Genomic DNA, 56,311 nt, shown 5'->3' with positions numbered 1-56,311 from the left:
CCGACGCGCGGTGCTGCTCACCTCCGGCATACCACGGTCACGGCCCGAGCGCGTGGGTCCTTGATCCCGTTCGTCGGACCTCGTCCTGGCGCGGGGCCGACGACGACCGCCGGGACCTTCTGCGGCACTCGTCGACAGCCGCGCTCGTTAGCGTGGGGGACGACGAACCACGCCCCGCCCTGGAGGACCCGTGCCCGCCCCGCACCCCCACGAGCTGCAGACGCAGGTCGAGACCCGACTGCGCGACCTGGCGGGCCGCACCGGGGTCACCGTCGACGCGGGCGAGGTGTTCGCCCGCCTGCGCGAGGTGGGCGACGAGTTCCAGCGCCTGCAGATGTACTACCAGTTCGGGATCGACGAGGTCTCGACGAAGATCGCGATCCTGCGTGACGAGTTCGCGACGATGTACGACTACAACCCGATCGAGCACGTCCGCTCGCGTCTGAAGTCCCCGGACAGCCTGCTCAGCAAGGCGCTGCGGCAGGGTGTGGACCTCACGGTCCCCGCGATCCGGGCGAGCATCCGGGACATCGCCGGCATCCGGATCACCTGCTCGTTCGTCTCCGACGTCTACTGGATCGCGCAGATGCTCAGCGCGCAGCCCGACCTCACCGTGCTCACGACGAAGGACTACATCGCCAACCCGAAGCCGAACGGGTACCGCTCGCTGCACCTCATCGTCCAGGTGCCGGTGTTCCTGTCCCGGCACACCGAGCACATCCCCGTCGAGCTGCAGATCCGCACGATCGCCATGGACTTCTGGGCGAGCATGGAGCACAAGCTCCGCTACAAGTACTCCGCGGACATGCCGGCCCACCTGCGCGCCGAGATCGACGACGCGGCCCGGGTGGCCGCCGACCTCGACGCACGCATGAGCCGCCTGCGCGACGAGGTCCGCCCGAACCCGACCGACGACCTCACCGACGGCGCACCCGGCGCGCCGGGCGACGCCGGCACGGCCGGGCACCTCGGCACCTACCTGGTCTGAGTCCCCGCCCCGACATACCGGGCGAGGTGCTCGCCCGTCAGCGTCGAGGCGTCCGCGACGAGCGCGGCGGGCGTGCCCTCGAACACCACGCGACCACCGTCGTGGCCCGCGCCCGGGCCGAGGTCGATGATCCAGTCCGCGTGCGCCATGACCGCCTGGTGGTGCTCGATCACGACCACCGACTTGCCCGAGTCGACCAGCCGGTCCAGCAGCGCGAGCAGCTGCTCGACGTCCGCGAGGTGCAGCCCCGACGTGGGCTCGTCGAGCACGTAGACGCCCCCGTCGGTGCCCATGTGCGTCGCGAGCTTGAGGCGCTGACGCTCGCCGCCGGACAGGGTCGTCAGCGGCTGTCCCAGGCTCAGGTAGCCGAGCCCGACGTCGACGAGCCGGTCGAGGATCTTGTGCGCGGCGGGGGTGCGCGCGTCGCCCGCGGCGAAGAACTCCTCGGCCTCCGCGACCGGCATGTCGAGCACGTCGGCGATGTTCCGCCCGCCGAGGGTGTACTCGAGCACCGCGGCCTGGAACCGCCGCCCCTCGCACTCCTCGCACGGCGTGGTGACGCCGCCCATCATCGCGAGGTCCGTGTAGATCACGCCCGCGCCGTTGCACGCGGGGCACGCACCCTCGGAGTTCGCGCTGAACAGCGCGGGCTTGACCCCGTTGGCCTTCGCGAACGCCTTGCGGATCGGCTCGAGCAGGCCCGTGTACGTCGCGGGGTTGCTGCGCCGCGAGCCGCGGATGGCCGACTGGTCGATCTCCACGACGTCGTCCCGCCGGCCGAGCGAGCCGTGGATGAGCGAGCTCTTGCCCGACCCGGCGACGCCCGTGACGACGACGAGGACACCGAGCGGCACGTCCACGTCGACGTGCTGCAGGTTGTGCGTGGCCGCGCCGCGGATCTCGATCGCCCCCGTCCGCGTGCGCACCTGCTCCTTGAGCCGGGCACGGTCGTCGAGGTGGCGGCCGGTGAGGGTGCCCGACCGGCGAAGCGCCTCGACGGTCCCCTCGAAGCACACCTGCCCGCCGCCCGAGCCCGCGCGCGGGCCGAGGTCGACGACGTGGTCCGCGATCGCGATGGCCTCCGGCTTGTGCTCCACGACGAGCACGGTGTTGCCCTTGTCCCGCAGCTGGAGCAGGAGGTCGTTCATGCGCTGCACGTCGTGCGGGTGCAGGCCGATCGTCGGCTCGTCGAACACGTAGGTCACGTCGGTGAGCGACGAGCCGAGGTGCCGGATCATCTTGGTGCGCTGCGCCTCGCCGCCGGACAACGTGCCCGCCGGCCGGTCGAGGCTGAGGTAGCCGAGGCCGATGTCGACGAACGAGTCGAGCGTCTCGGTCAGCGACGTCAGCAGGGGTGCGAGGGACGGCTCGTCGATCCCGCGCACCCACTGCGCCAGGTCGCTGATCTGCATCGCGCACGCGTCGGCGATCGAGACGCCCCCGATGGTCGACGAGCGTGCGGTCTCGTTGAGCCGCGTGCCGTGGCACTCGGGGCACGTGGTGAACGTGACCGCACGGTCGACGAACGCGCGGATGTGCGGCTGCATCGCCTCGCGGTCCTTGGACAGGAACGACTTCTGGATGCGCGGGACCAGGCCCTCGTACGTGACGTTGATGCCCTCGACCTTGATCCGCACCGGCTCCTTGTAGAGCAGGTCGTCGAGCTCCTTCTTGCTGTACTCCCCGAGCGGCTTGTCGGGGTCGAAGAACCCGGACTCGCGGAAGATCCGGCCGTACCAGCCGTCCATCGTGTAGTTCGGGATCGTGAGGGCGCCCTCGTTGAGCGACCTGCTCGCGTCGAACAGCGCCGTGAGGTCGAAGTCCGTGACCGAGCCCATCCCCTCGCAGCGCGGGCACATGCCGCCGAGCTGCGTGAACGAGCGCCGCTCGGTCTTCGCCCCGTGCGCGCCCTCGACCGTGATGGCACCCCCGCCGCGCACGGTCGGGATGTTGAACGCGAACGCCTGCGACGAGCCGATGTACGGCTGCCCGAGACGCGAGAACAGGATGCGCAGCTTCGCGTTGACGTCCGTCGCGGTGCCGACCGTCGAGCGCGAGTTCGCGCCCATGCGCTCCTGGTCGACGATGATCGCCGTGGTCAGCCCTTCCAGGACGTCCACGTCCGGGCGCGGCAGGTTCGGCATGAAGCCCTGCACGAACGCCGGGTAGGTCTCGTTGATCATGCGCTGCGACTCGGCCGCGATCGTGCCGAACACGAGCGAGCTCTTGCCCGAGCCGGACACGCCCGTGAACACCGTGAGCCGCCGCTTGGGCAGGTCGACGTCCACGTCCTTGAGGTTGTTCTCGCGCGCGCCGCGCACGCGGATGAGGTCGTGGCTGTCCGCCGCGTGGCGAGTCGCGTCGTCGGTGACGCCGTCCCGGGTACTCGTCATGCGGTCACGCTAACGGGCGCGTCCCACACTCCTCGAGCGCGCGTCACAGGTACCAGTCGGGACCCATCGCCTCGTCGTGCCCCCGGTACTCGAACGACCGGACGGTCAGCGTCCCGCGCTCCGCGACCAGCCCGACCATGCGGCCCGTGAACCCGCCCGCGACCTCGGTGGACAGGTACCGTCCGTCGAGCCGGCCCAGCTCGCGGCGGCCCTGCGCGTCCTCGACCGCCGCGACGATCTCGTCCGGCCCACGCCGGATGTCGAACCGCCCCTTCGGGGACGGGCGCACCGCGACCTCCAGCAGCGCGTCGTCGTCGACCTGCGCCTCGCCGAGCACCGACGTGAGCGTGCCCACGCGTGCGACCGCGCGCACCCGCGAACCCTCGACCTCGAGCGTCACCGCGTGCTGCGGGTCCATCCGCACCTCGAGCCCGCCGACGACGCCGGGCCCCGCCTCGACACGGGCGTGCGCGACCACCGTCTCGTGCTCCTGCCGCCGCCCGACGAACGTGCGCCCCGCCGGCTGCGCCGACAGCTCCCACGCCTCGCCCGCGCGCCGCAGCACCTCGTCGGGGAACACGTGCGCCCCCACCCACGAGTCCGCGGGACCGTGCTCGCGGAGCAGCGCGACCTCGTCGGGCTCGATGGGCTCCCCCACGACCGGCCACCCGTCGACCCACGTCACCTCGACCGCGAACGTCTCGCGGCCCCGCACGTGGAACGCCGGGAAGTAGCCGCGCGGCCGCACCCCGAGGAACACCATCGCCCACGAGCCGTCCGGCCGCTGGACCAGGTCCGCGTGCCCGGTGCTGCGCACCACACCACCCGTGCTGCGCGCCGTCAGGACCGGGTTGCCGGGGTACGGCTCCCACGGGCCGGACGGCGAGGGGCCGCGCGCGATCGTCTCCATGTGCCCCGCGGCGGTCCCGCCCTCCGCGGCCATCAGGTACCACCGGCCGTCCACCCGGTACAGGTGCGGGCCCTCGACGTGCTCGCCGCCCGTGCCCTCCCACACCAGGCGCGGCTCGGTCAGCAGCTCGCCCGTCGCCGGGTCCAGCACCGCCTGGCGCAGGCCCTGGTCGCACCACGTGAGGTAGCACGTGCCGTCCTCGTCCCAGGCCAGGTCCGGGTCGATGCCGCCCGCACCCTCGATGCGGACCGGCGCGCTCCACGGCCCCGCGGGGTCGTCCGCCGTGACCAGCAGGTGGCCCGGACCGTCCGAGACGTTCGTCGTGACCATCCAGAACCGGCCGTCGTGGTGCCGCAGCGTCGGGGCGTAGATGCCGCCCGACGGGTTCGCGTCCGCGACCTTCAGCTGCGCGGGCGTGTGCAGCGCATGGCCCACCAACGTCCACGTCAGCAGGTCGTCGGAGGTGAAGATCGGCACCCCCGGCGCGTACTCGAAGCTCGAGCACGCCAGGTAGTAGGTCTCCCCCACCCGGCACACGGAGGGGTCGGGGTGGAACCCCGGGATCACAGGACGCGACGGCAGCGGCACGGCGCCCACCCTGCCAGACTCGCGCCGGGGAGTCCCGCAGCCCCGAGGGGAGAGCCATGGGTGTCGCGCACGACGTCGTCGTCGTCGGGTCCGTCAACGCCGACCTCGTCGTGCGGGTCGCCCGGCACCCCCGGCCCGGCGAGACGCTGCTCGGGTCGACGTCCGACACGCTGCCCGGCGGGAAGGGCGCCAACCAGGCGGTCGCCGCGGCGCGCCAGGGTGCGCGCGTCGCGCTCGTCGGAGCCGTCGGCACGGACCCGCAGGCCGCTGTCGCGCTGTCCGCGCTGCGCGCCGCGGACGTCGACCTCACGCACGTGCGGCGTGTCGACGGCGCGACCGGGCTCGCCGTGGTGACCGTCGCAGGCTCCGGCGAGAACACCATCGTCGTCGTGCCCGGCGCGAACGCCACGCTCACGCCCGCCCGAGTCGACGAGGCACGCGGGACCATCGCGCGCGCCGCGGTCTGCGTGCTGCAGCTCGAGATCCCGCTCGACACCGTCGCGCACGCCGCCCGGCTCGCCCACCGCCACGGCACGCGCGTCCTGCTCAACGCCGCACCAGCCACTGCGCTGCCGCGCGACGTGCTGCGGCTCGCCGACCCGCTCGTCGTGAACGAGCACGAGGCCGCGACGCTCCTGGGCCGCGCGCTCGACTCCCCCGCCGCCGCCGCCGCGCACGAGCTCACCGGGCTCGGCGTGCGGTCCGTGGTCGTCACGCTCGGCGCCGCGGGGCTCGTCGGGCACGGCCCCGACGGCGCGTTCTCATGGTCCGCACCCGTGGTCCAGCCCGTCGACACCACAGGTGCGGGCGACGCGTTCGTCGGCGCCCTGGCCGCCGGCCTCGCGGCCGGTCAGCCCCTGCGCGCGGCGTCCGCGCACGCCACACGCGTCGCGGCATACTCGGTCACCCGCCTGGGCGCGCAGCCGTCCTACCCGGGACCGGCCGACCCGCTGCCCTGAGCCCCCGGAGACCGTCATGGACCTCGACGCGCAGCGCCGCCACATGCTCACCGGCGCGATGTACGACGACCTCACCCCCGAGCTCGTCGCCGCCCGCGAGCAGGCCGTGCTCGCCACCGACCGGTACAACGCCGCGTTCGGCCGGCCCGCGCCCGAGCGCCTCGCGCTGCTGCGCGACCTGCTCGCCGCCGCGGGTGACGGCGCCCACCTCGAGCCCACGTTCCGGTGCGAGTTCGGGTTCAACATCAGCGTCGGCCGCAACTTCTACGCCAACTTCGACTGCGTGATGCTCGACGGCGGCGGCATCAGCATCGGCGACGACGTGCTGCTCGGCCCGCGCGTCGGCATCTTCACCTCCAACCACGCGCTCGACCCCGCCGAGCGCGCCGCGGGCGCCTGCTACGCGCGGCCCGTGACGATCGGCTCGCGCGTGTGGGTGGGCGGGCACGTCACCATCAACCCGGGCGTGACGATCGGGGACGGCGCCGTGATCGGCTCGGGCAGCGTCGTCACGCGGGACGTCCCGGCGAACACCGTCGCAGCCGGAGTGCCGGCGCGCGTCCTGCACCCCATCACGGACGCGGACCGCACGGGCTACACCCCCACCCACCTCTGACCACGAGAACGGGCGGAGCTAGTCGGCGCGCACCGCCTGCGCCGGTTCGACCGCGGCGGCGCGCAGGGCCGGGTAGAGCGACGAGACCACGCCGGCGGCCAGGCCGACCGCCGGGCCGAGGAGCACCCCGACCGGGCTCAACGACGCCGTCCACCCGTTCACCGCGGCCACGACGACGACGGAGACGGCCGCCAGCGCACTGCCGGTGACCCCGCCGACCGCACCGCTCAGCGCGCCCTCGGTCCAGAACATCGCCGCGACCCGTGAGCGTGACGCGCCGATCGCACGGCGCAGCCCGATCTCGCTCGTGCGGGACATGACGGACACGACCATCGCGTTCCCGATGAGCAGGACGGTCAGGGCGAGCAGGAGCGCGCCGACCCAGGCGGCGAGGCGGTCGAGCTGTGTCGAGACGCCGGTGCGGAGCGAGGAGACGTCCACGACCTGCGACGACGCGAGGTCGTGGGGCGCGTCGGGGCGCACCGCGAGCCGCACGACGTCCGCGACGACGGTGCCCGCGCCCGGCGCCGTCCGCACCATCATCGTGGCCGTGACGTCACTTTCGGCCATGCCGACCGCCAGCCGGTAGGGGATCGCGACGACGTCGGAGAGCGTCGCGTCAGAGCCGTCGTCGAGGAACCCCGCGATCTGGAAGGGCTCGCCGTTCACGCGGATCGTGAAGCCCGTCGGGTCGAGTGTGGCCGGCACGTCGAGCGCCTGCGCGGCGTCCACGCCGAGCAGGGCGACCGGCTCCGTCCCGTCGAGCATCCACGCGGCGCGGTGGGGAGCCCGTACCGCGTCGAGGTAGCCGGAGGTCAGGCCTGCGACGCTCACCCCGGCGACCGGCTGGCCGCGCTCCGCGCGAGTCACGGCGACCGTCGTGACCTCGCCGGGGTCGAGTCGCTGCCCGGCCGCGTCCACGAGGTCGACCGCAGCGACCCGCGCCGAGGCCTCGGCGGGGAACAGCGGGTCGTCGGCCGAGGCCTGAACGCCCGAGGCCGCGACGACCGAGATGAGATCGAGCGTCGAGGCCGCCAAGTCCGCGTCGACCTGCCGCGCGGCGACCGTCGAGATCCCGACGGCGGACAGGAGCGTGCCGGTGCTCAGGGCGACCGCCGCGATCATGAGCGCGGTGCGGGTGCGGCGGGCGTGCATCTCGACCGTGACGTCGACCAGCACGTCGCGTGCGGTGGCCCATCGACTCACCGCCGTGCCCCTTCCTCGAGCCGGCCCGCATGCAGGCGCACGGTCCGGTCCGCCCAGGCGGCGATGCGGTCGTCGTGCGTGATGACCAGGACGGCGACGCCCGCGGCCGCCTGCTCGTCGAACAGCGCGAGGACGTTCTCGGCGTTCTCCGGGTCGAGGTTCCCCGTCGGTTCGTCGGCGAGGACGAGCCGCGGCCCGGAGAGCACGGCGCGCGCCACCGCGAGCCGTTGCTTCTCCCCGCCGGACAGCAACCGCCCCAAGGCCTGCTGCCGTCCGCTCAGACCGACGCGCGCGAGCGCGGCGTCGACGAGAGCCCCGCGCTGCGTGCGAGGTGTCCCCGCGATCGAGGTGGCGATCTCCAGGTTCTCCGTGACGGTCCGGTGGCCGAGCACGTGGTGCTCCTGGAACACGAAGCCGAGCGTGTGCGCTCGCAGCCGGTCGCGCTCCCGCGCGCTCAACGACCCGGTGTGCTGCCCGAGCACCTCGACCCGCCCGCTCGTCGGGGTGTCCAGGAGCCCGACGATGTTGAGGAACGTCGACTTCCCCGAGCCCGAGCGCCCGACCACCGCGACCCGCTCCCCCGCCTGGAGCTCGAGGTCGACGCCCGTCAGCACCCGCACGGGCGGGTCGGTCCGGTACGTCTTGTGCACGTCGAACGCGCGCAGGACGGGGGTCACGGGCTCGTCGCGACGACGACCACGTCACTCACCGCCAGGTCCGTGTCCTCGACCAGTGCGTACCCGTCCGCGGTCGTCGTCACGCTGACCCGCACTTTCTCGGCGTCCTGCTCGCGCGGGCCCTCCAGGCCGGGAGGCAGACGAAGGACGAACGTGCCCGACGAGTCCTCGCGCACCGCGACGAGCGGAACCGCGAGCCCTTCGGCTTCGTCGCCGTCCGAGGCCTGCACGACGACGCCGGTGCCGTCCTCGAACCCCGCATCGGCAGGCAGCTCGATCGAGACGTCGTAGCCGGGCGGTGCACCGTCCTGCGTCGCCTCAGCGACGAACGCGCCGACCGCCGTCACCGTCGCCGCGGTCGTCGCGTCGCCGACCTGGGCCGACACGGAGACAGCTGCTCCGACGGTGTACGCGGCGACCGCTGCGACGCCGACCCGGGCCGTGACGCTCGCGGCGCCGGACCGCACCTGGGCGACCGGGCCACCCGGTTCGATGACGGTGCCGACCCGGGACACGCGCACCAGCGTCACGCCCGCGCCGTCCAGGTCGAACGTCTCGGCGACCGGCAGGGGCGTGAGCGCTGCCGTACGCGCCTCCGCGGCCGCCCGACGAGTGTCGGCCAGCGCCTGCTCCGCGCTGCTCCCGCCGGTCGCGCCTTCGTCGAGGTCGTCGCCCTCATGGCCCGAGGACAGCACGTCACGTGCGTCCGCGACCGCCTGGTCGGCGGCACGGGCCGCCGCGACGGCCTCCGCCGGCACCTCCGGCGGCTCGGCACGTGCCGCCCGGTACAGCGCCTCGACCGCGAGCGCGGTCGCCGGCCCGTACTCGCCGTCGACCGACCCGGAGTAGTGACCGGCGTCGAGGAGCGCCTGCTGCACCGCCCGGACGTCAGGCCCCTGCGCCCCGCCCCGCAGGTCCCGGTACATCGGGAACGGCAGCTCCCACCCGATCACGGGGCGACCCGACACCTCGACCAGCACCGCCCCGGGAGCGACCGGGTCGCCCACGGCGACGGGCGTGGCGGTGACCACCGCCCGCACACCCTCGCCGCCGGGCGCGGGGACGTCCTGGGTGCGCCCCAGCGTGACGGTCCCCGTGACGTCCTGCCCGGCCACGACGAGCGTGCGCTCCTCGACGGTCGCCGTCACCAGCGGGTTCGAGCGAGAGTTCGCCACCGCAACCTCCCACGGCGAGCGCACCTGCGATCCGACGACGAATGCGACGACCACGGCCACGCCCGCCCCCGTCGTCCAGAGCCACAGCCACCGCGACCGCGACGGGATCCGGGTCACGCGTCGGCCAGGAGCGCGCGTGCCGCCATGAGAGCCTCGTCGATCTCGGCACGCTTCTGCACGAGCTCGTCGGCGTACTTCACGACGATCGGCGCCTGCAGGCGGGCCTCCACGGCGGCGACCCGCGCGGTGAAGTCCGTCTTCTGCTTGCACTCGACCGACGCGAGCGCGAGCTGGATCTGCTGCTGGTCGATCACCGAGCCGTTGGCACCGCGCGGCCATCCCGGGCTGCCGTCCGACGACACCCCGAGCCCGGCTTGCTCGTAGCACTCCTCGAGGTCGCGGAGCGCGCCCTTCGCCTCGGCGTCGTCCAGGACCTGGGCCTGGACCGCCTCGAGCTCGGCATACCACGGGCCCACGTGACGCAGGGCGTCGTCGAACCTCGCGGACCGAGGGGCCGCGCCGCACGCGTCGACGATCTCCCAGTCGGCGGCAGTGAGGTCACCGTCCGGCGGCGCCTGGTGGTCGGCGCCCGTCGTGTCGGCGACGATCCCGTTCGCAGCCAGGTCCGCCTGCGTCATGGGCTTCACGAAGCCGAACCGCTCCGCCTGGTCCCGCGTCCACGGGCCGTAGTACTGCTCCGAGACGTACACGGGGTCGGTCAACGGCTGCGGCGGCGTGATCGTCACGCCGTTCTCGGCAGCACAGAGCCCGACCGCTACCGACGAGGCGGTGGCCAGCAGGTCCATCTCGAGGAACGTCTCGGTGAACCGGTCGGCCGGCAACACCACCGCACCGGTCTCCTCATTGAGCTCAGCCGTCAGGCCGATGCCCCGAACCTCCGTCGGCAGCACCTTCGCATGGGTTGAGTCCCCCTGGGCGCAGCCCGCGACCGCGGCTGCGGCCACGGCCATGACGACGACGAACGGCAATCGGTGCTGGACTGGCAGATTCCTCACAGCATGCCCCCTCGAACTCGTTCGGTGTGTGCCTGCACCTGGCCTTCACCGGACGGAGATCAGCAACCGGTGAACTCGGTGGCCTCGACGTCGTTGTTGACGCTATTGCCGTCACTGTCGTAGCCCGCGCCGTTCGACAGGTTCGGGTCGCGGTAGTTCTTCTTCATGAGCTGACGGCTGTAGAGCGTGAACGCCTTACCGATCGGGCGGCTGTCCCACCAGTGCCACGTGCGGTAGAAGACCGTGTACTTGCACTCCGCTCCGTTGACCGAAACCGACTCGGCACGATTGGCAAAGCCCTGGGTTCCCCAGTCGGAGAGGTTCTTGGCCGTCCCGAAGACCGCGCCGTCGTAGCTCGTCGAGTCGTAGCCGCATGCGAAACCCGAGTCACACAACCCGTCGCCGGCATCCGAGGCGGTAGCGAGCGGGATCGCGAGACCCGTCGCGAGGACGGCGGCAGGGAGTACGCGAACACCTTTGTTCATGTGGGCCCCCTGGATCGTCTCCGGTCCGCCACCTGCGACGGAGCCCCTACGTCGACGCCACGGACGTTATCGGGAGCACCCGGACCGCTCAGGGCCGAACGTCCCTTCCACATGCCCTTGAGGCGTGGCCGCGCTGTTTCACGCCGGCTCCAGCGTCGAGTGACGGGCCGCGTGGCCGTTGCAGCTCCAGATCGCGTGGCCGATCGCGTTCTGCCTGACGATGGTCGCGTGGCCCGCAGCCATGAAGGTCGCCGGTGCGTCGCGGCGCGCCCGTTCGAGCGCGGAACCGGCCTCGTCCCAGGCCCGACGACCGACCATGCAACGACCCGACACGGGGCGGGACGCCACCCGACGTGTCCTGGCTCCCGCCTGGTCATCGGGCACAAGGGGAGCGCGGTGTGTTTGTGGACGAACCGCCCACGGCGGCGCGGCCTGGGGGTTAGTGTCTCGCCACGGCCCGTCGACGACGACGGGTCGGTGCGCGAGGAGGCGTGATGCTGGGGACCTCACTGGTCGGCGGGTGGTACGACATCGCCTGGACGTGCGCCGTGCTCGCCAACCTCGCGCTCGTCGTCGTCGCGCTGCAGCGACTGGCCGCCGCGCACGACGTGAGCAGGCTCGCGCGAGCCGCGATGGCCGTGGCGGCAGTGTTCGTCCCGTTCCTGGGCCCCGGACTGGTCCTGCTGCTGACGCCCGTACCGCAGCGCGCGACGAACCACTGACTTCCCACCTGCCGCGACGGGTGGAGAACCGCTCACCGGACGAGCGTTTCGCCACCCGTCGGGGCAGGGCTGCTCGGTGGCCGGGTCGTCGGGGGCGGGAGGTTCGCCGACATCGACGCCGACCAGCGAGCGGCTGGCCGCCGACTGCATCCGCCCTTGCGCGCACCGAACGCCGCGTTCACGCAGATCGCGACACTGCCCGCCTAGGTGTCGTGCCTCATGAGGTCGGTAACACCGCTCGGGGTGTCAGGCAGGGGCAGACCCGCCGGCGACAGGATGGGAAGTCGACGATGCGCCGGTGGCGTGGGTTGCCGAAGGTCTGCGGAGATGAGATTTCGTACGCTCAGAACAGCGAACTTGAGATGCCCTGGATCGTCGAACTTGAGAACGTGCAGGTCAGGGCGTTACGAAGTGCATAACGCGCCACGCCCCACTGGGACGTGCCGCGGCCGCACCCTGATCAGGGCTGGCGTCCGGTCCGATCCGGGCCACGTCGTCGCAACAGACATGCTCGCTGTCGCGCTGAGCGCCGCGCCGCATTGACCCGCGGAGCGCCCGTACGGGCGGGCGACGATCGCAGGGCAGAGCTGCGACCCAGACTCGGACGCAGCTCTGCTCATGACCAGGAGGAAGACAATGAAGAATCTGGACGTGCACAAGGTCCGGCGACGGGTGGCCACGGGGTCGGCTGTGACGATCGGCCTCGCCCTGCTCGCCGGGTGCGGCACGGCAGCGGGCGACGCGGCAGAGAGTGACACCGTGACGGCGAAGCGCGACGCCGGTCACGTGCACACGGTCGCCATCAACCCCGCGGACGGCCTCACCTACCTCGGCACGCACGGCGGCCTCTTGCAGATCGACGGTGACCAGGCGACGTGGGTCGGCCCACAGATCGACCTCATGGGCCTGGTCGCTGTCGGCCCCGACCACTTCTACGCCTCCGGGCACCCAGGTGAGGGCGCCGGCCTGCCCGATCCGGTCGGCCTGATCGAGTCCCGCGACGGCGGTGAGACCTGGACGCCTCTGTCGCGGCAAGGGAAGTCCGACTTCCATACGCTCGCCGCGTCCGAGACGGGTGTCGTCGGCTTCGACGGCGCGCTCCGCAGCTCGGCAGACGGCCACGCCTGGCAGGACGTGACGATCCCCCGCGAGCCGTACGCGTTGACGTCATCGACGTCCGGTGACGTTCTGCTCGCGACGACCCCCGAAGGGCCGCTACGGTCACCCGACGCCGGCGCGACCTGGCAGGAGATCGAGTCCGCACCGCTGCTGCAGTTCGTCGACTGGGTCAGCGGCGACGACGTCGTCGGAGTCGACCCGGAGGGCGCTGTGTGGACGAGCGCGGACGCCGGTCTGACGTGGGAAGCAGGGTCGGCGCTGCCGACGGGGGCGGTTGCGATGTCTGCGGCGCCCGTGCACGGTGGCCCGGCCGAGATCGTCGCCGTGTCGGAGGGCAGGTTGTGGCGGTCGACCGACGGGGGTGGGCTGTTCGTGAGCGCGCCTATCCCCACCCCGGAGGCCTGACCCCGCTGACCTGGGCGGGCTTCGCTCACCCAGGTCGACGGAGCGGGACGAGTGCTGCCAGCGCGGAGCCGGAAGGGCAGGAATATCCACGGAAGCTTCATGGAAAACCGATCTGGCGTAGTGGGTGCTGGGCGGACAGTCAGCGATGACGCCGAACCCCTCGACACCCTGGAGCACGACATGCTGATCTCGGTCCGTCGCCGAACGACCGCGCTGACCCTCCTTGCCGGGGGCGCCCTGCTGCTCACGGCGTGCGGAACCGGGGCGATCGACTCCTCCACCGCAATGCAAGTTCCGTCGGACGGCACCGGCAACGTCACGCGCACCTCGGTGACGGGCACGGTGTGGGTCGCCAACGAGGACGGGGGCAGCCTGACCGCGATCGACGCCGCGACCAGCACGGTCCTGGCGACGGTGGGCGGCATCCCGAGCCCGCACAACGTGCAGGCCAGTCCCGACGGGCGCACGGTGTGGGCCGTCAGCGGGCACAACAACGCCGTCGCCGCGATCGACGCGCAGAGCCTAGAGCTACTGCGCACCGCGGCGACCGGCGCCAGCCCCGCGCACGTCGTGCTGAGCCCTGAAGGGGACTGGGTCTACGTCACCAACTCCGGCGAGGACACGCTGGCCCGGTACGACACCGCGACCCTGACCACCAGCGGCACCCTCGACCTGAGCTCAGGACCTCACGGCTTGCGTCCGAGCGCCGACGGCTCGGTGATCGTCGTGGCCGGCATGGCCGCGGGAACGATCGACGTCGTCGACCCCCGGACCATGACGCGGACCGCGAGCATCCCGGTCGGCAGCAGCCCGGTGCAGGTCGCGGTCGCTCCCGACGGTGCCACCGCCTACGTCAGTCTGGCGGGGAGCAGCAGCTTTGCGAAGGTCGACCTGGCACGGCAGGAAGTTGTCCGGACGGTCACCGTCCCGGCTCCGCCCGTGCAGCTCTACCTGTCGACGGACGCGTCGCGGCTCCTTTCGGCGAACCAGGGGACGCCCGATGCGCCCGGCGACTCGGTGTCCGTCATCGACCCCGAGTCGATGACGGTGACCGCCACGATCACCACCGGCTCAGGACCGCACGGTGTGGTCATCGAACCCTCGGGACGGGTCGCATGGGTCACGAACCTTTACGACGACACCGTCTCCGTCATCGATCTGACGACGAACACCACGACGGCGACGATCCGCGTCGGCGACATGCCGAACGGCATTTCCTTCACCCTGACCGGCGCTGCACCGCAAGGAACGGTCAACGCACTCGACGTCCCCGACTACACAGCCGCGGCCGACGAAGCCGATGGCGCCCATGCCCACGGCGGGCACGACGACTGACTTCTGCGCCGGAAGGAGTGCTTCAAACCACGAGCACGCCGCGCACTCGAAGGTGCGGTCGCGCGACGCCTCTGGCGCAGTCGCTACAGCGCGTCGGGTCCGACGAGGCGGTGCCGCTCAAGTCCCGAGGGTTCGGCAGCCACTCCAGGACCTCCGGCGGCGAGCCACTCACGGAGCTCTCCCATCGCGCTGGGCCCCGCCATCCGCTGAAGCCAGACCGGAGCCGCGCCGATCGCTCGGCCCGCCGCCGACGGCCGCACGACGACAACGTCGCCGCGCTCGCACGCGTCAAGGCAATCGACGACGGTCAGCGCGGCGCCGAGCTCGCCGGCGAGGTCACGCAGCACCCGCATCTGCTCGTCGCGCGCGCCGTCGTCGGGGCCACCGAGCGACTCGCCCGCGCACGTCCCGCACACGGTCAGACCCGGAACTCGGCGTGGCGTAGGACGACCACGCTTGCCGGGCGACCGGGTCGCTCCGACGGGCTGGTCGTGGCACGACGCGGGCAGGGCCATGGAACTCCGATGCATGTTCACGGTGAGACAACCGCGCCCAGTCTATACCCCTCGGGGGTATGGGCTGGGCGCGGCTCGGAGGTGCCCAGCCCGGCGAGCTGGCAAGCGACCTCAGGCGATGCCGGATCGTGTCGCGGCGATCAGTGGGTCATGCCCTCCATCTGCGACCCGTCGTCCATCTCGTGGGTGGGGTCCCAGCCGGCGACGGTCGGGTCGAGCATGCCCGCGATCATCGCGATGTGAGCGACCACCAGGAAGATGCCCACGAAGGTGGCGTGGATCTTCAGGCGGTGCTGCTCGTCCCACCCGGCGCCCAGCACGCGGGTCTCGAGAAGGCTCATCCCGTACAGCGGCACGACGCCCAGCAGGTAGAACCCGACGGCGATCACGTCGGCCGGGCCACGCCAGCCCCCGGACTGGGTCAGCGGGATGACCGCGTTGTCGAGCAGGTAGACGAAGATCCCGAGGAAGTAGAACCCGGCGAACAGGCCGACGTAGCGGTTCAACGCCCGCACGGTCCGGCCGGCACGCTGCGGGCTGAACAGGATGACGAGCTCGGTGACGGCGACCGTCTCGGCGCAGATGACCGGGACCGCCATGAAGATCAGCAGGTTCCACGGCTGGTTCGCGGCGAGCAGGCCCATGTAGTGGGTCGACCCCATGTCCTCGCCGGCGGGCCAGGCCGGCAGCAGGAGTGCGACGATCCCGATCGCCACGCTGACTGCGATGACGACGGCGAGCCGCAGGCCCGCTCGGCCGCTCGGCGTTCCGGGACCTTCCGTGCCGCGTGAGACCTCAGGAGCGGTGGCGACCACGACGTACCTCCGATCACGGCGCTGGTCTCTCCAGCGCGCGCAACCACATTCCCGAGAGTTGATTGAGTCTCGGCTCAGGAATCATGAAGGTCCGATGAAGGTAGCTTCGCCCGGGTCGACGGGGCCGTGGCCGTCCACCCGGGAGAAGGATCAGAGCCTGCCGAGCAGGTTCCTCATCTGCACGATCTCGGCGTTCTGGGCATCGATGATCCGGCGGGCGAGCGCGAGCGCGTCGGCGTTCTCGCCGTCGGCCAGCTCCTGCTCGGACATCTCGACGGCGCCCTGGTGGTGAGCGGTCATCAGCTCGAGGAAGCGGCGGTCGAACTCGGTGCCGGACAGCGAGTCGAGGTCCGCCATCGCGCCGGCCTGATCCATCCCGTCCATGTCCATGCCGCCGTGGTCCATGCCGTCCATGTCCATCATGTCGTCCGCCGTCGGCTCGCCCCAGCTCTCGAGCCAGCTCGTCATCTGCTCGATCTCGGGTCCCTGCGCTGCCGAGATCGCCTTGCCGAGCGCCTGGACCTCGGGGTTCGTGCCTCGTTCGACGGCGAGGTCGGCCATCTCGATGGCGCCCTCGTGGTGGACGACCATCATCTGGGCGAACGTGACGTCGGTGCCGTTGAACGACGCTGCGACCGTCTCGGAAGCCGTGGCGGCTGGGTCTGCTGGTGTGGCGGTACTCGAGCATCCGGCCAGAAGCAGTCCTGCGGCGGTCGTCGAAGCGATGATGGCGACGGTGACTCGTCGGCGCACTTTGGTTCTCCTCCATGTCTGGACGGGTTGTCGCGGGCTCGGTTGCCCTGGGACCTTGGTCCTACGCTGCCGCTCCCAAACGAGGAAACGACTGCGAAACGATCAAGTTTTGATGAAGGTGTGAGCCGAGACCCGACTCCCGTCGAGGCTCTCTTGAGGCCGTTCCAGGCGCCGGGCACGCACGCCGTCGCGCCAGAGGAGCACCCCGCCGGCAGCCACACTGACGATGGCCCACAGCTGCGGTTGGGTGAGGCCGAGCAGCGCGGGCTCGTTGATCCGGAGGTACTCCACAAGGAACCGCGACAGCCCCGAGAGGATCAGGTAGGCACCGAACACCTGGAGCGGCCGCCATGCCCGTCGCTGCAACGCCCACAGCGCGGCTGCGATGAGCACAGCGGCGAGCGCCTCGTAGAGCGGCGTGGGGTGCACCGGTATGTCAGTGGCGATCATCCCGTCAGGGAACGACTGCCCCCAGGGCAGGTCGGTGGGCTTGCCGTAGGTGCCGTCACCCGACAGCCAGCAGCCGAGGCGACCGACGCCGTACGCCAGCGTGAGCGGGATCGCTGCGGCGCCGACGACGAGCTGGGCCGGGAGCCGGCGGCGCCTGATCATCACGAGGAATGTGACGACGCCGCCGATCAGCCCGCCGTACCAGGTGAACCCTGAGCCCCCGAGGTGGTGCCAGGTGAACTGGTCGGCGTGTTCGAGCAGGAAGTACACCTTGGCTGCGACGAAGCCCCAGATCGTCGCCCACATGACGAGGGAGTGGGCGTCCTCCTTCTTCAGGCCGTGACGCTGGAACGCGCGGCCGAGCAGGTAGGCGGCGAGCAGTGCGGCCGCTGCCTTGCTGACGCCGTAGGACTGCACGTCGAAGCCGAAGACGGAGAAGAGCACGGGTTGCATGGAGGTGGTTCCTTCCGGCGTCCGGCCCGCTTCGGGTCAGGCGCTGACGGGTCTGTCGTCAGGGTGAGGGCCGAGCGGTGCGACGAGGGTCAGGTGGCGTGACACGCCGTGGTCGCTGTCCGCCGCGTCCCGGTTGCAGGCGCAGTGGTGCTCGGTCTCCGGCGCAGGGTCGGCGGCGCTGGTGCTCCGGCAGCAGGTGTCGGTCATGGGTGTTGCTCCTTCGGGGGCGTCAGAGCTCGCTCTTCACGATGGCGAGCAGCTCGGAGGGCTCGATCCACATCGAGGGGTAGTCGCCCTGCCAGACCTGGTTGCCGTCGGCGTCGATGAGGACGAAGCCGTGGCCGGGGAGGCCTTCGTGCATGCCGGTGCCGAGCGTGCCGTACTCCTCGGAGACGGTGCCGTCGTCGAGCAGGAACGGGGTCGTGGCGCCGAGGCGTTCGCGGTCGGCGTTGATCTGCTCGGCGGTGTTCATCACGATCGGCAGGACGGTGATGCCGGCCTGCTCGAAGCCGGGCTCCGCCTCGATCTGGGTCTGCTGCTGGATGCACGCGTCGCAGCCGGCGCCCTCGTTGAAGTAGAGCAGGACGGGTGCGCCGCGCAGGTCGGACAGGGTCACGGATCCACCCTCGGAGTCGGACAGCGTGAAGTCGGGGGCGACTCGCGTGGCGTCGGACGTCTGCGGTCGCGCGGACCACAGGGCCGCGGCGATCAGTCCGACGACGATGAGGGCGACCGCGCCCCACGCGCCCCCGATCAGGAGGCGGCGGCGCTGCTGCTGTGCGTGTTGGTCCGCACGGACGCTCTCGAGCGCTTCCTGGCGTTCCATGGCGCGCTTGGTGGCCGATCCGGAGGTCATCAGTGGGTCCTTGCTGCCGGGTGCTGGTGGCACGACGGGGTGGCGTCGGCGTCGGTGTGGGACGGGTGCCCCTCGACGGCTTCGGGTTGAGCTTCTGCGAGTCGAGCGTCGGGGCGCGGTGCGGGGTCGTCGACGTCAGGGGGAACGGCGACGACCCCGCGGCGCCGTCCGGTCAGGGTGGCCGCGACCAGCCCGCCGACGACGAGGAAGAGCAGCAGCGCCTGGACGACCTCCGGCACGGGGGCCGCCCAGTCCTGGATGCGCAGGAAGGCGTCGGTCAGGCGCTCGGAGGCCCAGGACTGTGCTGCGGTGCCTCGGGACATGTCCGACTGGTTCGCCAGGCCGATGATCGCGATGCCCATGGCGAAGAAGCCCACGGCTACGACCAGATTGACGGTGTTCGTGGCGATCACGCGCCCGGCGACGCGGAGCCGCACCGGTCGTGCGCGCAGGAACTGGCGCTCGTTGAGCCGCGCCTTGTCCCACAGCAGGGCCATGACGAACAGCGGGAACACCATCCCGAACACATAGGCGACACCGAGGACGAACCCACCTGCGGGGTTGGCCGACAGGGCCGACAGGGTCATCACGCCGACGAGCACGGGAGCGCAACAGGCGGAGGCGATGCCGGAGAACACCCCGAGCGCGAAGAAGCTCCCAGTGTCCGCGCGGGCGGTGTCCGGAGCGCGCACGAACGAGGGCAGCGACCACATCCGTCCCGAGAGTGCAAACACGCCCAGCGCGATCATCAGCAGCCCACCCGCGATGTACAGCGGCTGGTGGTACTTCGCGATCGCTCCGGCGAGGACGCTGGCCCCCAGGGTCAGCGGAAGCATGACCAGTCCAAGGCCCGCAGCGAAGACGAACGTCAACGGCAGCAAACGCCAGCGTCGGCTCTTCACAGCTGCCGCAAGGTAGCTCGGGGCCAGGAAGACGATGCAGCACGGCGCGAACAGGGCGACACCGCCGGCGAGGAACGCCGCGATGACGCTTCCGGTGGTCAGCAGCTCGCTACCCACGTCGAGCCCCCGCCTCCGTGGCCGCGAGCCGACCTGCGCCCCGCGTAGTCAGGAGCTTGATGAGCTTCTTGCGCGGGAGCCGCCCGGCGCTGAAGTACGCGCCGTCGACCAGGACGAGCGGGTTGAGCGCCGGGCGGTGCTCTGCGACCAGACGCGCCCCGTGGGCGCTGTCGAAGGGCACCAGGTCCAGCTCGAAGTCGAACGTGTCCGCCAGGGCCGTCAGTGCCTGCTCGGCGTCCTCACAGAAGTGGCACGCTGGAGTGGGCACCACGGTGATGACGACCGTGCCCGAGGGTGTTGCTTGCACGAGGGACCTCCGAACATCTTCTGCGGCGCGTGCGCACGGACGTGCCCGCGCCGAACTGACATCACGATCTTCGGCACGGTCCCCTGGGCTGCCGGTATCGGTTCGCTCAAGAAACGATGAAGACCGGTGCGGCCTGCGCGATCGCGCTGTCCGGACGGGCCGTGTGCGGAGACACTGGCGCCATGAACACCGTCACCACGCCGCAACGGCGCGCCCTTGTCGTCGACGACGAGGAGGCGCTGGCACGCCTCGTCGCGGGTTACCTGGAGCGTGAGGGATTCGAGGTCGACCTCGCGTTCGACGGACCCACCGGCGTGCGCCTGGCGCAGGAACGCGACCCCCACGTGATCGTTCTCGACCTCGGGCTGCCGGGTCTGGACGGGGTCGAGGTGTGCCGGCAGGTGCGCACGTTCTCCGACGCGTACGTGGTCATGCTGACCGCGCGCGCCGACGAGGTCGACACATTGATCGGGCTGTCGGTCGGTGCCGACGACTACATGACCAAGCCGTTCCGGCCCCGCGAGCTTGTCGCGCGCATCGCAGCGCTGCTGCGACGGCCTCGAGGCCTGCATACCGAGGCAGCCGCCGCTCCAGCCACCGTGATGACTGTGGGGGCGTTGAGCATCAGCCCTGACGCTCGCGAGGTGCGCCTCGACGGCGAGCCGGTCCCGTTGACCCGCACCGAGTTCGACCTGCTGTCCGCGTTGGCCGCCGCCCCGCAGCGGGTGTTCAGCCGCCAGGCGCTCATCACGGCGGTGTGGGGCGACGGGTATGTGGGCGACGAGCACCTGGTGGACGTCCACCTCCTGCACGTTCGTCGCAAGCTCGGTGACACGGCGAGCCAGCAACGGTTCGTGCGCACCGTGCGCGGTGTCGGGTACCGCATGGGGTCCGGCGAGTGAGCGAGAAGGGCCCCGCGCGGGGTGGCATCGCCGCGCGGCTCATGGTCGCGATGGCACTCGTGCTCGTCTCGGCTGCGGCGGCGGCCTGGCTCGTGGCCGGCGCGGTCGGCCCCGGCCTCTTCCAACACCACATGGAAGCGGCCGCGAACTCGCCAGGCGACGCGATCGAGCACGCCGAGAAGGCGTTCGGCGCGGCCAGCACGGTCACCGTCGCGGTCGCGCTGACCGTTTCGCTGCTCACCGCGCTCTTCGCCTCCGTGGTGCTCGCACGACGCATCGGCGCGTCCTTGGGCAGCCTGTCCGCTGCCGCCGGACAGGTCGCCGCCGGCCGGTTCGACATACGCCTCGAGCAACCGCACGTCGGGGTCGAGTTCGACGACCTAGCCGACGCGTTCAACGCCATGGCCGGCCGGCTCGAGCGCGACGAAGCGTTGCGCCGCCGTTTGATGTCTGACGTGGCGCACGAGCTGCGCACGCCGGTGGCCACCATCACCGCGTACATCGACGCCATCGAGGATGGCGTCGAAGAGCTGGGCCCGCGGACCGTCGAGGTGCTGCACGCACAAGCCGCCCGGCTGACCAGGTTGTCCACGGACCTGGCGGCGGTCACCCAGGCCGAGAGCGGTGCGCTCCGCCTGGAGCCGCGCGAGATCACACCCGACGCACTGGTCGAACGCGCGGTCGCCGCGGCGCGCACGCGCGCCGACGACGCCGGTCTTGAACTCGTCGCGATGCCGGAGCCGGACCTCCCCGAGCTGTGGGTCGACGTCGACCGGCTCGGGCAGGTGCTGGGCAACCTGCTCGACAATGCGATCCGCCACACCCCGCCGGGCGGGACTGTCTCCCTCGCGGCGCAACGCACCGACGTCGGCGTGCGGTTCACCGTGACCGACACGGGCGAGGGCATCGCCGCCGAGCACCTGCCGCACGTGTTCGAGCGCTTCTACCGGGCGGACGCGGCCCGCGACCGCGGGCACGGCGGCTCGGGGATCGGCCTGGCGATCGCCAAGGCCCTCGTGGAGGCGCACGACGGCTCGATCTCGGCGCTCAGCGCCGGCCCGGGCCGTGGCGCGTCGTTCGTCGTCGACCTTGCCGTCTGAGACCCAACGTCACCGCGAAGCTTCATCGCTCGCGATCCGTTGCCCGGGCGATCCGCGAGCGACGAACAGCTCGGGCTCGGTGAGGAACTCGCGCCGGCATGCGTCGGAGCAGAACCACCACTGATCGCCGCTCCAGGTCGCACTTGGGCCGGTCTGCTCGACCTGCATGCGGCACACCGGGTCCATCACCATCGCGGCGATCTGGCGGAACTCGCCGTCCTCCAACCAGAGCACGCGGTCGGCGATCTCGCGGAGTCGGTCGTCGTGGCTCACGATCACGATGGCGCGGCGATCCTCGTCTGCGAGCCTGCGCAGAAGGCGGGCCAGGTCGCGGCCGCGGGACGCGTCGAGATTGGCGGTCGGCTCGTCGGCGAGCAGGACGGGCGGGTCGTTGGCCAGCGTGCGCGCCACGGCGACCCGCTGCTGCTCGCCGCCGGACATCTGACTCGGTCGTGCGGTCGACCGGTGCGTGAGGCCGACACGGTCGAGCAGTTCGCGGGCGCGCCGGTGGGCGAGGGTCCCGGTCGAGCCCGCGAGGTTGGCGGCGACGGTGATGTTCTCGGCCGCCGTCAGCGCGTCGAGTAGGGCGTAGTCCTGGAAGACGAACCCGAAGGTGCGAGCCCGCAGCGCCGGGAGCTGCTTCTCGGGTGCAGATGCGACGTCCACGCTGTGGCCGTCGCTGCTCGTGACGGCGATCGAGCCCGACGTCGGTCGGAGGAGGGCGCCGAGCATCAGCAGCAGCGTCGTCTTCCCCGACCCGGACGGACCCATCACGAGCAGGACCTCACCGGCGTCCACGTCGAGGTCGATCGCACGGACGGCGTCGACGGCGACCACGCCCGAGCCGTAGCTCTTGGACAACCCTCGAGCGGTGAGCACCCGCGCCCCTGCGGATGCACCCGGGCGCGTGTCGTCGCCGGCGGGCGGCACTGCCGGGCCGGGGAGCGGCTCTGGCGCGGACGCGATGCCGACGTTGCTGTTCATCGAGACCTCCGGAATGCGGACGCCGCGTCGAGCACGGCGATACGGCGGAGCGGCCACAGGCCACCGAGCACGCCGACCACGAGCGCTCGTGCCGTGGTCTGTGTCACCGCCGAAGCGGTGACCGAGATCTCGACCGACGGCTCCACGAGCAGCACCAGCCATGCCACCGCCAGCGCTGCCGCGGAGGCGACGACCGAGGCAAGGACGACGGTCAGCACGACCTGGAATGTCACGACACCGGCAAGGTGCGGCGTGCGACCGCCAAGAGCCTTGAGCACGGCGAAGTCGCGGAGTCGGTTCAGTGTGGCGCTCATCAGACCGAGCGCGATCACGGCCAGTGCGATGACGAGCCCGATGGTGGACATCAGGCGCAGGAGGTCGGCGCTCATGTCCCGGACGACACGCGCCTCCGAGTCGGCGAACTGCTGCCGGGTCTGCACCGTCACCCCGCCGACTGTGGCCCCGATCCGATGTGCCCCGGCGCTCGGATCGACGCCCGTGTCAAGGCCGGCGAGCACGTAGGACACACGGTCGCCGCGGATCCGGCCGAACTCGGCGAGGTCGACGAACACGGTGGTGTTGGTGATGCTGCTTCCTCCGGTCGAGAGCTCGACGACGCGCAGCGACGCCCCCATGGCCGTCAGCAGGTCGCCTACCCCGACGCCGAGCCGATCCGAGGCCTGCTCGTCCATGACGGCTTCGCCGGCGCCCGGCGCCCGCCCGTCGACAAGGCGAGCGGGTCCTCCCCGGCCGGTGCCGGTGTCGTAACCGATCAGGTACGAGAGCTCTCGCCCCCGTGGCCCGGCGACCGTGCCGGAGGCGAACGCGATCGGCGCGGCCCAGGCGACACCAGGCACGTCGGCGACGCGGTCGGGGGTGTCGGCCGGGAGTACGGATGCGGACATATGCATCGTGCGTACCCCGGATTGGGCGACGAAGACGTCTGCCGGCGAGGTCCGGATGTAGTAGGTGACCCGGTCCACAGCCCCGGCAAATATGCCGTCCAGCAGGAGGACCAGGAGCAGCGAGGCCGCGACGCCGAGGACGGTCAATGCGGCACGGCGCCGGTCGGCGAAGAGGAAGCGACGTCCCAGCGGCACGGCCCGTGTCGGGTGGGCCTGATGCGTGGAGCGGGGTCGGCGCACCGTGTCCGTGGTCATCGTCCGCTCCTGAACGCGGAGGCAGCGTCGAGCCGGCCGAGACGGCGAGCCGGCAGCCACGCGGCGAGCAGTGCCATCCCAACGGCCGCCGATGCGGTTCGCGTGATCGTGCGTGTGGTCAGCACGACCGGGAACGAGGGCCGCCACCACGCAAGGAGTTCGCGAGCGACGACCAGCAGGACGATCGCTGCCAAGGTGCCCAGCGCTGTCAGTGCCATCGTCTCCGTGACGGCGATCCTGCGCAGACGTCCCGGCGTCGCTCCGAGCGCCTTGAGGACTCCGAGGTCGCGCTGCTGCTCGCTGATCCGGGTGTAGGCCACGAGCGTCACGACAAGGGTGCCGGCCGCGAAGGCGACCCCGACCATGAGCCGCATGGGAGGCCCGTAGATGTCCGTGGCGAGCCGCAGCGACGTCTCGTGCAGCTGGGCCGGACTGCGGACGGTGTAGCCGGCGCCCTCGAGCCGTGCTGCCACACCCTGAGGGTCTGCTGTGGTCACGAGCACCGCGCCCGTGGAACCGGTGGCCCGCAGCATCTGATCCATCCCGGTCATGGTGGTGAAGACCAGTGGCGTCATGAACAAGTCGGTGTCGTCTGTCAGTCCGACCACTCGCATCGGGTGTCCGAGGACCGGCAGCCGGTCGCCGATCGCGACCTCGTGCTGCGCGGCCCAGAGGGCGTCGACCGCGATCTCGTTACCCGTCGCGGGGCTGCGGCCGCCGGCGAGGTCCCACGGACCGCCGAGGCCACTGGCGGGCTCGTACGCGACCGCCGCGACGGCGGCCTTCCCGTGCGGCAGCTCGAGGATCTCGTAGAGCGTGCGTAGGCGTGCGGTCTGTGCGACGCCGGGCGTCCGCGCGATGGCGTCAACCGTCGGGGTCCGGAGCAGACCTGGATCGGCGAACAGGTGGCGGCTGCCGGTGAGCAGCACAACCAGGTCGACGGCGAGGTGGTCCTCGTAGGTGGTCACGCGTTCCTGGACGCCCGCCCAGAGCCCGGCCAGCAGCAGCATGAGCATCAGGGCGAGACCGATGCCCGCGGCCCCGCGGCAGTGCGCGCCGGACGGAGGGCGAGGAACCGGCTGGCGACGGGAACGGGTGATCCTCGGTGGCCGTGGGTGCGCGCTCGGGACGTCGGGCGGGCACGCGCAACGTGCTCGTCCCGGTCGTGCCGGGAGCGATCGGGGGTAACGGGACCCGTCAGCGGGACGGACATCTCGGGCTCCCTCCGTCGACGGCCGCGGTCATCGCCGGGCAATCGTGCGGACACCCGGCATATACCCCTAGGGGGTATCGTCAGGATATTTGCGATTCGTTCCGATGTCGTCCGTGCCGCGATGAAGATCCGATGGAGATTGGCGCGCCTCTGTCGTTGGCGGCTCGATGGCGGTGGACGGGCGGGGTCGCGCGCACCTGGCGCGCTCGGGCCGAGATTCGGCGTTCGTCGTCACCTGCTGCCGATCTTCAGAGAGGCTTCATCGTTCGCGACCCAGAAGTTGACTCGCCTGACCGACCGTGGTTGTAGGCGGTCCCCGATGCCGCCAACCCGAGGCGAGGAGGGCGCGCGATGGGTCTGTGGTGCAGCCAGATGAGCGCCGCAAGCTGGGTCGTGATGATCGCCGGCTGGGCCGCCGTCGCCGGACTGGCGATCTGGACCGTGTGCCGGCTGTTCCCCGCGCAGCGGGACCGCGATGCGCACGCGATCCTCGATGCCCGCCTCGCCTCGGGGGAGATCGACATGGACAGCTATCAGCGGATGCGCGACCTGCTCGGGAACCACTCGCAGATCAGGACGGAAGGACTTCGATGAAGCACCACCTCAAGCACATGCTCATCGCCGGCGGCGCGATTCTCGCGGCCCTGGTGATCTTCCAGGTGGACATCAGCCGCGCGCTGCCCCTCGCGGTGGCCCTGGCCTGCCCCGTCGGCATGCTGTTCATGATGAAGGCCATGGGCGGCCACACCCAGAGCGGCGGCCACCAGCACGGCCCGACGCACGTGCCGACGCAGAAGACCGACACGGAGTCCCATGGGCCGGATCACGGCGCCGTTGCCGCGTCCGGGCCGAGCGCTTCGTTGACTCGCGAGAACCACGAACGCATCGACTGACACCTTCCGGCCGACGGATGCCCGGCTCGATCTCCGGGCTTCCGTCGGCCGTTGGAATACCCCTAGGGGGTATCTGGTTGAGGCAAGTCAGGGCGCAGATCGCCGGCTCAATGGCGGCACCGGCCCCGACGGCAGCTATCGGCAGACGATGGAGTGGGAGGTCCGAGCGTCATGGACGTTGTGGTCATTGCGGTAGCGGTCACACTGACGGCGGCACTGGGCTGGTACTTCTTCGGACCTCGCGCATCGGCTCGCGCCGGCGTCGAGAACGGCGTGCAGGTGCTCACCGTCGCAGTCAAGGGCGGGTACAGCCCGAACATCATCGAGGTCGAACAAGGCATGCCCGTGCGGCTGCTCTTCGACCGCCAGGAGGCCGGCGACTGCTCGTCGCGCGTGGTGTTCCCCGACTTCAAGGTGAACCAGACCCTGCCCGCGTACGCGACCACCGCCGTGAACTTCACCCCGCAGCAGGCCGGTGAGTTCGGGTTTGCCTGTGGGATGAACATGCTTCACGGCACGCTCAAGGTCGTGCCGTCTGCACGCGGACGTGGCTCGGTCGCAGTCGACGACTCCGACCGCGGTACGGCGGCGTCGCAGCCGAGCCACGACGCCCACCACAACCACGGGGACCCTGAGGCGTCGAGCCCTGCCGTGCCACGCGCGCAGCCCTCAGGCGAAGCGGCCGATGTGGAGGCCGCGGAGCGTTCCGCCGAGATCGCCGACCTGCGCCGCAGGGTGATCGTCGGCGCCGTCCTCACGCTCCCGGTACTCGTCGCCGTGATGGCCGAGACCCTGCTCGCCGCCACCTGGGTACCGGGCGTGCTTCTGGAACCGTGGTTCCAGCTGCTTCTGATCACACCCGTGATGGTCTACACGGGCTGGCCGATCCATCGCACCGGCTGGCTCGCGCTGTCCCACCGGACCGCGGAGATGAACTCGCTGATCACGCTCGGCACGATCGCCGCATTCGGGTTCAGTCTTGTCGCCACTGTCGCACCCGGGCTGCTGCCCGCCGACAACCGCGAGGTGTACTACGAGGCGGTCGGCGTCATCCTCACCCTGATCCTGCTGGGGCGGTTGCTCGAGACGAAGGCCAAGGCCGGCACCGGTGAGGCTATCCGAGCCCTGATCGGCCTGCAGCCACGAACTGCTCGCGTCGTGCGGGGAGGCGTGGAGGTCGACGTCGACGTGGACACCGTTGTCGTCGGCGACACCGTGGTGATCCGACCGGGCGAGAAGCTCCCGGTCGACGGACAGGTGATCGCGGGCGCGTCCCTCGTGGACGAGTCGATGGTCACTGGCGAGCCGATCCCCGTCGCCAAGCGGCTCGGCGACACCGTCATCGGCGCGACGATCAACCAGACCGGCTCGTTCCGCTATGCCGCGACCAAGGTTGGCGCGGACACGATGCTCGCCCAGATCATCGCCCTCGTTCGCGAGGCTCAGGGCTCCAAGGCGCCCATCCAGAGGCTCGCGGACAAGGTGTCCAGCTACTTCGTGCCGGCCGTGATCGCGATCGCGCTGTGGACGTTCGTCGTGTGGTGGCTCGTGGGCCCGCCGCCCGCGGGTGTGTATGCCCTGGTGGCCGCGGTTTCCGTCCTGATCATCGCGTGCCCGTGCGCCTTGGGTCTGGCGACGCCGTTGTCGATCACTGTCGGAACCGGGAAGGGCGCGACGGCGGGAGTCCTGATCCGCTCTGCGGAGGCGCTCGAGACCGCACATCGGCTCGACACCGTCGTGCTCGACAAGACCGGCACGATCACGCAGGGCAGGCCGGCTCTCACCGACGTGCTGCCCGCGCCCGGGTTCGACGCCGACGAACTGCTGACGCTGGTCGCCGCGGCCGAACGCGACTCAGAGCACCCACTTGCCCTCGCCATCGTGACCGGCGCGACAGAGCGCGGCCTGCAGGTGCCGACCGCGGCGATGTTCGAGTCGGTCACCGGCCAGGGCGTGCTCGCACACGTCGAGGGCACGCAGGTCGTGGTCGGCAACCCCCGGCTGCTCACGGAACACGGTGCAGATCCCGAGCAGCTCGCTGGGGACCGGGACCGGCTCGCCGCCGACGGCAAGACACCGATGCTCGTCGCCGTCAACGGGCGAGCCGCGGGCGTGATCGGCGTGGCTGACACACTCAAGGACGGCTCAGCCGCCGCCGTCGCCGACCTGACCGCCCGCGGTATCGACGTCGTGATGATGACCGGGGACAACCGGGAGACGGCCCGCACGATCGCCCGTCAGGTCGGGATCGCCAGAGTGGTCGCCGAGGTGATGCCGGAACACAAGGCCCGCGAGGTCAGACGACTGCAGGCCGAAGGCCGGGTCGTCGGCATGGTCGGCGACGGCATCAACGACGCGCCCGCCCTGGCACAGGCCGACGTGGGTTCGGCGATCGGCACCGGGACTGACGTGGCCATCGAGTCCTCCGACATCACCTTGATCTCGGGGAACCTCGGCGGTCTGGTGACCGCGATCGACCTGTCGCGGGCGACGATGCGCAACATCCGCCAGAACCTCGTGTTCGCGTTCGGGTACAACGCGATCGGCATTCCGATCGCCGCCGGCGTGCTGTACCCCGCGTTCGGGCTGTTGCTCAGCCCGATGCTCGCGGCTCTCGCGATGGCGCTGTCGTCGCTGTCGGTGGTCGCCAACGCCAACCGGCTGCGCGGCTTCACCCCTGCTGCCCCGACGACGTCGGCGGCTCCCCTTGTCCTGACCACCGAACCGGTGGTCGAGCTCGGAAACGACCACGAAGAAGCGGAGAACACCATGTCCCACCACGAGCACCACCGGCACTCGTCCTCGGCGTCGATCGACCCGGTCTGTGGCATGAGCGTCGACCCGAGCAGTGCGGCTGCCACGAGGGAGCACGACGGCGTCACGTTCTACTTCTGCAGCCCGGGCTGCGCCGCCGCCTTCGACGCCGACCCTCACCGGTACGGGCACCCGGCTACCACGCACTGACCGCACGAGCCGCGCCTCGAGGACGACATGACGCAGGCGTCTGGAGACGACGGTCCACCTGCCCGGCGCCGACTGGTGCGCGCCGGGCAGGGACGCCGACGATGCCCGTCGGGCCGGGCGGACAGCAACGATGTCCCGGACCGTCGGCCGCTCGCGCGGCGCACAAGACAGCGGCGAGCGTCCCTCAGGTGGGTCGGAACGGACCCGTACCCCCACCTGACATGGCTCGCAGTCATGGGGGCGGTGGCCGCAGGGGCGCTCGCACTCTGGGGGCTTCCACCAGTGGATCTGCACGGGCCCTTGCACCGTCTCGGAATCATGGATCCCCTGTGCGGGGGAACGCGTGCGGCCCACTTCGCGGTGACCGGTCAGTGGTCGAAGGCGTGGCTCTACAACCCCCTGGGGCCGCTTGCCGTCATCGGGGCGGCGGCCGTGGCACTCCGCGCAACGCTTGGGTTCGCAGCCCACCGTTGGCTCGTCGTCGATCTCGTGGTCTCCCGTCGAACGACCCGGCTCGCATGCGCGCTCGGCGTCCTCGCCGCTCTCGCCCTCGGCGTCCGCCAGCAGCTCCTCGTCGACCTGTTGCTCTGAGTGGGCGCGTCGACGAGCGACACCACGACGCTCCCCAGCCGTCCGCTTCGCGGGATCTTCATCCGGCCTCGATCAGACAGCAACAGTCCAACGCGCACGATGTCGTCATGACTGACGTGCAGCACGCACCCGAGCTCACAGTCGCCGGCGGTCACGTCGTGGCCGCGCGACGCCGACCGCTGAGGACAGTCGGGTCCGCCATCACCGCGGCCACAGGCACGGTCGTCGGCCTCGCGCCGCACGTGTTGCACCACATCGGTCCGCTCGTCGGTACCGCCCTCGTCGCCGGTGTCGGCGGGCAGGCACTGTTCGGACTCGTAGGGCTCATCGCTGCCCTTCCGATGCTCGTTCGGTTGCGCCGACGTTCGGGAACCTGGTGGGCCCCCGGGCTGGCGCTGCTCGCCTTCGCGGCAGCCTTCGTCGTCTCGACGACCGTGATCGGCCCGATGATCAGCGGCGACGGGGTCCCGTCCGAGGTGACGCCGAGCGCCCCCGCCGACCATGACCAGCACCACTGAGACGCGGTACCGAACAGCCCCGCCGCCAGGCGCCCGAAGTCAAGCGAACCTCCATTGTTCCGGCGTCAGACGTTGATCGTCGCTACGTCAGGCTGACGGCAGACCGCCGGACTCCTCACCGCGTCCGGAGGCTGCGGTGTGTTCACCAGCGCATCCACCCCGCGCGCCGTCAAGCACGACATGAGCTGACGCGCTGCTCGAGCAGAAGGGACTGACCGGGTACCGAGCCGCCATCGCCACTTGGTCGCGCCACCGCGCCGCGGGCGCTCACCGGAGAGAGAACATGGGACGTCACGCCGCAGAGGCATCTCCGCCGCGCCGACAAACTGGCCGTCGAACCCCTCGGACCGCTTCGGGCAACAGCGCCCGCTACCGACTCCGTGTGTGGCCCGTTCGCATCACGACGCTCATCGCGATGGTCCTCGCGACGACCGCGTTCACGCTCGCTGACCGGAGTCCCGCGTCCACACCCGCGTGGACGGCGGACGCTGGCCCGTCGACCGTCGAGGCGCTGACTGCCACGGCAACCGACCTGACCCCTCCACCATCACTGGTCGCGCAAGGTGCCGCTGAACGGGTGGTTCGACAAGAACAGGCGTCGCGGTCGGCAAGTCGGCTAGAGAGCCAGGCAGACGCCACGCCCGACTGCGACGGAGTCGTCACGAACCCCGGCACGAACGGACGGGTGCCCGATTCTGAGCTGTGTGACCTGTGGCAGCGGCCGTACCGAGACAGAGCTGACGCGGCCGAGTCGCTGTTCTCCCTGAACGCCTTCTATGTCGCACGGTTCGGCGAGCCCATGTGCCTGTCGTCCGGGTACCGCTCGTACGAGGAACAGGCTGCGCTCCGCAGAAAGAAGGGCGGAATCGCGGCTCCTGCAGGGCTGTCGAACCACGGTTGGGGCTTGGCCGTCGACTTCTGCAGTGAAACCTATGCGGGAGAACGTGGCGACTGGCTGTGGGCGAATGCCGCCACCTTCGGGTGGGAGAACCCTGAGTGGGCCCGCAAGGGCGGTTCGGGCTACTACGAACCGTGGCACTGGGAGTACAAGAGCGCTGTCGAGGCGATGAAAGAAGCTGGCACGTCCTGACCATTGGCCAGCAGGTCTATGTCCAGCATCACGACGTGCCGGGCGCCGCCGTCTCGGCTGAACGCTGGAAAGACGCGAAGTCGCCGACACGGCCCAGGGCTCTCAACTCGGGCATCGGGCTCTCGCGCTGGACAGATGCCGTCACGGTGTGTCCTCGTCGCCGTCTGCCCGTTCGGGGCCATTTCGGACTTCGTCCGGAAGTGGGTCGGGGTCAAGCGTCCGGTGCCGAACGACCGAGCGCGACCCGCAGGCGGTGCTGGACTTCCTCGAGCAGCGCGGCGTCGAAGTCGTCGACCGGTCCGGCCGGGAGTTGCTCGACGCGCACGAGCAGCAGCTCGGCGAGCCGCACAGTCGTGAGCGGATCAAGGTCGTGCCGCGCGAAGAGATGCTGGCCACGGCCCTCGGGCGCAGATGAGGCGGAACACGGAGCCCGACCGCCGTCCGCCGACTCAGTTCGTTGGTCCCCTTCTGAGGATCGCCTGCACTCGGATAATGGCCGGCATGAGCCGGTCCAGTGACGCCGCCATGACCGCTACGACACTGTCCCTCGACTGGGCCGCGACGCGGGACCTCGTCACGGCGTGGCGAGAGGATCCGGCCAGCACCTACCGGACCTGGTTCCTGTGGCCGGAGCGAGTCAAGAACTTCCGGTCGCTCCGCCGCGGCATCGAGCGGGTCAGCGCAGACATCGAGGCGGGCACGTTCGGGAACTCCTACAAGGAGTCGTCACTCGAGACGGTCGTTCGCGGCATCGCGGAGCAGCGGCAGCTGTTCAAGGGGGCCGATCATCCGTTCCACTGGAAGCCGAAGCTCCGCATCCCCGACATCTACGAGGACCGTGACAACCAGCTCGCCTTCGGTCGCCTCCTCGAGACCTGCCGATGCTGCACCACCGAGGCGCAGGTCCTAGCCGCGATCGGTGCCTTCGCAGGCCGGGGAATCCGCGGTCTGGGTCCCGCAGCGGCGAACCTGCTGTACTTCCTGCACCCCACGATCGTCCCACCGTTCAACACGGCGATCGTCCGCGGCTACAACGCGCTAACCGGAGCGCGCGTCCGGCTCGGACGTTGGGACGACTTCCTCGCCATGAGGGCGGGGATCCTCGAGCTCAACGAGCAGCTGCGCGACCTCTTGTCCAACGACCTCGGGGCGGTCGCTGGGTTGCTCTTCGACATCGGCGCCGGCCGCATCACCGCCTCACCGCTCCCCGGGCAGGACGCCACCGCAGCGCTGACCGCGTGGCGCGAGCAGCTGCAGCGCGTCGGCTCACTCAGCGAGGACTCCGCGCTCACCGCAGCGACCCGGCAGGACACCACCCACACCGAGGTGCAGGGGTGGCTGCGTGACCTCGGGCATGCGTTGGGGTTCGACGTGTGGATCGCGAGCAACGACCGGAGCCGGCCCTACGCCGGCGGCCGGCTGGCCGACGGGTGTCTGGCAGCGCTGCCCGATGCCCTCGTGGCCGGCCCGGCGGGCGACGCTATCCGGCTCATCGACGCGCTGTGGCTCGACGGCGAAGGCTCGGTGGTGGCGGCGTTCGAGGTCGAGCACACGACGTCCATCTACTCGGGCATCGTCCGCATGCTCGACCTCGCACTGTCCGGTGACGGGCGCGTGGTCACAGGGCTGTACCTGGTGGCACCCGACGAGCGCGAGCACGAGGTGCGCGCCCAGCTCAGGAGACCGGCCTTCAGCCCGGTTGCCGATCTTCACCTGCGTTACCTGCCGTACGGCGAACTTGCTGCTAACCGTGAAGCCATCGCCAGGTTCGGCGCCGGGCTGCACCCGATCCAGCGGCTGGCCCGCGACCTGAGCTGACTGGCCGCGGCGGCGGCGCGACGCGGCGGCGCGCCGCGGCGGTTGCCTTTGATCCCGGCCAGGCGCGTCATGGGCAGCGCCATCGCAACTCGACACCACGAAGCAGTAGGGGTCAGGAACGTCTCAACTTGGCACTCGTGGGCGACAGACTTCTCACGAATCTCAAGTTAAGGGCGAAATCTCGCCGTTGCGGATCGGCGGCATGGGTCAGCTGGCCTCGGACTTGCCGTGGCGCCAGTAGCCCATGAACGCCACCGACTTGCGGTCGATGCCCAGCTCGGTGACGAGGTGGCGGCGCAGCCCGCGGATCACGGCGGACTCGCCCGCGAGCCACGCGTAGACCGGGGAGTCCTGGCGCATGGGGGCGCCGGTCGCGGGGTCGACGGGCACCTCCCACAGCATGTCGTCGGTGTCGTACGCCCACGGGACGGCGTCGAGCTCGGTCGCGGAACCGCGCGGCAGGACGCGCGCGGCGGCCTCGCGCACGGCCGGGTCGAGCAGCGCGCCGTGCGGTGCGCCGTCGCGGCCGAGCCAGTGGATCGTCACGCCGGCGGGCGCGTCGATGTGGACCCGGTCCGCGGACAGGGGCATCTCGACGAGGGCCTCGCCGCGGGCGTCGCGGGGCAGGCGCTCGAGGATGTTCGCGATGGCGGGCAGGGCGGTCTCGTCGCCCGCGATGAGGAACGCCTCGGTGTGCAGGGGCGGGACGAAGTCGACGCCGCCGTGGGGGCCCGTCGCGTCCGCGTTGGGACCGAGCACGACGAGCTCGTCGCCGACCTGTGCGCTGGTGGCCCAGCGGGACGCGGGGCCGGCGTCGCCGTGCAGGACGATGTCGACGTCGAGCTCGCGCACGTCCTGGCGGACGCCGCGCGCGGTGTAGGTGCGGATGGGGTGGCGCTGGTCGTCGGGCAGCGCGCGCCAGTGGCCGTACCAGTCGCCGCTCTGGGTGAGGTCGAGCAGGCCCTCGTAGCCGCAGTCGAGCGGCAGGAAGAACTTGATGCGCTGGTCGAAGCCGTTGTCGGCGAACTTGTGCAGGTCCTCGCCGGTGAACGTCACGCGCAGCAGGCTGGGGCAGACACGCTCGATGGCCCGGACCCGGACGTGGAACGTGCGGAACGGGGCGGCGGCGGGCGCCTCGGTCTGGGTCACGGTCACGCCGCCACTGTAGGCAGGCAAGCCTTACCAAACAAGACGGTGTCCGTCACACATCACCCGACGGTGGTGCCGAACGCGAGACCGAGCAGGTACGTGACCGCCGCGGCGCCCCACCCGATCGCGAGCTGGCGCAGCGCGCGCCGCGCGGGCGACGTGCCGGACAGCAGCCCGACCACCGCACCCGTGACCAGCAGCGCGATCCCGACGAGCCCCGCGGACCACGCGACCGCGTGCCACCCCTCGGCACGCAGCAGGTACGGCACCACGGGCACCGCGGCGCCCGACGCGAAGAAGCAGAAGCTCGCGAGCGCGGCACCGACCGCGGTGCCGACGGTCTCGTGCTCGTCGACCTCGGGCGCACCCGCCGTCGCGTCCTCGGGCCCGGCGGCACCCTCGGGACCATCCGGGTCGACCGGCACGACGAGTGCGGCGCCCGACGCCTCGAGCGAGCCGAGCACCTGCCGTGCGTGGGCGTCGGCGTCCTGCGGGGCCATGCCGCGTGCGCGGTAGACGAGCGCGAGCTCGTTGGCGTCGACGTCGAGGTGCGGCAGCGCCGCGCGCGCGTGCGGGCCGGGCCGCGACGCCTCCAGCAGCTCGCGCTGCGAGCGCACCGAGACGTACTCGCCCGCCCCCATCGACAGCGCGCCGGACAGCAGTCCGGCGAGTCCGGACAGCAGCACGGTCTGCTGCGAGACACCCGACGCGCCGATGCCCATGACGAGCGCGAGGTTCGACACCAGCCCGTCGTTCGCGCCGAACACCGCGGCGCGGAACGTGCCGGACATGCGGTTGCGCCCCCGCATCGCGAGCCCGCGCACGACCTCCTCGTGGATGCGCTCGTCGGCGGCCATCTGCGCGGTCGCGTCCGCGTCGTCGTCGTACGACGAGCGCGCCTCCGCCCGCTGCGCGAGCGCCAGGACGAACACGGACCCGAACCGGCGCGCCAGCCAACCGAGCACACGCGTGCGCCAGTCGCCGCGCAGCGGCTTGCCGACCTCGTCACCCAGCAGGTCGAGCCAGTGCTGCTCGTGGCGGCGCTCGGCCTCGGCGAGCGCGAGCAGGATCTCGCGCTCCTCGCCGGTGCGGCGGGACGCCAGGTCGCGGTACGCGGCGGCCTCGGCGCGCTCGTCCGCGAGGTACTGGCGCCACCTGCGGACCTGGGCACGGGTGGGGGCAGTCGGGGAGGTCACGGCCTCCATGGTGGCAGGCGGGATACGGACATCACGGACTCGGGGCCGAGTTCGCAGAGCCGAATCCGCAGGTCCGGGCAGCCGCCCCGACGCCTGCTCCGGTCAGGACTCCCAGGGCGGGGTCTCGTCGAGCTTCGCGTAGTACTCGGCCAGGTGGCTCTTGATGCGGTCGACGTCCGTGGCGGGGACGTCCACGCCGCCGCGTGATCCCTGCATCACGGCCGCCGCTGCGAACACGCCACGCGGCACCGCCCTGAGCCGTCCGTCCACGACGTCCGCGATGAGCAGCTTGTAAGCGGTGAAGTTCTCCTTCGAGTCCGCGTCGTACCAGACGTGCGCGTCGCGGTACCGCTCGTTCGGCCCGTCCTGGGCCTTCGCCCACTCCCGCACCCGCTTCTCGGCGGCCGCGCCGTCCCACTCACGGTCGCGGTCGGCCAGGGGAAGATCCCCGAACGCGGTGACAGCCATCGCACCTCCCGGCAGGTCGCGGTCGTCGCCCGACGACCGGCCCTCCCTCGACGCTCGCACCGGCTCGCGGATCGCGCATCCGGACGTTCAGGCCCAGGGCGGCACCGGGAGCGTGACGGCCTGGCCGGTCTCGGCGGCCTCGCCGATCGCCAGGCCGAGCCGGTGGTCGTGGATGCCGTCCGCGAGCGGGTAGGGCTGCGGGCCGTCGTCGTGCAGCCACGACGCGCACGCCGCGAGCAGGTGGGCGACCGCGAGCTCGTCGTCGGCGAACCGCGTCCCGACGAACGGGTTCCGGTACAGCACGCGCTCCCCCAGGCTCAGGTGCGTCAGGTCGAAGCCGTCGAGGTCCTGCTCGACGCCGCTCGTGCGCCGGTCGACGCGGCTGGTCAGGACGGTCCGGTCGCCACCCCACCACGTGACGGCGGCGTCGACGACCTCCCCGTGGGAGCCGCGCACGACCACCCGGTTGGTGCGCAGAGGGTTGTGCCACTGGTTGTCGGTGAAGTCGTACAGGCCGCTGCGACCGCCGCCGAGGTCGAGCGTCGCGAGCACGGTGCCCGCCGGTGCTGGCTGCGTGGCGTCGGTCCAGCCGTCGCGCGCGACCGGGTCCAGCAGGGGCGCGGTGAAGCGCTGCGCCCGCACCGTCGCGGGTCCGCGGCCCACGCCCAGCAGGAACCGGATCAGGCCGACCGCGTGGTACAGGTGCGTGGACGAGACCTGCACGCTCGTCGGCTCGCCGATCAGCCCGGCCTCGACGACCGCGCGCCTAGCCTGGTGCGCGGGCATGAACGGGCTGTGCTCGGCGACCTGCACCAGCCCCGACGCCCCGACGTCCGCCCACAGGCTCTCGAGCCCGGCGACGTCGGGTGCGGGCGGCGTCTCGGCCAGCACCGGGACGCCGGCGGCGACGAGCTCGCGGGTCACCTCGGGCGTCACGGGCCAGGGCACGGACACGACGACGAGCTCGGGCCGGTCGGGCGCCGCGAGCAGGTCCGCCACCGTGCGCACCGTCGGCACGCCCCACTCTCGCTCGACCTGCGCACCACGCTCCGCCGACCGCGTCACCACCCCCGTGACGGCGAACCGCTCCGGCAGCGCGCGCGCCGCCCGCGCGAAGAACTGGGCACGCCAGCCGCTCCCGACGATCCCGAACCGCAGCGCCGCCATGCGTCCTCCTGAAGGTCGTGGCCCACCGGTACGAACGCACCGAACCCTACGAACCCCCACCGACAGGGGCACGACGAGCGGCGCGGCGCGGTGCGCGCGCCCGGCGTGCGGTGGCACGCTGACGTCCGCGTCGGCGCCGGTGCCGACCGCCGCCGACCAGGAGCCGCCCAGGAGGTCACGTGGACGTCGTCGTCGCGCTGTTCCGGTTCTTCGTCGTGTACCTCGCGCTCATGGGGACGCGCGACATCTGGCTGCACGGTGAGCTCGACGGCCTGCTGTACTTCACCAACCAGTCCGGCTTCCTGCTGGCCGTCGTGATGACGTGGGCGGGGATCGCGTCGCTGCGCCGCGCGCCGCAGCCGCCGGGGTGGCTCAAGGGCGGCGTGACGCTCTTCCTGGCGATCACGGGACTCGTCGCGGCGTTCGTGCTCGAGCCCGAGGCCGCGGACGCCCCGACGCTCACGCTCGGCCTCACCGCGGGCCAGGTCGAGCACCAGCTCAACCCCGTGCTCGCGGTGCTCGACTTCCTGCTGCTCGACCCGCACCGGCGCATGCGCTGGCGGTACGCGTGGTGGTGGCTGACGTACCTGGTCGCGTACGTCGTGGTCACGACCGTGCGCGGCACCGTGTGGGACCTCGGCTACCCGTACGGCTTCATCGACCTCGGCGAGCTCGGGTGGGGCGGCCTGCTGCTCAACGTGCTCGTGTACGGCGTGGGCTTCGCGGCGCTGGGGCTCGTCATCATCCTGCTCGACCGCCGCCTGCCGAAGCGCGCGCTCGTCGGCTCCCCGGTCACGACTCGCACCTGAACCCACGCGGACCGGTACGAACCGTTTGCGGGGCGGGACGCCCAGACACCTCCCAGCCGAGTCGCGTACCGTTCGTGGGTCGTCGCCGTTGCGGCGGCTCCCCGACCCCCGGAGCTCACCGTGCGCCGCACGCCCCACCGCCGCCTGGCCGCCGCCGCGATCGCGGCGTCGCTCGCCCTCACGCTCGCCGCGTGCAGCGACGACGACAACGGACCGGACGCCACGCCCACCGCGACGACCACCGCGGACACCGACGCGACCGCTGCGCCGACCGCCCCCGCGACCGCCTCCGCCGAGGACGTCGCCGCGCTCGAGAAGGTCGAGGTCGAGGGCGAGCCCGGCAGCGAGCCCACCATCACCCTGCCCAGCACGCCGTTCTCCGTCTCGGCGGCCGTCGCACGCGTCGCGACACCCGGCGACGGCGAGGCGATCGCGGCGGGCGACACGCTCGAGATCCAGCTGACCGCCGTGAACGGCGAGGACGGCGAGAAGCTCGGCAGCACCTACCAGGACAAGGCCACGGGCACGTGGAGCGTCGCCGAGGACGGCAGCGGCATCCCCGCGCTCGACGAGGTGCTGGTCGGCGAGAAGCTCGGCGCGCAGGTCGTGTTCGCGCTCGTCTCGGGCGACGTGACGCAGGTGTACGTGCTCGAGCCGGTGCAGAAGATCGGCTCGCGCGCGCGGGGCGAGGCCGTCGCACCGGTCGAGGGCCTGCCGACCGTCGAGCTCGCGGAGGACGGCGCCCCGACGCTCACCGCCGCGACCGCCGACGCCCCGACCGAGCTCGTCGTGCAGCCCCTCATCAAGGGCACCGGCAAGGAGGTCGAGGAGGGCGACAACATCCTCGTCCAGTACCACGGCGCGCTCTGGGACGGCACGGTCTTCGATTCCAGCTGGGCCAACGGCCAGCCGTTCCCCGTCTCCTCGATCGGCAACGCGCAGGTCATCGACGGCTGGAACCAGGGCCTCGTCGGCACGCACGTCGGCGACCAGGTGCTGCTCGTCGTCCCGCCGGACCTCGGCTACGGGGACAAGGAGAACGGCAAGATCCCCGCGAACTCGACGCTGGTGTTCGTCGTCGACGTCCTGTGGGCCTCCTGACCGACCGCCGCACTCCGTACGCACGCACCCCCGGCGCCCAGGGACCGACGTCCTGACGGCACCGGGGGTGCGTCGTTATCGTGGGCCCAGGTCGCCGACGATCACCGTGGGAACCGCCCTCGCACCCGCCTGGCGGCCGGGGAGACGAGCATGGACCAGGCAACGACGCCCAGGATCCGCACCGTGGCCCTGGTGGGAGCCTCGGGCGCGGGCAAGACGACCCTCACCGAGGCGCTCCTGCACCGCGCCGGCGTGATCCCGAGGCCCGGGAAGGTCGAGGACGGCTCGACGGTCAGCGACCACGAGCCCGAGGAGATCGCGCGCGGCATCTCCCTGACGCTGTCCTCGCTGCCGTTCACGTGGACCACGCCGGACGGCGCGCTGCACGACGTGACGCTCCTCGACACCCCCGGCTCGGCGGACTTCGTGGGCGCGGTGGACGCGGCGCTCGCGGTCGCGGACCTCGCGCTCGTCGTCGTCTCCGCGGTCGACGGCGTGCAGCCGGGGACGCACGTCGCCTGGCGGCTCGCCGAGGCCGCGGGCGTGCCGCGCATGGTCGTCGTGACCAAGGAGGACAAGGCGCGCGCGGACTTCCACCACGTGCTGGAGGACCTGCGCGCGGCGTTCGGTGACGGCTTCGTGCCCGTCGAGCTGCCGCTCGGCGAGGAGCAGGCGTTCCACGGCGTCGCGGACGTGCTCGCGCAGGAGGGGCTCGAGTACACGCCCGACGGCCGGCACTCGACGGGTCCCGTCCCGGACGACGTGGCCGACGAGGAGCACCGCCTGCACGACGAGGTCACCGAGGAGATCGTGTCACACGACGACGACGCGCTCGAGCGATACCTCAGCGGCGAGGAGCCGTCGGCCGACGAGCTCGAGCGCACGCTCGCGCACGAGGTGCGCGACGGCGAGGCGTTCCCCGTGCTCGTCGTCTCGGGCGTCACGCAGGTGGGCGTCGACCGGCTCGCTGACCTGCTGTGCGAGCTCGGACCCGCACCCAGCGACCGGCCCGCGCACGTGCTCGCGGGCGACACGCCCGTCGAGGTTCAGGTCGACCCGGTCGGCCCGGTGCTCGTGCACGCGTTCCGCACGGTCGCCGACCCGTTCGTCGGGCAGGTCACGCTGCTGCGCGTGCTGTCCGGCACGCTGCGCGCGGGCGACAGGCTCGTCAACACCACGACCCGCACCGAGGAGCGCGTCCCCGGGGTGTTCCGCCTGCGCGGCAAGGAGCACCTGCCCGTCGAGGAGGCGCAGGCGGGCCACGTGGTCGCGGTGGCGAAGCTCACCGGGACGCCCAGCGGCTCGCTGCTGGCCGACCGCAACGGACCGGGCGCCGCGATGTCGGCGCCCGCGGTGCGTCCGCGGCAGGGGGTGTACGGGCTCGTGCTCGAGCCCGTGACCCAGTCCGACGACGACCGCCTGTCCGCCGCGCTGACCCGGCTCGTGGCGGAGGACCCGACGCTCCTCGTCGACCGCTCGTCGGACCGCACGGTGCTGCGCGGGCTCGGCGACACGCACCTCGCCGTCGCGCTCGAGCGTCTGGCGCGCGTGTTCGGCGTGCACGTGTCGACGTCGCCCGTGCCCGTGGCGTACCGGGAGACGATCCGCCGCCCGGTCGAGGCCGAGGGCAAGATCAAGAAGCAGTCCGGCGGGCACGGGCAGTTCGCCGTCGCGCACCTGCGGGTCTCCCCCGCGCCGCACGGTGCCGGCCTCGAGTTCGTCGACTCGGTGGTCGGCGGGGCGATCCCGCGCAACTACCTCCCGGCGGTGGAGCGCGGGGTGGTCGAGGCGATGGCGCACGGCGGTCCGCACGGCTACCCCGTGGTGGACCTGCGCGTCGAGGTGTACGACGGCAAGGCGCACTCGGTGGACTCGTCCGACATGGCGTTCCGCACGGCCGCCGCGAACGGCCTGCGCGACGCGCTCGCCGCCGCGGGCACGGTCGTCCTCGAGCCGATCGACCACGTCAGCGTGACCGTTCCGCCGTCGGTGCAGGGCGACGTCATGGGCGACCTGTCCGGCCGGCGCGGCCGCATCACGACCACGACGACGCTCGACGACGGGCGCGTGGTGATCGAGGCGGACGTGCCGCAGTCCGAGCTCACGCGGTACGTGCTCGACCTGCGCTCTCTGACCGGCGGCCGTGCCGAGCTCACCGTCGCGCCCGGGACGTACGAGGTCTGCCCGGACCACCTGGTCACGGCCTGACGCGGGCGGGGTGCGGCGAACCGCCCCGGGGCGGTGCAGGCGGCCGCTGGTACGTTCGGGCGAACCCGGCGGGCACGAAGTGCACGAACCGTGCGATCAGGGCAGCGTGGTGCACCAGTTGCCACGCGAAACGGTTGCAAGGAGGCACCCATGCCGCAGCAGCAGCACCACCAGGACGATCACACCGAGACGCTCCTCACCCCCGCCGAGGTGGCGTCCTACTTCCGGGTGGACCCGAAGACGGTGACGCGGTGGGCGCGCGCCGGCAAGCTCTCCGCGGTGCGCACGCTCGGCGGGCACCGGCGCTACCGCGAGGCCGAGGTGCTGGCGCTCCGCGAACCACCCACGCAGGCCTCGTCCGACGAGTAACCCGCACCCGTCACGCGGGTGCGAGCCGGGTCGCGGCGCCCGCTGCGCACGCCACGACCCGGCTCGGTGTGCGTCACTCGGAGGCGATCGCCTCGAGCGCCCGCATGCGGGCCGCGCGCGTCGCGGGCCACAGCGCCGCGACGACCCCCACGACCACGGCCAGCACGACCATCGTCACGAGCCCGCCCCACGGGACGACGAGCTGGTCGAGCCCGTCCTCCGCGTAGACCGTGGGCAGCGCGGCAGCGAGCCCGACGCCGACGACGAGGCCGACGACCGTCCCGAACACCGCGGTGAGCACCGACTCCACGGTCACCGTCCCCGCGAGCTGCAGCCGCCCGAGCCCCACGGCCCGCAGCAGCCCGATCTCCCGGGTCCGCTCGATGACCGACAGCGCGAGCGTGTTCACGATGCCCAGCACCGCGATGACGAGCGACAGGCCCAGCAGCGCGTACAGGATCACCAGCAGCTGGTCGACCTGCGCGGCCATCTGGTCCACGAACTCGTCTCGGTCTTGCACGGACACCACGACGTACGGCGCGACCGCGTCGGTCACCGCGGCACGCAGCGCGTCCGGCGAGACGCCGGCCGCCGCGTCCACGAACACCGTGTCGATCTGCTGCGCCTCGCCGGGCGCGAGCTCGTCGAGCACGGCCGGCGTGACGACCACCGACGAGCCGACGACCTGGCTGGAGAACAGCGCACCGACCCGCAGGTCACGCGACCCGGCGGCCGTGCTCACCGTGACGGTGTCGCCCACCGACCAGTCGTCGCCCGCGAAGTCCGTGTTCAGCAGCGCGGTGTCGTCCGCGAGCGCCGCGGTGTCACCCGCGGCCACGTCGACCTTGAGCGTCGAGCCGAGCACGCCCTCCCCGAGCGCGACCACGCCGCCCGCGTCCTGCGGCGTCGGCGTGACGCCCGGGCTCGGCGAGACACCGGCGAGGGTGAACGCGACGACGGCCGTACGCCCCACCTCGGGCAGGTCCGCGACGTCGTCGGCGGCACCCTCGGGGATCACGTACGTCGCCGAGCGCAGCACGAGGTCCGCGTCCGTGGAGCTCTCGACGACGCTCGCGAGCGACGCCTGCGCGGAGGCGGCGATCACCGACACGGCACCCACGAGCGCCATGCCGATCGTCAGCGCACCGGCCGTGTTCGCGGTGCGGCGCGGGTTGCGCACCACGTTGCCGCGCGCGAGCCGCCCCACGGGCCGCAGCAGCGCGACGAACGGCGCTGCGAGGACCCGCATCGACGCGCGGGCGAGCGTCGGGGACGCCACCAGCACGCCGACGAGGACGAGCGCCGCACCCGTGCCGAGCAGCGCGTCGGCCGCCTCCGACGCGGGCCGCAGCACCGCGGCGACGACCGCCGCGGCACCCGCGGCGACGACCGCCGCACCGAGCACGGCGCGCAGGCGCAGCGAGCGCTCGTGCACCGTGATGTCGCCACGCATCGCCTCGACGGGCGCGACGAGCGCGGCCGTGCGGGCCGGGAACGCCGACGCGACCGCGGACACCACGGTGCCGAGCACCAGGCAGCCCACCACGTTCGACGTGGACAGCGGGATGTCCGCCGTGAGGTCCATGCCCATCTGCGCGAACACCACGCGCAGCGCCGAGACCAGACCCAGCCCGCCGAGCACACCGAGCGCCGCCCCGACGAGGCCGACGATCGCGGCCTGGCCGACGACCACCGTGAACACCTGACCGGGCGACGCACCCACGGCACGCAGCAGCGCGAACTCGCGCACCCGCTGGCGCACCGACATCGCGAACGTGTTGGCGATGATGAACGCGCCGACGAACAGCGCGATCACCGCGAAGATCAGCAGGAACGTCGTGACGAAGCCGAGCATCTCGTCGATGTCCGACTGCAGCGCGTCGCGCAACTCGGTGCCCGTCACGACCCGCGCGTCGTCGCCGCCCGCGAGCGTGGGCAGCGCGTCCGCGACGGCGGCGGTGAGCGCCGCCTCGTCGTACCCGGGCTCGGCGTGCAGCGCGATCTGTGCGACCGTGCCGTCCGGCGCGTACGCGGCCTCCGCGGTCGCCGGGTCGAGCAGCACGATCGTCGCGCCCGCCATGGGACCGCCCAGGTCCACCTGGCCGACGACCGTCACCTCGCGCACCCCGCCGTCGATCACGACGCGCGTCGTGTCACCGATCGCCAGGCCCGACGACTCGAGCGTCGCCGACTCGAGCGCGACCTCGTCGGCCCCCTGCGGCACCGCACCCGCGACCAGGTCGAGGTACGGGTCGCGGTCGTCGAACGCGACGCCGAACGACGGCGCCTGCGTGGACTGCACGGCCGTGCCGTCCGCACCGACCAGCACGATCGAGCCCGCGACGTCCGGCAGCGCGTAGCGCACCCCGTCGACCTGGGCGAGCTCGTCGGCCAGCGCGAGCGGCACGGGCGTGCGCGTCTCCCCGACGCTGAACCCCGCCTCACCACCCGCGACCTGCGTCGCGCCCTGCACGTACGCGTCCGCGGGGGCGGACGCCTCGACGATCCCGTCGAAGGTGCTCGACATCATCGTGCGCAGGCTGAACGTGCCCGCGACGAACGCGACCCCGAGGGCCACGGCCAGCACCGAGAGCAGGAACCGGACGGCGTGCGCCCGGACCCCGCGCAGCGTGACGCGCAGCATCACACCACCTCGGCGGGCGCGGACTGACGCGTGAGCCGGCCCAGGCGCTCCAGCACCGAGTCCGGCGTGGGCGCCAGCAGCTCGTCGACGATCCGGCCGTCGGCGAGGAACAGCACACGGTCCGCGTACGACGCGGCGACCGGGTCGTGCGTCACCATGACGACCGACTGGCCCAGGTCGTCCACGCTGCGGCGCAGGAAGCCCAGCACGTCACGCGCGGACGTCGAGTCGAGGTTGCCCGTGGGCTCGTCGGCGAACACGACCGCCGGACGCGTCACGAGCGCACGCGCGCACGCCACCCGCTGCTGCTGACCGCCCGACAGCTCGGCGGGCTTGTGGCCGAGGCGGTCCTGCAGACCCACCGCGCGCACCACCGCGTCGAGGTGGTCGGGGTCCACCGGGCGGCGGGCGATGTCGAGGGGCAGCACGATGTTCTCGAGCGCGGTCAGCGTCGGGACCAGGTTGAACGCCTGGAAGACGAAGCCGAGGCGGTCGCGACGCAGCCTGGTCAGGCGCCGCTCCGACATCGAGGACACCGCCTCGCCGTCGACCGTCACGGTCCCGTCCGTGGGCTTGTCGAGGCCGGCCATGCAGTGCATGAGCGTCGACTTGCCGGAGCCCGACGGGCCCATCGTCGCGGTCAGCCGACCGCGCTCGAAGTCGACGTCGATCCCGGCGAGGGCGTGCACCGCGGTGTCGCCGCGGCCGTACGTCTTGACCAGGCCGCGCGCGGACGCGATCACCGTGGCGGGGTCAGGGGGAAGCATGTCAGTGGTCACGACGACGATCCTCGTCCCCGGGTGCCCCCCGGTCGATGGGGTTTTCCCCCGGATGCACCCCTGAGTCACCCCACGGGCCGCTCAGGGTTCCCCCGGTCCGACGAAGGTCCTGGTCAGGGCCTCGGCAGCCGTCCGGCTCGACCGGCGTGCCATCCCGCCCGGGACTACGGTGGGCACCATGGCCCGGTACCTCGACGTGCACCCCGATGACCCGCAGCCGCGCCTCGTCGCGCAGGCGGTCGACGTCCTGCGCGGCGGGGGCGTGATCGCCTACCCCACGGACTCCTGCTACGCGCTCGGCACGACGATGGGCTCGGCGCAGGGCGCCGAACGCATCCGCCGGCTGCGGCACCTCGACGACAAGCACCACTTCACGCTCGTGTGCGCCGACTTCGCGCAGCTCGGCCAGCTCGTGCACCTGCCCAACAGCGCGTTCCGCGCGATCAAGGCCGCCACCCCCGGCCCGTACACGTTCATCCTGCAGGCCACGCCCGAGGTCCCCGCCGCCTCGCGCACGCCAAGAAGCGGTCGGTGGGCGTGCGCATCCCCGATCACGCCGTCGCGCAGGCGATCGTCCGCGCGCTCGGCGAGCCGATCCTGTCGTCGTCCCTGCTCATGCCCGGCCACGACTGGCCCATGACCGAGGGGTGGCAGATCAAGGAGGAGCTCGACCACGAGCTCGACGCCGTCGTCGACGCGGGCGACTGCGGCACCACGCCCACCACCGTCGTCGACTGGACCTCCGACTCCCCCGAGGTCGTCCGCGAGGGCGCGGGGGACCCCGACCGGTTCCGGTGACCGCGCCACCCGTCCCGCCGGGCGACCCGGACGCGGCCCGCTCCCCCGCGCTGGCCGACCTCGACGCCGACGTGGTCGTCTGCCGGCGCTGCCCCCGGCTCGTGGCGTGGCGGGAGCAGGTCGGCCGCGAGCGCCGCGCCGCGTTCCGCGACCAGGAGTACTGGGCCCGGCCCGTCCCCGGGTTCGGCGACGCGCACGCCCGCATCCTCGTCGTCGGCCTCGCACCCGCCGCGCACGGCGCCAACCGCACCGGCCGCATGTTCACCGGCGACCGCTCGGGCGACTTCCTGTTCGCCGCGATGCACCGGGTCGGCATGGCGAACCAGCCCACGTCCGTGAGCGCCGACGACGGCCTGCGGCTCACCGGCGTGCGGACCACCGCACCCGTGCGCTGCGCACCGCCCGCCAACGCGCCCACGTCCGACGAGCGCCGCGCGTGCGCACCGTTCCTCGCACGCGAGCTGTCGGCCGTCGACCCGCGCGTCGTCGTGGTGCTCGGCGCGTTCGGCTGGGCGGCCCTGCTCGACACGTTGCGCGACCTCGGCTGGGCCGTCCCCCGGCCCGCGCCGCGGTTCGCGCACGGCGGCGAGGTCGTCGTGACCCGTGGCGAGCAGGCGCTCACGCTGCTCGGGTGCTTCCACGTGAGCCAGCAGAACACGTTCACCGGCCGGCTCACCCCGCCCATGCTCGACGCCGTGCTGCTGCGCGCGCGCGACCTCGCAGCCACCTGAGCCGGCGGACCAGCTGACCAGCGGGCCGGCTGACGGACGGTCCGGGCGCCGCGCGGGTCACGCGTCGCGCCGCACCTCGGCCACGAACCGCGCCGAACGCTCACGCAGCCCCGCGACCCGAGCAGCGACGATCAGCTCGCGGCGCTCCTGCGCGTCGTCGCCCGCCTCCGTGCGCGTCGGCGGACGCCGCACGTTGCGCGAGCACGCGAAGTGCGTGCAGATGAGCGTGCCGATCGTGTTGCCGCGCCGGCCCGCCGCACCCGCTCGTCGGGCCACGTACAGGCTCACGTCGTCGGTCACGACGACGTCCTCGCACCACGCGCACACCGCGCGGCGGCGGATGCGCTCCTTGGCGTCGGTCGAGCGCAGCAGCACCCCGACGGGTGTGCCGTCCACCGGCACCACCGCGTACGCGACGAGCGGCGCCTTGCGGTCACGCCAGCCCAGGTAGTCGAGGCGGTCCCAGTCGAGCTCGTCGAGCACGGGCAGCACGGCCTGGGCCGCCTCCCGGCGCGAGGCGTTCACGAAGGACGCGCGGATCTGCTTGTCGGTCAGGGGTTCCATGGGGATCTCCGGTCAGGGTCCCGCCGGGCGCGCGACGGCGCGGGTGCGGCGGTGGTGGGCACGACGACGGTGCGCCGCCCTGGTCCCGACCGGCCGGCTCGTGCGACGGGTCAGGCGGGGGCGACGCGCGGGGCGCCGTGGCCCGAGCAGGCCGCAGCGGCCACCTCGCAGCCTGCGATGCCGTGCATCCGCGTCCCTCTCGTCCCTGCTCGTCCGTGCTCGTGCGTGCTCGTGCGTGCTCGTCCGTGCTCGTGCGGCGTGCTCGTGCCGTCCGGGCGCGCCCGCAGCCGTCCCTGCCGGGCGTCGCCATTGTGCACCCCGGCGCCGGCGGACCCACCAGGAATACCCGCGGCGCGCGCGGTCGTTGCCGCTGGCATGCCGCTGACCGGAGAGTACGAGCCCAGCACGTCGCAGCGCACGCGCGAGCAGGTCGAGCTGTACGAGACGAGCGGGGGGACGCAGGGCACCACGCTGAACGGCAAGCCCGTCGTCGTCCTCACGACCGTGGGCGCCTCGTCGGGCAAGCTGCGCAAGAACGCCCTCATGCGCGTCGAGCACGACGGGCGCTACGCCGTCGTCGCGTCGATGGGCGGCGCACCGCAGCACCCCGCCTGGTACCACAACGTCGTCGCGAACCCGCTGGTCGAGCTGCAGGACGGGCCCGTCCGCAAGGACTACGTCGCGCACGAGGCGACCGGCGAGGAGCGCGACGCGTGGTGGGCGCGCGCCGTTGAGGTGTGGCCCGACTACGACGCGTACGTCACGCGGACCTCGCGCACCATCCCCCTGCTCGTGCTCGAGCCCGTCGACTGACGGTCAGCCGAGCAGCAGCTTCCAGCCGCCCACGCCGACGAGCCCCGCGAGCATCGGCGCCGCGACCGGCACCCAGCCGTAGCGCCAGTCCGAGCTGCCCTTGTGCTTCAGCGGGAGCAGCGCGTGCACGATGCGCGGGCCCAGGTCACGCGCCGGGTTGAGCGCCGGACCCGTCGGGCCGCCGAGCCCCGCGACGAGACCCCAGACCAGGAAGCCCAGCGCGAGGTGCGCGAGCCCCGGCTCGTCCCTCGTGAGCGGCGAGTGCACGATCGCGAGCGCGCACGAGAACAGCACCACCGAGCCGAGCAGCTCGTTCGCGAAGCCGTTGAGCCGCGAGCGCGCCGCGTTGACCGTGGAGAACGTCGCGAGGATGTCGTCCGGGTCGTCGGTCAGGTCGTAGTACGGCTTGTGGGTCGCGACGATCGCGAGCTGCCCCGCCATCGCGCCCAACAGCTGCGCGATCACGTACGGCGCGACCTGCGCCCACGGGAACAGGCCCCACGCCGCGAGGCCGACCGTGAACGCCGGGTTGATGTGGTTGCCGCTGACCCCGCCGAACATGAGCGCCGGGATCATCACGCCGAACCCGTAGCCCATCGCGATCAGCGACCAGCCGCCGCGGTACCCCTTCGAGCCCTTGAGGTGGACGTTCGCGACCGTCCCGTTGCCGAGGATGATGAGGATCGCGGTGCCGATGAACTCGCAGGCCACACGCGTCATGAGGTCGTAAGAGGGGTCCACGTGCCCAGCGTGGCAGCCCGAGCGCCGTGGCGCAGCGAAGCACGACGCGCGTGTCCCGCCGCGACCCGACCCCAGCCCCCCGGGTCGTCGTGGTCCTCCACCGGTCGCCGCGCCCGCCGCCCGCGCCCACCCGCACACCGCGAGGCTGCTGCCCGTGCGCGGTGGCTGGCCCTGGTGGACCGGGTGGGCGGTGGTCCTCGTGCTCGCGCTCGTCGTCGGGCTCGGTGTGCCCGTAGTGCTGCGCGAGCGCGCCGCCGCACGCTGGCCCGTCACCGCCGCGGACCTCGCCGACGGCCGCACGGCGCTCGCCGCGCTCGTCGTCGGGACCCCGCGGCACGTCCCCCCGTACGACCGCGCGCGGTTCGGCACCGCGTGGGCGGACGTCGACCGCAACGGGTGTTCCACGCGCGACGACGTGCTGCGCCGCGACCTGACCGCCGTGCGGCTCGACACCGACGGGTGCACCGTCCTGACCGGTGTGCTCGACGACCCGTATACCGCGCAGGTCGTCGAGTTCCGGCGCGGCCCGGGCTCCGCCGACGTGCAGGTGGACCACGTCGTCGCGCTCGCCGACGCGTGGGCCGCCGGTGCCGACGCGTGGGACCCGCCCGCGCGCGAGCGGTTCGCCAACGACCCCGCCAACCTGCTCGCCGTCGACGGTCGGGCCAACCAGGACAAGGGCGCCGCCGACGCGTCCGACTGGCTGCCCCCCGACCCCGGCTACGCGTGCGTCTACGCGCTGCGTCAGATCCGCGTGAAGTCCGCCTACGCCCTGCGCGTCACCCCACCCGAGCGCGACGCCCTGTCCCAAGCCCTCACCACCTGCCACACCACCCCCTGACCTCCCGCCGACGACCCCGCCATCGCTCGCGGTATCCGTCCGCATACCGCGAGCAACCACGGGGTCACTCGGGATCCCAGCGACGAGACCGCCATCGCTCGCGCCATCCGACCCGAGACCCGGAGCAACCACGGGCTCGGCCCCCGCCGACGAGACCGCCATCGCTCGCGGTATCCAGTTCCATACCCGGAGCAACCCCGGGGTCGCGCGGGTGCCGGCGACGGGACCGCCATCGCTCGCGCAATCCGACCCGAGACCCGGAGCAACCACGGGCTCGCGACCCCCGCCGACGAGACCGTCATCGCTCGCGGAATCCAGCCCCATACTCGGAACAACCCCGGGCTCGCGCGGGATCCCATCGACGAGACCGTCATTGCTCGCGGTGTCCGGTCCCATACCCGGAGCAACCGCGGGGTCGCGCGGGATGCCTTTGACGAGACCGTCATGGCTCGCGGTATCGGGCGTCGGAGCCGGAGGAAGGGCGGGGTCAGGGGACAGGGAGTCAGCGGGTCAGGAATGGAGGGTCAGGGGGTCAGGAATGGAGGGTCAGGGAGGGTGGGGGGATCGTGACGTCGGTGCCGGAGGCGGTGATGCGCAGGCCGGCGGGGTCGACGACGGCGTCGGTCAGCACGAGCCCCTCGGGGAGGCCCTCGAGCGGGACCTCGAGGCCCGTGAGCCGGCCCGACACGTCCTGCGGCAGCAGCGTCGGGTCGAGCTCGACGCCGCCGACCGACACGCTCCCGAGGTCGACGAGCAGCCTGCCGTCGACCACGCGCGGCGTGAGCGTCGCGACGAGCGGCAGCCCCAGCGCCGTGCCCCGCAGCTCGAGCTCGTCCCCCTGGACGCCGACCTCGACGTCGAGCTCGGTGCGCTGCGTGACGAGGTCCTGCACGGACGCGGCCGGGACGATCGCGTGCACGTCGACGTGGTCCATCCGCTGCGGGCCGGTGGTGGGCACCCCGCGCGCGGCGATGGCCAGGTCCGTCATCGCGACGCCGCCGAGCGTCGCACCGTCGAGCCGGATGTCGACGTCGTCGATCCGACCCGCGGCGAGCTGGGTGAGCACGGGGAACCCGCCGACCTCGACGCGGGGCTCCCCCACGGGGTCCTCGACGCGCGCGGTGAACCCGTCGGCGACCGCCTGCTCCACGCGTGCGGCAGCGATGCGGTCGACCACGACGAGCGCGAGGACCACGACGAGCAGGCCGACCACCGCGACCGCCCACCGGGCCCTCCGTCTCGCACGCATGCGCTCCACGCTAGGTGCAGTCCCCGGCAACCCGCCCGGCGGTGCTCGCCCGCGGACGCCGCGCGTCCCGTCGGGTCACGGCGGGGGCGGGCGGACGTCGGGCATCTCGCTCGGACCGCCCACCGCGCCTGTCACCAGCGTCTTCGCGCGCCGGGCGCAGACCCTGCGGCCCCCTGACACACGCTGTGGGCCCCCCGCGGCCAGGCGCGTGATTTGTGTGGCGCGCGTCACGTCCCGCACCTAGCCTGGATGCCGAAGGACCATGACGAAGGACGCCCGATGATGTGGGTTCTGCTGCTGATCAGCGTTCTGCTCCCGGCGGTCCTCTTCGGGACGATGATGTCGCTGTTCCCCGGGGAGGACGAGCCGCCGCGATGGCGCACGGCCCTGGCCCGGGTGTTCGAGCGGTGGGCTCGGGCCCTGCGCCGGCCGGAGCCGCTCGAGCCGCCCGCCGACCCGTTCGACGCGCTGTGGGTGCAGGACCGCCTGACGAAGGTCGCGGACCACGTGCGCCGGCTCGAGCTCGACACGCGGGGGTACGCGCGGGCGGAGCGGATCATCGCCTCGCAGCTCGCGTACGACCAGCTGCTGGCGAAGGCGTGCACGCTCGCCGGTGTCCAGGTCGAGGAGAGCCCGCTCGGCGACCCGGCCGAACGCTTCCGCGAGGAGGTCGAGCTCACGTCGCGCGGCTGGTCGTGGTGAGCCCCCGGGCGGCCGGTCAGCCCGCCCGGACGGTGAGGGTGCTGGGCCCGGTGGCGGTGCGCCGCACCTCGACGCGGTCCGCGATGGTCTGCTTGAGCGCGTCGACGTGCGACACCACGCCGACGACCCGCCCGCCCGCCCGCAGCCGGTCGAGCTCGGCGAGCACCTGGTCGAGCGTGTGCGGGTCGAGCGAGCCGAACCCCTCGTCGACGAACAGCGTGCCCAGGTCGATGCCGCCCGCCTCGGCCGTGACCACGTCCGCCATGCCGAGCGCGAGGCACAACGACACGTAGAACGTCTCGCCGCCGGACAGGGTCCGCGGGTCGCGCTGCTGCTCGGTGTGGTGGTCGAGCACGCGCATCGCGAGGCCGCGGCGGCGCGAGCTCACGTCCTCCTTGGCGTCGCTGCGCACGAGCTCGTACCGACCGTCGGACATCGCACCGAGCCGCGCGTTGGCCGCGGCGACGACGTCCTCGAACCGCCGGACGAGCACGTACGTGGCGAGCGACAGCGCGTGGTCGTTGTCCGATCCCGTGCCCGACGCGAGCCCCGCGAGCCGCAGCACCGGTGCGGCGTCGCCGAGGCACCGCACGTGCTCGGCGAGCGCGGCGAGCACGCCGTGCGCGGCGTGCTGCGCGGCCTCGGCGCGGGAGGCGGAGACCCCGGCGCGCGCGGTGGCCACCTGGGCGACCTCGGCGGCGGCCCGCTCGGCCTGCAGCACCGGCTCGACGTCCGGGACCGTGCCCTCGGCCACGTCCGCGAGCAGCGGCTCGTCGGCGAGCTCGGCGAGGCCCGTCCGCACGCGGGCGAGTGCGGCCTCGTGCTGCCGGACCAGCCGGTCCAGCGCGTCGGCCTGGTCGTCCGCCAGGTCGGCGGCGCGGGCCGCGTCGGCGTCCGCGAAACCGTGCTCGGCGAGCGCGGACTCGAGCTCACGCGTGCGGCGCACGAGGTCCCCGCCGGTGGTGGCGACGGCCTCGAGAGCCCGGCGCAGGTCCGCCGCCGTGGCGGCCCGCTCGACGAGGGCCGCGTGCCGCGCGGCGACGGTCGGGTGCTCGCCCCGCGCGAGCGCGACCCCGGCCTCCGCCGCGGCGAGCTCGCCGGTCCGCACGTCCACCAGCACCGCGGCGCTGTCCCGCCCGGCGACCGCGAGCGCCCGTGCGCGGCGGCGGACCTCGGTCTCCTCGTCGTGGGCCGCGAGCCGTGCGGCGAGCCGGTCGGCCTCGACGACGGCCGCACGCGCCTCGTCGAGGGCGCGGCCGGCCCGCACCAGCGCGTCCCGCGCCTCGTCCGGCGTGGTGCCGTCGGTCGCCTCGCGTGCGGCCGCTGCCTCCGCCTGGACGCGCACGAGCACCTCCCGCGCGGCGACGAGCGCCGCCTCGGCCTGCCGCGCGTCGGCCTCCGCTGCGGCGACCTCGTCGGCCGTCACGTGGTCCGCGCCCAGTGCGGCGGGCCGCGGGTGCTCGGCGCTGCCGCACACCGGGCAGTCCTCGCCCGGGACCAGGGCGTCCGCGAGCTCGCCCGCGAGCCCGGCGATGCGCGCGAGCCGCGCGCTCGCCGCCGCGTGCACGGCCACCTGCGCGCCGCGCCCGGCGTGCGCGACCTGCGCCTGAGCCGTCTCCTCGCGGACCAGCAGCGCCGCGAGCTGCTCGTGGGCCTGCGCGCGCAGCCGCGCGGCCTCGACCGCGACCGCCGCGTCCGCCTCGGACGTGCCCTGCGCGCGCGCCGCGGCGAGCGCCTCGGCGAGGGCCGCCGCCTCGGTAGGGCGCTGGGCGAGCCACGCGTCGTGCGCGGCGATCTCCGTCTCGCGGTCCTCGACAGCGCCGCGCGCCTGCGTCACGGACGCGCGCAGCGCCTGCAGCGACGCCTCGGTCGCCACGTCCCGCTCGAGCCCTGCTGCCGTGCGCACGGCCTCGTCGTGCGCGGCCACGAGCCGCTCGACGCCGGGGCCGTCCGCCCCGGGCACCGGGTCGCCGCCGTCGACGAGCCCCGCGAGGCCCGTCGGTGCGACGTCCCGCGCGGCGACGAACGCCTTCGCCGCGGCGTCCCACGCCGACGACGCGAGCCCGACCGCCCGCAGCAGGGGCCGCACGGCGCGCGCGGCCCGGGCCGACGCCAGCCGGCGGGCCGCCTCCCGCTGCGCGTCCTGCGCCCCGACCAGCGCCGCGAGCTCGGCGCGCAGCCGGTCGCGCTGCTCGGCGAGCCGCACGGTGCGCCGCCCGGCCTCCGCCGCGGTGCGCGCGGCCTCGAGCGCGGCCGTCGCCTGGTCGGCCTCCGCCCGGTCACGCTCGGCCTGCGCCACGAGTGCGGCCAGCGGCACGGCGAGCGCCCGCTCGGCGTCGTCCACGGCCCCGCGTCCGGCGAGGACTCCCGTGACCGCGTCGCGCGCCTGCGTGAGCTCGTCGTCCAGCCCCGCGGCACCCGCGAGCTGCGCGACACGCTCCTGCACGGTGCGGCGCGTCGCGTCCGTGGCGCGGTCGGCCTCGCGGCGCATCTCGACGAGCCGCGCCTGCATCCGCTCGTACACCTCGGTGCCGAAGATCTTCTGCAGCAGGCTGCGCCGGTCCTCGGGGTCCGCGCGCAGGAACCGCGCGAACTCGCCCTGCGGCAGCACGATCGTCTGGACGAACTGCGCCCGGTCCAGCCCGACGAGCCGCTGGATCTCGGCGCCCACCTCGTCGAGCCGGGTCGAGAGCATCTCGCCCGCGGGCTCGTCGTTGACCCCGGCCGCACCGCTGTCCCCCGTCAGCCGCCACAGCCGCACCGACGCCTGCTGCCGCACGGTGCCGGTGCCGCGCCGCTTGGCGCGGTCGAACGCGGGGGTCCGGCGCACCCGGTACCGCCCGGCCGCGACCTCGAAGACGAGGTCGACGAACGTCTCGGTGTCGTCGTCCGCGTACGCCGAGCGCACCCGGTCACCGCTCGCGTCGGCGGAGGCGACCTTGCCGTACAGCGCGAACACGACCGCGTCGATGAGGGTCGACTTGCCCGCACCCGTCGGGCCCTCGAGCAGGAACAGCCCCGACGAGCCGAGCGCCGCGAAGTCCACGGTGTGCCGGTCCGCGAACGGCCCGACGGCCTGCAGGGTCAACGACAGCAGACGCATCAGGCGCTCCGCTCCGCGGCGGCCGCGTGCTCGTACGCGGCGCGCAGCACCGCGAGCTCGTCGGCGTCCGGGCGCGCGCCGCTCACGTGCGCCACGAAGTCGCACGCGACCTCCACCGGGTCGGCCGCGGCCGTCACCGCCCGCAGCACGGCGCCCTGCGAGGTCTGCGGGGGCCGGTGCTGCACGACGAGCGCGTGCGGGAACCGGGCGCGCACCCGCGCGTACAGGTCGTCGGGCCGTCGCTCGTCGGTCACGACGACCCGCACCCAGTCGCCCACGTGCGGCTCTCCCGCGGCGCCCAGCAGGTCCGCGAGCTCGCCGGTGACGTCCGCGAGCCGCCGCGGCACGGGTGCGGGCACCAGCTCGGTGCGCACCTCGTCGGACGACAGGTCGACGAGCACGCTCGACTTGGTGTGCCGCTGCTCGGAGAACGAGTACGCCAGCGGCGAGCCGCTGTAGCGCATCGTCGTCCCCGCGGGCCCGGTCACCACCTGCGGCCCGTGCAGGTGCCCGAGCGCGACGTAGTCCACACCGCCCAGGACGTGCGACGGGACGTGGTCGACCCCGCCCACCCGGATGTCCCGCTCGGACTCGCTCGCGACCCCGCCGACGACGAACGCGTGCGCGGCCACCACGCTGCGCGGCCGCACGGATCCCGGCGGACGCGCGGCCAGGTCGGCGCGCACGCGCGCCATCGCGGCGGCGGTGACGGCCTCGTGCGAGCGCGCGAGGGGCGCCGCACCCGGCTCGGCCAGCTCGGTGCGGACCGAGTCCGGGTCGAGGTACGGCAACCCGTACACGAGCAGCGCACGCCCCTCGTCGTCGACCACCTCGACGGGGCGGGCGAGCGACGCGACGCGGGTGCGCAGCTGCACGCGCTCGCGCATCAGCGCGGCACCGAACCCCAGGCGCGTCGCGGAGTCGTGGTTGCCGGAGGTGAGGACCACGGTCGTGGAGCCGGCGAGCCGGGCGAGCGTCTCGGACAGCAGCGTCACGGCCTCCACGGGCGGGATCGCACGGTCGTACACGTCCCCCGCGACGACGACCGCGTCGACGGCCTCGGAGCGCACCACGTCGACCAGGTGGTCCAGGTACGCCGCCTGGTGGTCGAGCAGGTCGACCCCGTGCAGCGACCGGCCCAGGTGCCAGTCGGAGGTGTGCAGGATCCGCATGTCCCGGACCGTATCCGCCGCCGCCGACACTCCCGCGGGGACAGGCCGGGGACGCGGCCGCACGTTTTCGCCCCCGGGCGGACGCACCGCGGTCCCCACCCCCAGGGCGAGGTCGGCGCGCGCGTCCGACCTGCACATCCGCTCGCGCGCAGGAGGTTGTCGGCCTCTGGGAGGATTCGTCGGGTCGAACCGTTCGCGAAGTTCATCCCCCAGGGGGACCTCACGGCGACCCTTGCTTCGGCAAGGTGTGCCCTGCGTGCCGCGGGAATCCAGGTCGACCGGGCCAGGGGCGGCGCACGACCCAGACAGGGGGTTTTCTCGTATGCACACTCGACCTCGTGTGTCCGCGTTCGCGGCGCTCGTCGTTGCGGTCGCCCTCGCAGGATCCACGACCGCGGCCCAGGCCGCCGAGCCCACCGCCGCCACGCCGGACGCCGTGACCGTCCCCGACCAGACCGACCCGGCCGAGGCGGCCCGCGTCGACTCCGTCGTCGCGGACATCGACTGGTTCGACTGTTCCAACGTCGTCGACAAGGGTGTGCAGTGCGGCACCGTCGATCTCCCGCTCGACTACGACGAGCCCGAGGGGCCGACGACGAGCGTCGCGCTCGTCCGCGTCCCCGCGACGAAGCCGACCGCCAAGCTCGGCACGCTGTTCCTCAACCCGGGCGGCCCCGGCGGCTCGGGCGTGAACATCGCGATCAGCGCCCCG

The 56,311-nt window shown here is 72.7% G+C and carries 54 protein-coding genes and 1 pseudogene (1 of these 55 only partly in view); 26 read left to right on the top strand and 29 right to left on the bottom strand.

Translation table 11 applies throughout. The features are described 5' to 3' along the window. The first annotated feature begins 190 nt into the window (after positions 1-190). Complete coding sequence (locus tag CBP52_RS14995) at positions 191-988, top strand: GTP pyrophosphokinase family protein (RefSeq protein WP_307722677.1); 798 nt, start codon at positions 191-193, stop codon at positions 986-988. Here the strand turns inward: CBP52_RS14995 and CBP52_RS14990 are convergent. Together CBP52_RS14990 and CBP52_RS14985 are read right to left on the bottom strand one after the other, a co-directional pair. Beyond that, the gene (locus CBP52_RS14990) at positions 976-3,381 is read right to left on the bottom strand and encodes an excinuclease ABC subunit UvrA (protein WP_094181632.1); all 2,406 of its coding nucleotides are present in this window, start codon (positions 3,379-3,381) and stop codon (positions 976-978) included. The two genes, CBP52_RS14995 and CBP52_RS14990, sit on opposite strands and share 13 nt — an antisense overlap. Positions 3,382-3,424: 43 nt before the next feature. Next, the gene (locus CBP52_RS14985) at positions 3,425-4,879 is read right to left on the bottom strand and encodes a glycoside hydrolase family 43 protein (protein WP_232514527.1); all 1,455 of its coding nucleotides are present in this window, start codon (positions 4,877-4,879) and stop codon (positions 3,425-3,427) included. A gap of 56 nt (positions 4,880-4,935) precedes the next feature. Between CBP52_RS14985 and rbsK the strand changes: the two genes are divergently transcribed. Further along, entirely contained in the window at positions 4,936-5,838 is a 903-nt protein-coding gene (gene rbsK / locus CBP52_RS14980) for a ribokinase (protein WP_094181631.1), read from the top strand. A gap of 16 nt (positions 5,839-5,854) precedes the next feature. Then, entirely contained in the window at positions 5,855-6,454 is a 600-nt protein-coding gene (locus CBP52_RS18605; RefSeq protein ID WP_094181630.1) for a sugar O-acetyltransferase, read from the top strand. A gap of 18 nt (positions 6,455-6,472) precedes the next feature. On the opposite strand, the gene CBP52_RS14970 is transcribed toward CBP52_RS18605, so the two are convergent. The 6 genes from CBP52_RS14970 to CBP52_RS14950 all read right to left on the bottom strand — a co-directional run bounded on the left by CBP52_RS14970 (position 6,473) and on the right by CBP52_RS14950 (position 11,331). Then, entirely contained in the window at positions 6,473-7,660 is a 1,188-nt protein-coding gene (locus CBP52_RS14970) for an ABC transporter permease (protein ID WP_157732663.1), read from the bottom strand. Next, positions 7,657-8,337 (bottom strand): ABC transporter ATP-binding protein, encoded by a 681-nt coding sequence (locus CBP52_RS14965; RefSeq protein WP_094181628.1) that lies wholly within the window; start codon positions 8,335-8,337, stop codon positions 7,657-7,659. The genes CBP52_RS14970 and CBP52_RS14965 overlap by 4 nt, the downstream gene beginning before the upstream one ends. Next, positions 8,334-9,512, bottom strand: coding sequence for a peptidoglycan-binding protein (locus CBP52_RS14960; RefSeq protein ID WP_198303482.1), 1,179 nt, complete (start codon positions 9,510-9,512; stop codon positions 8,334-8,336). The genes CBP52_RS14965 and CBP52_RS14960 overlap by 4 nt, the downstream gene beginning before the upstream one ends. Positions 9,513-9,625: 113 nt before the next feature. Further along, a complete protein-coding gene (locus tag CBP52_RS18025; protein WP_198303481.1) occupies positions 9,626-10,360 on the bottom strand; it encodes a hypothetical protein in 735 nt (244 codons plus the stop codon). 227 nt (positions 10,361-10,587) lie between these two features. Further along, the gene (locus CBP52_RS14955) at positions 10,588-11,013 is read right to left on the bottom strand and encodes a peptidase inhibitor family I36 protein (protein WP_094181626.1); all 426 of its coding nucleotides are present in this window, start codon (positions 11,011-11,013) and stop codon (positions 10,588-10,590) included. Positions 11,014-11,151: 138 nt separating this feature from the next. Beyond that, positions 11,152-11,331: a hypothetical protein gene (locus CBP52_RS14950; protein ID WP_094181625.1), complete on the bottom strand. Its 180-nt coding sequence runs from the start codon at positions 11,329-11,331 to the stop codon at positions 11,152-11,154. Positions 11,332-11,507: 176 nt separating this feature from the next. Here CBP52_RS14950 and CBP52_RS14945 point away from each other — a divergent pair, with 176 nt between their 5' ends. From CBP52_RS14945 to CBP52_RS14935, 3 genes are all read left to right on the top strand, one after another. After that, a complete protein-coding gene (locus tag CBP52_RS14945) occupies positions 11,508-11,735 on the top strand; it encodes a hypothetical protein (RefSeq protein WP_157732662.1) in 228 nt (75 codons plus the stop codon). Positions 11,736-12,353: 618 nt separating this feature from the next. Further along, a complete protein-coding gene (locus CBP52_RS14940) occupies positions 12,354-13,259 on the top strand; it encodes a F510_1955 family glycosylhydrolase (protein WP_232514526.1) in 906 nt (301 codons plus the stop codon). 180 nt (positions 13,260-13,439) lie between these two features. Further along, complete coding sequence (locus tag CBP52_RS14935; RefSeq protein ID WP_094181622.1) at positions 13,440-14,594, top strand: beta-propeller fold lactonase family protein; 1,155 nt, start codon at positions 13,440-13,442, stop codon at positions 14,592-14,594. Positions 14,595-14,677: 83 nt separating this feature from the next. On the opposite strand, the gene CBP52_RS14930 is transcribed toward CBP52_RS14935, so the two are convergent. The 7 genes from CBP52_RS14930 to CBP52_RS14900 form a co-directional block, all read right to left on the bottom strand. Continuing rightward, positions 14,678-15,109, bottom strand: coding sequence for a hypothetical protein (locus CBP52_RS14930; protein ID WP_232514525.1), 432 nt, complete (start codon positions 15,107-15,109; stop codon positions 14,678-14,680). Between the two features lie 140 nt (positions 15,110-15,249). Further along, entirely contained in the window at positions 15,250-15,825 is a 576-nt protein-coding gene (locus CBP52_RS14925; RefSeq protein WP_232514524.1) for a DUF6803 family protein, read from the bottom strand. A gap of 249 nt (positions 15,826-16,074) precedes the next feature. After that, the gene (locus CBP52_RS14920; RefSeq protein WP_094181620.1) at positions 16,075-16,677 is read right to left on the bottom strand and encodes a DUF305 domain-containing protein; all 603 of its coding nucleotides are present in this window, start codon (positions 16,675-16,677) and stop codon (positions 16,075-16,077) included. Between the two features lie 102 nt (positions 16,678-16,779). Continuing rightward, entirely contained in the window at positions 16,780-17,580 is an 801-nt protein-coding gene (locus CBP52_RS14915; RefSeq protein ID WP_094181619.1) for a prolipoprotein diacylglyceryl transferase, read from the bottom strand. 229 nt (positions 17,581-17,809) lie between these two features. After that, on the bottom strand, positions 17,810-18,436 hold the full coding sequence (locus CBP52_RS14910) for a peroxiredoxin (protein WP_094181618.1): 627 nt from the start codon (positions 18,434-18,436) through the stop codon (positions 17,810-17,812). Further along, positions 18,436-19,455: a cytochrome c biogenesis CcdA family protein gene (locus tag CBP52_RS14905; protein ID WP_094181617.1), complete on the bottom strand. Its 1,020-nt coding sequence runs from the start codon at positions 19,453-19,455 to the stop codon at positions 18,436-18,438. The genes CBP52_RS14910 and CBP52_RS14905 overlap by 1 nt, the downstream gene beginning before the upstream one ends. Continuing rightward, positions 19,448-19,762 carry a glutaredoxin gene (locus CBP52_RS14900; protein WP_094181616.1) on the bottom strand — a complete coding sequence of 105 codons (315 nt, stop codon included), beginning with the start codon at positions 19,760-19,762 and terminating at the stop codon, positions 19,448-19,450. The genes CBP52_RS14905 and CBP52_RS14900 overlap by 8 nt, the downstream gene beginning before the upstream one ends. Before the next feature lie 182 nt (positions 19,763-19,944). Between CBP52_RS14900 and CBP52_RS14895 the strand changes: the two genes are divergently transcribed. Further along, positions 19,945-20,664: a response regulator transcription factor gene (locus tag CBP52_RS14895; RefSeq protein WP_094181615.1), complete on the top strand. Its 720-nt coding sequence runs from the start codon at positions 19,945-19,947 to the stop codon at positions 20,662-20,664. Next, the gene (locus CBP52_RS14890) at positions 20,661-21,764 is read left to right on the top strand and encodes an ATP-binding protein (RefSeq protein WP_094181614.1); all 1,104 of its coding nucleotides are present in this window, start codon (positions 20,661-20,663) and stop codon (positions 21,762-21,764) included. Before CBP52_RS14895 ends, CBP52_RS14890 begins: the two co-directional genes overlap by 4 nt. Positions 21,765-21,773: 9 nt before the next feature. On the opposite strand, the gene CBP52_RS14885 is transcribed toward CBP52_RS14890, so the two are convergent. From CBP52_RS14885 to CBP52_RS14875, 3 genes are read right to left on the bottom strand one after another with little or no spacing between them, the layout of a single operon-like run. After that, positions 21,774-22,748 carry an ATP-binding cassette domain-containing protein gene (locus CBP52_RS14885; protein ID WP_232514523.1) on the bottom strand — a complete coding sequence of 325 codons (975 nt, stop codon included), beginning with the start codon at positions 22,746-22,748 and terminating at the stop codon, positions 21,774-21,776. Continuing rightward, complete coding sequence (locus tag CBP52_RS14880; RefSeq protein WP_094181613.1) at positions 22,745-23,908, bottom strand: ABC transporter permease; 1,164 nt, start codon at positions 23,906-23,908, stop codon at positions 22,745-22,747. The genes CBP52_RS14885 and CBP52_RS14880 overlap by 4 nt, the downstream gene beginning before the upstream one ends. Then, on the bottom strand, positions 23,905-24,939 hold the full coding sequence (locus CBP52_RS14875; protein WP_369826358.1) for an ABC transporter permease: 1,035 nt from the start codon (positions 24,937-24,939) through the stop codon (positions 23,905-23,907). The genes CBP52_RS14880 and CBP52_RS14875 overlap by 4 nt, the downstream gene beginning before the upstream one ends. Before the next feature lie 554 nt (positions 24,940-25,493). On the opposite strand from CBP52_RS14875, the gene CBP52_RS14870 reads away from it, so the two are divergent. The 8 genes from CBP52_RS14870 (at position 25,494) to CBP52_RS14840 (ending at position 32,995) form a co-directional block, all read left to right on the top strand. Continuing rightward, on the top strand, positions 25,494-25,715 hold the full coding sequence (locus tag CBP52_RS14870; protein ID WP_232514522.1) for an SHOCT domain-containing protein: 222 nt from the start codon (positions 25,494-25,496) through the stop codon (positions 25,713-25,715). Further along, positions 25,712-26,014 (top strand): DUF2933 domain-containing protein, encoded by a 303-nt coding sequence (locus CBP52_RS14865; protein WP_094181610.1) that lies wholly within the window; start codon positions 25,712-25,714, stop codon positions 26,012-26,014. Before CBP52_RS14870 ends, CBP52_RS14865 begins: the two co-directional genes overlap by 4 nt. Before the next feature lie 171 nt (positions 26,015-26,185). Next, positions 26,186-28,978, top strand: a complete 2,793-nt coding sequence (locus tag CBP52_RS14860) for a heavy metal translocating P-type ATPase (protein ID WP_094181609.1) — start codon at positions 26,186-26,188, stop codon at positions 28,976-28,978. A gap of 318 nt (positions 28,979-29,296) precedes the next feature. After that, complete coding sequence (locus tag CBP52_RS17695) at positions 29,297-29,569, top strand: DUF2752 domain-containing protein (protein WP_157732660.1); 273 nt, start codon at positions 29,297-29,299, stop codon at positions 29,567-29,569. A gap of 158 nt (positions 29,570-29,727) precedes the next feature. Continuing rightward, positions 29,728-30,087 carry a hypothetical protein gene (locus CBP52_RS14850; RefSeq protein WP_232514521.1) on the top strand — a complete coding sequence of 120 codons (360 nt, stop codon included), beginning with the start codon at positions 29,728-29,730 and terminating at the stop codon, positions 30,085-30,087. A 415-nt stretch (positions 30,088-30,502) separates the two neighbouring features. Then, positions 30,503-31,177 (top strand): M15 family metallopeptidase, encoded by a 675-nt coding sequence (locus tag CBP52_RS14845; RefSeq protein ID WP_157732659.1) that lies wholly within the window; start codon positions 30,503-30,505, stop codon positions 31,175-31,177. Positions 31,178-31,430: 253 nt separating this feature from the next. Continuing rightward, the gene (locus CBP52_RS17690; RefSeq protein ID WP_198303480.1) at positions 31,431-31,592 is read left to right on the top strand and encodes a hypothetical protein; all 162 of its coding nucleotides are present in this window, start codon (positions 31,431-31,433) and stop codon (positions 31,590-31,592) included. Positions 31,593-31,669: 77 nt separating this feature from the next. Further along, a complete protein-coding gene (locus tag CBP52_RS14840; protein WP_232514520.1) occupies positions 31,670-32,995 on the top strand; it encodes a type II restriction endonuclease in 1,326 nt (441 codons plus the stop codon). A 207-nt stretch (positions 32,996-33,202) separates the two neighbouring features. Here CBP52_RS14840 and CBP52_RS14835 read toward each other — a convergent pair whose 3' ends face one another. The 4 genes from CBP52_RS14835 to CBP52_RS14820 all read right to left on the bottom strand — a co-directional run bounded on the left by CBP52_RS14835 (position 33,203) and on the right by CBP52_RS14820 (position 36,975). Next, on the bottom strand, positions 33,203-34,144 hold the full coding sequence (locus CBP52_RS14835; protein WP_232514802.1) for a siderophore-interacting protein: 942 nt from the start codon (positions 34,142-34,144) through the stop codon (positions 33,203-33,205). A gap of 59 nt (positions 34,145-34,203) precedes the next feature. Continuing rightward, a complete protein-coding gene (locus CBP52_RS14830) occupies positions 34,204-35,349 on the bottom strand; it encodes a VIT1/CCC1 family protein (protein WP_094181604.1) in 1,146 nt (381 codons plus the stop codon). A gap of 93 nt (positions 35,350-35,442) precedes the next feature. Further along, positions 35,443-35,808, bottom strand: a complete 366-nt coding sequence (locus CBP52_RS14825; protein WP_094182421.1) for a hypothetical protein — start codon at positions 35,806-35,808, stop codon at positions 35,443-35,445. 87 nt (positions 35,809-35,895) lie between these two features. Then, entirely contained in the window at positions 35,896-36,975 is a 1,080-nt protein-coding gene (locus CBP52_RS14820) for a Gfo/Idh/MocA family protein (RefSeq protein WP_094181603.1), read from the bottom strand. A 179-nt stretch (positions 36,976-37,154) separates the two neighbouring features. Between CBP52_RS14820 and CBP52_RS14815 the strand changes: the two genes are divergently transcribed. The 4 genes from CBP52_RS14815 to CBP52_RS14800 all read left to right on the top strand — a co-directional run bounded on the left by CBP52_RS14815 (position 37,155) and on the right by CBP52_RS14800 (position 41,462). Further along, entirely contained in the window at positions 37,155-37,784 is a 630-nt protein-coding gene (locus CBP52_RS14815) for a Pr6Pr family membrane protein (protein ID WP_094181602.1), read from the top strand. Positions 37,785-37,904: 120 nt separating this feature from the next. Continuing rightward, the gene (locus tag CBP52_RS14810) at positions 37,905-38,885 is read left to right on the top strand and encodes an FKBP-type peptidyl-prolyl cis-trans isomerase (protein WP_094181601.1); all 981 of its coding nucleotides are present in this window, start codon (positions 37,905-37,907) and stop codon (positions 38,883-38,885) included. A 150-nt stretch (positions 38,886-39,035) separates the two neighbouring features. After that, positions 39,036-41,093: an elongation factor G gene (locus CBP52_RS14805; protein ID WP_094181600.1), complete on the top strand. Its 2,058-nt coding sequence runs from the start codon at positions 39,036-39,038 to the stop codon at positions 41,091-41,093. Positions 41,094-41,243: 150 nt separating this feature from the next. Beyond that, positions 41,244-41,462, top strand: coding sequence for a BldC family transcriptional regulator (locus tag CBP52_RS14800; protein ID WP_094181599.1), 219 nt, complete (start codon positions 41,244-41,246; stop codon positions 41,460-41,462). A 73-nt stretch (positions 41,463-41,535) separates the two neighbouring features. On the opposite strand, the gene CBP52_RS14795 is transcribed toward CBP52_RS14800, so the two are convergent. Both CBP52_RS14795 and CBP52_RS14790 read right to left on the bottom strand, forming a co-directional pair. Next, the gene (locus CBP52_RS14795; RefSeq protein WP_094181598.1) at positions 41,536-44,106 is read right to left on the bottom strand and encodes an ABC transporter permease; all 2,571 of its coding nucleotides are present in this window, start codon (positions 44,104-44,106) and stop codon (positions 41,536-41,538) included. After that, positions 44,106-44,873: an ABC transporter ATP-binding protein gene (locus CBP52_RS14790; RefSeq protein ID WP_094181597.1), complete on the bottom strand. Its 768-nt coding sequence runs from the start codon at positions 44,871-44,873 to the stop codon at positions 44,106-44,108. The genes CBP52_RS14795 and CBP52_RS14790 overlap by 1 nt, the downstream gene beginning before the upstream one ends. A gap of 190 nt (positions 44,874-45,063) precedes the next feature. Between CBP52_RS14790 and CBP52_RS14785 the strand changes: the two are divergent. Together CBP52_RS14785 and CBP52_RS14780 are read left to right on the top strand one after the other, a co-directional pair. After that, positions 45,064-45,683 (top strand): annotated as a pseudogene (locus CBP52_RS14785) (L-threonylcarbamoyladenylate synthase). Then, positions 45,680-46,414, top strand: coding sequence for a uracil-DNA glycosylase (locus CBP52_RS14780; protein ID WP_094181596.1), 735 nt, complete (start codon positions 45,680-45,682; stop codon positions 46,412-46,414). The pseudogene CBP52_RS14785 and the gene CBP52_RS14780 overlap by 4 nt, the downstream one beginning before the upstream one ends. Before the next feature lie 57 nt (positions 46,415-46,471). On the opposite strand, the gene CBP52_RS14775 is transcribed toward CBP52_RS14780, so the two are convergent. Beyond that, complete coding sequence (locus CBP52_RS14775; protein WP_094181595.1) at positions 46,472-46,978, bottom strand: FBP domain-containing protein; 507 nt, start codon at positions 46,976-46,978, stop codon at positions 46,472-46,474. 375 nt (positions 46,979-47,353) lie between these two features. Between CBP52_RS14775 and CBP52_RS14770 the strand changes: the two genes are divergently transcribed. Further along, positions 47,354-47,791, top strand: coding sequence for a nitroreductase family deazaflavin-dependent oxidoreductase (locus CBP52_RS14770; protein ID WP_094181594.1), 438 nt, complete (start codon positions 47,354-47,356; stop codon positions 47,789-47,791). A 3-nt stretch (positions 47,792-47,794) separates the two neighbouring features. Here CBP52_RS14770 and CBP52_RS14765 read toward each other — a convergent pair whose 3' ends face one another. Next, on the bottom strand, positions 47,795-48,532 hold the full coding sequence (locus tag CBP52_RS14765) for an MIP/aquaporin family protein (RefSeq protein ID WP_232514518.1): 738 nt from the start codon (positions 48,530-48,532) through the stop codon (positions 47,795-47,797). Positions 48,533-48,686: 154 nt separating this feature from the next. Here CBP52_RS14765 and CBP52_RS14760 point away from each other — a divergent pair, with 154 nt between their 5' ends. Then, entirely contained in the window at positions 48,687-49,373 is a 687-nt protein-coding gene (locus tag CBP52_RS14760) for an HNH endonuclease family protein (RefSeq protein WP_232514517.1), read from the top strand. A gap of 532 nt (positions 49,374-49,905) precedes the next feature. On the opposite strand, the gene CBP52_RS14755 is transcribed toward CBP52_RS14760, so the two are convergent. Then, entirely contained in the window at positions 49,906-50,622 is a 717-nt protein-coding gene (locus tag CBP52_RS14755; RefSeq protein ID WP_094181591.1) for a DUF2993 domain-containing protein, read from the bottom strand. A gap of 279 nt (positions 50,623-50,901) precedes the next feature. Here CBP52_RS14755 and CBP52_RS14750 point away from each other — a divergent pair, with 279 nt between their 5' ends. After that, on the top strand, positions 50,902-51,324 hold the full coding sequence (locus tag CBP52_RS14750; RefSeq protein WP_094181590.1) for a hypothetical protein: 423 nt from the start codon (positions 50,902-50,904) through the stop codon (positions 51,322-51,324). A gap of 16 nt (positions 51,325-51,340) precedes the next feature. Here CBP52_RS14750 and CBP52_RS14745 read toward each other — a convergent pair whose 3' ends face one another. Beyond that, the gene (locus CBP52_RS14745; RefSeq protein ID WP_094181589.1) at positions 51,341-54,427 is read right to left on the bottom strand and encodes an AAA family ATPase; all 3,087 of its coding nucleotides are present in this window, start codon (positions 54,425-54,427) and stop codon (positions 51,341-51,343) included. Further along, entirely contained in the window at positions 54,427-55,599 is a 1,173-nt protein-coding gene (locus tag CBP52_RS14740; protein ID WP_094182420.1) for an exonuclease SbcCD subunit D, read from the bottom strand. Before CBP52_RS14740 ends, CBP52_RS14745 begins: the two co-directional genes overlap by 1 nt. Positions 55,600-55,939: 340 nt before the next feature. Here CBP52_RS14740 and CBP52_RS14735 point away from each other — a divergent pair, with 340 nt between their 5' ends. After that, a protein-coding gene (locus CBP52_RS14735; RefSeq protein WP_232514516.1) for an alpha/beta hydrolase crosses the window boundary here: on the top strand, positions 55,940-56,311 show its start. 1,422 nt of this gene lie beyond the right edge of the window; 372 of the gene's 1,794 nt are visible here — the first part of the coding sequence; it begins with the start codon at positions 55,940-55,942; its stop codon lies off the right edge, out of view.

Origin of the sequence: Cellulomonas sp. PSBB021, assembly GCF_002240455.1 — a bacterium.
Classification (GTDB): Bacteria; Actinomycetota; Actinomycetes; order Actinomycetales; family Cellulomonadaceae; genus Cellulomonas; species Cellulomonas uda.
This window is presented reverse-complemented; position numbering and strand designations above follow the sequence as displayed.

Coding starts and splice junctions, on each gene's coding strand:
- CBP52_RS14990 (WP_094181632.1), bottom strand. CDS start 3,381: ATGACGAGTACCCGGGACGGCGTCACCGACGACGCGACTCGCCACGCG.
- rbsK (WP_094181631.1), top strand. CDS start 4,936: ATGGGTGTCGCGCACGACGTCGTCGTCGTCGGGTCCGTCAACGCCGAC.
- CBP52_RS18605 (WP_094181630.1), top strand. CDS start 5,855: ATGGACCTCGACGCGCAGCGCCGCCACATGCTCACCGGCGCGATGTAC.
- CBP52_RS14955 (WP_094181626.1), bottom strand. CDS start 11,013: ATGAACAAAGGTGTTCGCGTACTCCCTGCCGCCGTCCTCGCGACGGGT.
- CBP52_RS14950 (WP_094181625.1), bottom strand. CDS start 11,331: ATGGTCGGTCGTCGGGCCTGGGACGAGGCCGGTTCCGCGCTCGAACGG.
- CBP52_RS14945 (WP_157732662.1), top strand. CDS start 11,508: ATGCTGGGGACCTCACTGGTCGGCGGGTGGTACGACATCGCCTGGACG.
- CBP52_RS14940 (WP_232514526.1), top strand. CDS start 12,354: ATGACCAGGAGGAAGACAATGAAGAATCTGGACGTGCACAAGGTCCGG.
- CBP52_RS14935 (WP_094181622.1), top strand. CDS start 13,440: ATGCTGATCTCGGTCCGTCGCCGAACGACCGCGCTGACCCTCCTTGCC.
- CBP52_RS14930 (WP_232514525.1), bottom strand. CDS start 15,109: ATGGCCCTGCCCGCGTCGTGCCACGACCAGCCCGTCGGAGCGACCCGG.
- CBP52_RS14915 (WP_094181619.1), bottom strand. CDS start 17,580: ATGCAACCCGTGCTCTTCTCCGTCTTCGGCTTCGACGTGCAGTCCTAC.
- CBP52_RS14910 (WP_094181618.1), bottom strand. CDS start 18,436: ATGACCTCCGGATCGGCCACCAAGCGCGCCATGGAACGCCAGGAAGCG.
- CBP52_RS14895 (WP_094181615.1), top strand. CDS start 19,945: ATGAACACCGTCACCACGCCGCAACGGCGCGCCCTTGTCGTCGACGAC.
- CBP52_RS14885 (WP_232514523.1), bottom strand. CDS start 22,748: ATGAACAGCAACGTCGGCATCGCGTCCGCGCCAGAGCCGCTCCCCGGC.
- CBP52_RS14880 (WP_094181613.1), bottom strand. CDS start 23,908: ATGACCACGGACACGGTGCGCCGACCCCGCTCCACGCATCAGGCCCAC.
- CBP52_RS14870 (WP_232514522.1), top strand. CDS start 25,494: ATGAGCGCCGCAAGCTGGGTCGTGATGATCGCCGGCTGGGCCGCCGTC.
- CBP52_RS14865 (WP_094181610.1), top strand. CDS start 25,712: ATGAAGCACCACCTCAAGCACATGCTCATCGCCGGCGGCGCGATTCTC.
- CBP52_RS14860 (WP_094181609.1), top strand. CDS start 26,186: ATGGACGTTGTGGTCATTGCGGTAGCGGTCACACTGACGGCGGCACTG.
- CBP52_RS17695 (WP_157732660.1), top strand. CDS start 29,297: ATGGATCCCCTGTGCGGGGGAACGCGTGCGGCCCACTTCGCGGTGACC.
- CBP52_RS14845 (WP_157732659.1), top strand. CDS start 30,503: ATGGTCCTCGCGACGACCGCGTTCACGCTCGCTGACCGGAGTCCCGCG.
- CBP52_RS14840 (WP_232514520.1), top strand. CDS start 31,670: ATGGCCGGCATGAGCCGGTCCAGTGACGCCGCCATGACCGCTACGACA.
- CBP52_RS14830 (WP_094181604.1), bottom strand. CDS start 35,349: ATGGAGGCCGTGACCTCCCCGACTGCCCCCACCCGTGCCCAGGTCCGC.
- CBP52_RS14825 (WP_094182421.1), bottom strand. CDS start 35,808: ATGGCTGTCACCGCGTTCGGGGATCTTCCCCTGGCCGACCGCGACCGT.
- CBP52_RS14820 (WP_094181603.1), bottom strand. CDS start 36,975: ATGGCGGCGCTGCGGTTCGGGATCGTCGGGAGCGGCTGGCGTGCCCAG.
- CBP52_RS14805 (WP_094181600.1), top strand. CDS start 39,036: ATGGACCAGGCAACGACGCCCAGGATCCGCACCGTGGCCCTGGTGGGA.
- CBP52_RS14800 (WP_094181599.1), top strand. CDS start 41,244: ATGCCGCAGCAGCAGCACCACCAGGACGATCACACCGAGACGCTCCTC.
- CBP52_RS14795 (WP_094181598.1), bottom strand. CDS start 44,106: ATGCTGCGCGTCACGCTGCGCGGGGTCCGGGCGCACGCCGTCCGGTTC.
- CBP52_RS14790 (WP_094181597.1), bottom strand. CDS start 44,873: ATGCTTCCCCCTGACCCCGCCACGGTGATCGCGTCCGCGCGCGGCCTG.
- CBP52_RS14775 (WP_094181595.1), bottom strand. CDS start 46,978: ATGGAACCCCTGACCGACAAGCAGATCCGCGCGTCCTTCGTGAACGCC.
- CBP52_RS14770 (WP_094181594.1), top strand. CDS start 47,354: ATGCCGCTGACCGGAGAGTACGAGCCCAGCACGTCGCAGCGCACGCGC.
- CBP52_RS14755 (WP_094181591.1), bottom strand. CDS start 50,622: ATGCGTGCGAGACGGAGGGCCCGGTGGGCGGTCGCGGTGGTCGGCCTG.
- CBP52_RS14750 (WP_094181590.1), top strand. CDS start 50,902: ATGATGTGGGTTCTGCTGCTGATCAGCGTTCTGCTCCCGGCGGTCCTC.
- CBP52_RS14745 (WP_094181589.1), bottom strand. CDS start 54,427: ATGCGTCTGCTGTCGTTGACCCTGCAGGCCGTCGGGCCGTTCGCGGAC.
- CBP52_RS14740 (WP_094182420.1), bottom strand. CDS start 55,599: ATGCGGATCCTGCACACCTCCGACTGGCACCTGGGCCGGTCGCTGCAC.